Origin of the sequence: Microbacterium sp. B19(2022) (assembly GCF_012030385.1) — a bacterium.
GTDB classification, from domain to species: Bacteria; Actinomycetota; Actinomycetes; order Actinomycetales; family Microbacteriaceae; genus Microbacterium; species Microbacterium oxydans_B.
The window spans coordinates 57,672-99,760 of the sequence record NZ_JAAUVO010000017.1 but is presented as its reverse complement, the minus strand read 5'-3'; the positions used below and the strand labels follow the sequence as shown (position 1 = coordinate 99,760).

Here is a 42,089-nt window from a genome sequence, read left to right as displayed (position 1 = left end):
AGAACGCCGGCTCACCCGACCCCGCCGGACGCTCATCGACCGACGCGACCGTCTCCACGACCACCGCCTCCACCCGCCGCTGCACCTCACCCGCGACCCGCAAAACCTGCATCTTCTCGTCGTCCGCGAGCCCCGCGATCACGTCGGAACGCAGCACCCCATCCAGGTCGGCGACGACCTGGCCGAGCAGTTCCACGGGGTTGTTCATACCCCTAAGTCAACCCGGGGCCACCGACATTCGAACCGCGATAACCCCAGTTCAGAGCAATATTCCGAAACACGCGAGACGTCGACAATCCCTCCACAGAAACGACGTCAGGGCACTTCTCCACGCGCGCCGCGAAACCCCCGCGCCGCGAAACACCCGCGCCGCGAAACCTTACCGAGCACCCTCACTCCCGCGTGTAGTCCTCGAAGATCAGCGTGGTCCGGGTCGAGCGGATCGAGGGGATCGCCTGGATGTCCTCGAGCACGATTCGACGGAGGTCGCGGGCGTCGTTGGCGCGCACCAGCAGGATCACGTCGAAGTCACCGCCGACGAGCGCCATGTGCTCGATCTCGGGGATCGCGCGCAGCCGGTCGCTCACCGCCTGCCACGTCGCCTGCTCGATGGCAAGGGTCACGTAGGCGCTCGCATGGTGCCCGAGCAGGACGGGATCCGTGCGGACCGTGTATCCCGTGATGACACCGGCGTCCGTGAGGCGCTTGATCCTCGCGTGCGCACCGGCACGCGAGATGTGCACAGCATCCGCGATCGCCGTCATCGACGAGCGCGCGTCGCGACGCAGCTCCTCGAGGATCGCTCGGTCCGTGTCGTCCAGCGCGATCATGACACCCCTTCCTCGGGCCAGAAACTCTGACACTTCGATCAAGAATGCCGCATCTGTCGCTCTTCCATCCAGTATTTCGCGGATGATCTTGGATGACTGTCACCCACAGAGGCAAGCTGTCCCCACCGAGTTCGCCAAGGAGGACGAGCGCATGCTGCACACCGACATGCTTCCGCGAGACACCGCGGTGCAACTGATCGATGCGGGCGGACAGCCTGTCGCGGACGAGCACTACGCGCTCCCCGACGGCGACACCCTGCTGGCCGCCTATCGCGGCCTCGTCCAGGGCCGGCGCATCAACGACCAGGCCGGCGCGCTCGTGCGTCAGGGACGCCTCGCCGTCTACCCGTCCTCGCACGGGCAGGAAGCGTGCCAGATCGCCGCCGCGATGGTGCTCGGAGGCACGGACTGGCTGTTCCCCACCTATCGCGACTCGGTCGCGGTGATCGCCCGCGGAGTCGAACCGGCCGACGCGATGGTGCTCCTCAAGGGCGACTGGCACTCGGGCTACGACGTGCGCGCCCACCGGGTCGCGCCGCAGGCCACTCCGCTCGCCACCCAGCTGCTGCATGCGGTCGGCTTCGCGCAGGCGGCCAAGCATCGCGGCGAGGACACGGTCGTGCTCGCGCTGTGCGGCGACGGCGCCACCAGCGAGGGTGACTTCCACGAGGCGATGAACTTCGCCGCCGTCTTCCAGGTGCCGGTCGTCTTCTTCGTGCAGAACAACGGGTTCGCGATCTCCGTCCCGCTCTCGCGGCAGACCGCGGCTCCGTCCCTCGCCCACAAGGCGGTCGGCTACGGGATGCCGGGACAGCGTGTCGACGGGAACGACGTCGCCGCCGTGCTTGCCGTGCTCGGCGAGGCAGTGGATCGCGCGCGTACCGGCGGCGGCCCTTCGCTCATCGAGGCGCACACCTACCGGATGCAGGCGCACACCAACGCCGACGACGACAACCGCTACCGGGAACGCGATGAGGTGCAGGCCTGGATCGCCCGCGACCCGCTGCTCCGCCTGCGCACCCACCTGACGGACACCGGAGCCCTCGACGCCGACGCCGAGGAGCGGTTCGCCGCCGGAGCCGAGGAGATCGCCGCGGCCATGCGGACCGCGCTGAACACCGACGCGGACCTCGACCCCGAAGACCTGTTCCGCTTCGTCACTGCGACACGCTCGCCACAACTCGACGAGCAATGGCACCTGCTGCGGGACGAGATCGAACGCTCGCGCCTCGCCGATGCGGGCGCAGGTACGACCTCGGACGGAGGCCACCGATGACGATCACACACGACGACACCCGCGCCGAGGCGGAGGCGGGCACCGTGACCACCATGACCATGGCCGCCGCGCTGAACCGGGCTCTCGCCGACGCCATCGAGTCCGATCCGGACGTGGTCGTCTTCGGCGAGGACGTGGGCGCGCTGGGCGGCGTCTTCCGCATCACCGACGGCCTCACTGCGCGGTTCGGCGAGGAGCGCTGCTTCGACACGCCCCTGGCCGAGTCCGGCATCGTCGGCACCGCGGTCGGCATGGCCATGAACGGGATGCGCCCCGTGGTGGAGCTGCAGTTCGACGCATTCGCACTGCCCGCATTCGAGCAGGTCGTCAGCCATGTCGCCAAGCTCGGCAACCGCACACGCGGTGGGATGCGGATGCCGCTGGTGATCCGCATCCCGTTCGGTGGCGGCATCGGCGGCGTGGAGCACCACTGCGACTCGTCCGAGGCCTACTACGCGCACACCCCCGGCCTCACGGTCGTCAGTCCGTCGACGCCGCAGGATGCCTACTCGCTGCTGCGCGCGGCGATCGCCTCACCGGATCCGGTGATCTTCCTCGAACCGAAGAAGCTGTACTGGTCGAAGGGCGAAGTCGACACCTCGATCACCACGGAACTCGGCAGCGCCCGCATCGCCCGTGACGGCACCGACGTCACGCTCCTGGCCTACGGCGCCTCCGTGCCGCTCGCGCTCGAGGTCGCCGACGTCGCCGCCGCGGAGGGGCGCAGCGTGCAGGTGGTGGACGTGCGCTCGCTCTCCCCATTCGACGATGCGACCGTGACCGCCGCGGTGAAGTCCACCGGCCGCGCCGTGGTCATCGCCGAGGCCCCCGGATATGTGAGCGTCGCCTCCGAGATCCAGGCCCGCGTGTTCGAGCGCTGCTTCGAATACCTCGCGGCCCCGGTGCGACGGGTCACGGGGTTCGACACCCCCTACGCACCCCCGAAGCTCGAACACTGGTACCTGCCCGACGTCGACCGCGTGCTCGACGCGATCGACACTCTGCACTGGGAGGACGACGTATGAGCGCCCCACTGAAGCCGGCCGCGCAGGTGTTCCGCCTGCCCGACCTCGGCGAGGGACTGACCGAGGCGGGCCTCGTGCAATGGCTCGTCGCGGTCGGCGACACCATCACGACCGACCAGCCGATCGCCGAGGTCGAGACGGCGAAGAGCGTGGTGGAGCTGCCGTCGCCGTTCGCCGGTGTCGTCACCGCCCTCCATGGCACCGCCGGCGACACGATCGACGTCGGCGCGCCGGTGCTCGAGGTCGCCGACGCCGGATCGGCTTCGGATATGGAGCCGGCGACTCCGGATGCTGCCGGGACCTCGGCATCGAGCTCCCCCGAGCACGAGGCGTACCGCGAGGAGGAACGCGCCGGATCCGGGAACGTGCTGATCGGCTACGGCACCACGGCGCACACGACGAAGGGGCGTCGCCGGCCACCCGTTGCGCCGGTTCGAACCGACCGCCCGACCTCGGCGACAGCGGTATCCGCACCCGCATCCGCACCCGTACCCGCCCCCGCACCCGCACCCGCATCGGCATCCGCACCGAAGGCAGCCGCCGTCACCGTCCCCGACGCGACCCTCGCCGCCGCGTCCGCCCGCCGCCCCGTGGCCGTGCGCTCCCCTCTCGTCCGTCGCCTCGCCCGCGACCTCGGTCTCGATGTGCACACGATCGCCGCGACCGGCCCGGACGGGGCGATCACCCGCGCCGACGTGCTGCAGGCCGCGGTCGAGAACGCCGTCGACGGCGCCGCCGCGCATCACCGCGCCGCGAACGGGTCCGGAGAGTCGGTCGACGGGCTCGACGTCGTCTCCCGAGAGCGGATGTCGCCGCTGCGGCGCGCGGTCAGTGCGAAGCTCACGCGCAGTCGAACCGAGATCCCCGAGGCCACCGTCTGGGTCGACGTCGATGCCACCGCGCTGTGGGACCTCCGCGCGCAGATGGCCCCGGAGGGCGGCAAGGCCCCCTCGGTCACGGCACTGCTCGCGCGCTTCGTCCTGCTCGCCCTCGAGGACTACCCGGTGCTGGCCTCGCGACTCGACGAGAGCGGCGAGGAGCTGATCTCGTTCGACGGCGTGAACCTCGGGATCGCCGCCGACACCGAACGCGGACTCCTGGTCCCCGTCGTCCCCCGTGCGCACGCGCTCACCGTGGAGCAGCTCGATGCGTCACTGCGCGAGCTCGCCGCCACGGCCAGGGCGGGCACGATGCCGCCGGAACGGCTGCGCGGCTCGACCTTCACCCTCAACAACTACGGCGGGTTGGGCGTCGACGGCTCGGCGGCGATCATCAACCACCCGGATGTCGCCATCCTCGGCATCGGACGGATCATCGAGCGACCGTGGGTCGTCGACGGGGCGATCGTCGCGCGTCGCATCGTGCAGCTGTCGCTCGCGTTCGACCATCGCGTCTGCGACGGCGGGTACGCGGCGGGATTCCTGCGGCGTGTCACCGACCTCATCGAGCATCCGCTGCGGGCGTTCGTGCGGGTCTGAGACCGCCGGCGCACCTCGGGCCGACGCGGCGCCTGTGCCATAATTACCATACGATCGGTCAGTAATTCCTGGCCATGCGAGAGGGCGACGAGCCCCCGCTGAGACGACGAAGTCAGGAGATCCGCATGACCGAGGCATTCCTCGTCGGAGGGGCGCGCACCCCGGTCGGGCGCTACGGCGGCGCGCTCGCCACCGTCCGCCCCGACGACCTGGCCTCGATCGTGGTGGCCGAGGCCGTGCGCCGGGCCGGGATCGATGCGACGCAGATCGACATCGACGAGGTGATCCTGGGCGCGGCGAACCAGGCCGGTGAAGACAACCGCAACGTCGCGAGGATGGCGGTGCTGCTCGCTGGACTCCCCGACAGCGTCCCGGCCATCACGGTGAACCGGCTGTGTGCTTCGGGCATGTCCGCCGTGACGATGGCCGCGCAGGCGATCCGCGCCGGAGATGCCGACCTCATCATCGCCGGCGGTGTCGAGTCGATGACCCGCGCGCCCTGGGTGCAGGCCAAGCCCGAGAAGGCCTGGTCCAAACCGGGCGCGGCCTTCGACACCTCGATCGGCTGGCGTTTCCCGAACCCCCGTCTCCTGGCCCGCGACAAGGCGACCTTCACGATGCCGGAGACCGCGGAGGAGGTCGCCCGTCTCGACGGGATCACCCGCGACGAGGCCGACGCCTTCGCCCTCCGATCGCAGCAGCGCGCCGCCGCCGCGATCGCAGCCGGACGCTTCGCCCCCGAGATCGTCGGCGTGCTGACGGCGACCGGAGAGGTGCGGGTCGACGAGGGTCCACGGCCCGAGACCACGCTCGAGGCACTCGCCCGACTGCGCCCCGTGGTCGCCGGCGGCCAGGTCGTGACGGCTGGGAACTCCAGCGCCCTCAACGACGGCGCCTCGGCGATCGTCGTGGCGAGCGCCGAGGCGGTCGAGCGCCATGGTCTCGTGCCCCGCGCCCGGATCGTCGTCGGCACCAGCGCCGGTCTCGCACCGGAGGTCATGGGCCTCGGCCCGGTGCCCGCGACGCAGAAAGCGCTCCGCCGCGCCGGACTCACCATCGACGACATCGGCTCCGTCGAGCTCAACGAGGCCTTCGCCACGCAGTCGATCGCCTGCATCCGGCGTCTCGGCCTCGACGACGAGCGCGTCAACGCCGACGGCGGTGCCATCGCCCTCGGCCATCCGCTCGGCTCGTCCGGTTCCCGCCTGCTGATCACACTGCTCGGGCGCATGGAGCGCGAGGACTCGCGATACGGACTCGCGACGATGTGCGTGGGCGTTGGCCAGGGGGCGGCCGTGATCCTGGAGAAGATGTGATGCCCACCTCGACGAATCCCGAAGAGCCGCTGCTCGTCGAGCGGCACCCCGACCGTGTGGTCGCGACCCTCAACCGTCCGCACAAGCGCAACGCGATCGACCAGGCCACGATCGATGCCCTGCACCTGCTCTGCGACGAGCTCGAGGAGGCGCCGCGGACCCTGATCCTCGTCGGCGCCGACGGCGTCTTCGCGGCGGGCGCCGACATCGCCGAGCTGCGCGAACGCCGGGCCTCCGACGCGCTGCGCGGCATCAACGCGCACGCCTTCGTCCGGGTCGCCGAGCTGCCGATGCCGGTCATCGCAGCGATCGACGGCTATGCCCTGGGAGGCGGCGCCGAACTCGCCTACGCCGCAGACATCCGCATCGCCACGCCCTCGCTCGCGATCGGCAACCCGGAGACGGGCCTCGGCATCCTCGCCGCGGCCGGCGCGAGCTGGCGGCTGAAGGAGATCGTCGGCGACGCCAGGGCGATCGAGCTGCTGCTCACCGGACGCACGGTGAAGGCCGAGGAGGCGCTGCGCATCGGCCTCGTCTCGGCGATCCACGACCCCGAGGAACTGCTGGCTGCGGCCGAGGCGATCGCCGACCGGATCGCCCGCAACGACCCGGCCGCCACCATCGCGACGAAACGGGTGTTCCGCGAGCCCCGCGACCGCCACCCCGCCGCCGATCTGGAAGCCCAGGCCGAGCTCTTCGAGAGCCCGGAGAAGTTCCGACGCATGACCGACTTCCTGGAACGGAGAGACCGATGACCGAGGCCACGCCCCACGCTCCCGCGCACGTCGGAGTGCTCGGCGGCGGACGCATGGGCGCCGGCATCGCCCACGCGTTCATTCTCGCGGGTTCGCGCGTGACGGTCGTCGAACGCGATGCGGATGCTGCCGCGGCAGCCGCCCACCGCGTGCTCGAATCCGTCGACACCTCGATCGCCCGCGGCACCGCGGCCGAACCGGGAGACGCCTACCGTTCACGCTTCGAGACGGGCACGGAGGTCGCGCTGTTCGCTCCGTGCAACCTCGTCGTGGAAGCCGTGCCCGAGGATCTGGTCCTCAAGGTCGACGCCCTCACCCGCGTCGAAGCCGAGCTCGGACCCGACGCCGTCCTCGCCTCGAACACGTCGTCGATATCGATCGATGAGCTCGCCGCAGTGCTGGATCGCCCGTCGCGCTTTCTCGGCATGCACTTCTTCAACCCGGTGCCCGCGTCCACCCTCGTCGAGATCGTGCGCGGCGCGGCCACCGCTCCCCCGCTCGTCGACGATGCGAGGGTCTGGGTGCAAGCCCTCGGCAAGACGCCGATCGTCGTGGCCGATGCCCCCGGGTTCGCGTCGTCGAGACTCGGCGTCGCGATCGGCCTGGAGGCGATCCGCATGCTCGAAGAGGGCGTCGCCTCGGCCGCAGACATCGACGCCGCCATGACGTTGGGCTACAAGCATCCGGTCGGGCCGCTCCGCCTCACCGACATCGTCGGGCTCGACGTGCGGCTCGGCATCTCCGAATACCTCGCCGCGAACCTCGGCGAACGCTTCGAACCGCCGGCTCTGCTGCGCCGCCTCGTCGCCGAAGGACACCTCGGACGCAAGAGCGGACGCGGCTTCTACGAATGGGACGCCTCATGAAGGGAACTGACATGACCGAGATCCTCCCCAGCTATCTGCAGGGATCCTGGTGGTCGCCGGATGCCGACGCCGAGGCGATCGAGGTGCGCGACGCCTCGACGGGCGAGATCGTCGCCCGCGTCTCGACCGACGGCATCGACCTCGCGGCAGCTCTCGCCTACGCCCGCACCGCGGGGCAGGCGTCGCTCGGCGAACTCACGTTCCACCAGCGCGCGGTGCGCCTCAAGCAGCTGGCGCTCGCGCTCACGGAGCGCAAGGCCGAGCTGTATGAGATCTCGAGCCGCACGGGCGCGACCGCGCAGGACTCGTGGGTCGACATCGACGGCGGCATCGGGGTGCTGTTCGCGTACTCCAGCAAGGGCAGGCGAGAGCTGCCGAATGCGAAGGTCTACGTCGACGGCGCGGTGGAGAACCTGTCCAGGGACGGCTCCTTCCTCGGGCGCCACATCTACACCCGGCTCCCCGGCGTCGCGGTGCAGATCAACGCCTTCAACTTCCCGGTCTGGGGCTCGCTGGAGAAGTTCGCACCCGCTTTCCTGGCAGGTGTGCCGACCGTCGTGAAGCCCGCGACCCCGACCGGGTACCTCGCCGAGGCGATGGTGCGGATCATGGTCGAGTCCGGCCTGCTGCCCGAGGGCTCGCTGCAGCTCGTCTCGGGCAGTGTTCCCGGTCTCTTCGACGAACTGCGGCTGGGCGATCTGGTGGCGTTCACCGGATCGGCGTCGACCGCCGAAGGGCTGCGCGCCCACGATGCGGTGCAGACCGGTGGCGTGCGTTTCACGAGCGAGACCGACTCCATCAATGCATCGATCCTGGGGACGGATGCCGTCTCGGGCACGCCCGAGTTCGATGCGTACGTCAAGCAGCTCGTCGCGGAGATGACCAGCAAGGCCGGACAGAAGTGCACGGCGATCCGACGCGCGATCGTGCCGGTCGGTGCCGTCGGCGACGTGATCAGCGCCGTGCGCGCACGGCTGTCCGAACGCATCGTGCTCGGCGACCCGCGGGCAGAGGGCGTCACGATGGGCCCGCTGGCCTCGACCGCCCAGCGCGACGAGGTGCTGCGCCAGGTGGCACGGCTGCAGGACGGCGGTGGTGAGCTGGTCATCGGCTCGACCGACGCTCCGGACGTGCGGCACGGTGATGGAACGGAGGGGCCCGCTCCGGATGGCGCCTTCCTCGCGCCGATGCTGCTGCGTTTCCCGGACCCGGAGAGCGCGGCGGTCAACGAGATCGAGGCGTTCGGCCCGGTCTCGAGCATCGTCGGATATCGCACTCTCGACGAGGCGAGCGCCCTGGTCGCCCGGGGCGGAGGCTCTCTGGTCACCAGCGTCGCCACGCACGACCCCGAAGTCGCCGTCGCGCTCGCCACGGGCATGGCCGCCTACAACGGACGCGTGCTGTTCCTCGATCGCGACGACGCCCGCAGCTCCACGGGTCATGGTTCGCCGCTGCCGAACCTCGTGCACGGAGGCCCCGGCCGCGCCGGCGGCGGTGAAGAGCTCGGCGGCATCCGCGCGGTGCTGCACCACATGCAACGCACCGCGGTGCAGGGCTCCCCTGCGATGCTGACCGCCCTCACCGGGGTCTGGCATCAGGGCACGGTGGCGCGTCCGTACCAGGAGAGCGGGGGTGTGCATCCCTTCCGCAAGTCGCTGGCCGAGCTGCGCATCGGCGATCAGGTCGCCAGCGGCTCCCGCACGGTGACGCTCGACGACATCGAGACGTTCGCGGCCTTCACCGGCGACACCTTCTACGCGCACATGGACGAGGCGTCCGCCGCCGCGAACCCGTTCTTCCCCGGTCGCGTCGCCCACGGGTACCTGCTGGTCTCGTGGGCCGCCGGCCTCTTCGTCGACCCCGCGCCCGGACCCGTCCTCGCCAACTCGGGCCTGGAGAACCTGCGCTTCCTGACCCCGGTCTCGCCCGGCGACGAGATCCGCGTCGAGCTCACCGCCAAGCAGATCACCCCGCGTGAGACGGACGAGTACGGCGAGGTGCGATGGGACTCGGTGCTGAAGAATCAGCGCGACGAGATCGTCGCCACGTACGACGTGCTCACCCTCGTCGCGAAGGAGCAGGGCGCGGCGGCCTGAGTCACCCCGCGGGCGCGCCGGTCAGGAGATCGGGGCGCTCGCGGGATCGTCGGCGCGCCGGCGCAGGCCGTCGAGGGCGATGGCGACGACGTCGTCAGCGAGACGGTCCGCGCCCTCGCGTCCGCCCGGTCGGTACCACTCCACGATCGAGTTGATCATGCCGAACGCCAGGCGGGCCACGACGCTGGCGTCCATATCGGCGCGCAGCGCGCCCTCGGACTGTGCTTCCGAGACGAGTGCGGTGATCCGGCGGTCGAACGCGCGACGGCGGGTGAGTGCTCGACGCTCGACATCAGTGTTCCCGCGCACCCGCAGCAGCAGCGTCACGGCGGGGAGCTGGTCCACGAGCACGTGCACGGCCCCGCGGAGGACGTGCTCGAGGCGGGCCACCGCATCGGTGTCCTCCCGGTCATCCGCAGCCGGCAGCGGGCTCTGCACCACGGCCTCGAGACCGCCGAGCGCGGCGTCGAGAGCGAGGTCGAGCATCTCGTCCTTCGATCCGAAGTGGTGGTAGATCGCCGACTTCGACAGGCCGAGCCGCTCGGCCAGCATGCCGATCGAGGTCGCGTCGTACCCGTACTCGTTGAACGCGGCGACGGCGACCGCGAGGATGCCCTGCTGGTCGTAACCGGGGCGGCCTCGTCGCGTGCTCTGCATCTCGGACATCCCCACAGTCTCGCATCGGATCACACTGTCGGCCGGGAGCGGCAGCGCGAGGTCAGAAGGTCTGGTCGGTGGTGCGCGAGCGACCACGGAACTCCGCGACAGGATCGCCGAGTTCGTCGACGACGGTCACGTCGTAGATGCCGGAGCGGCCGGTGCGGGTGCGTCGCACGGCCGTCGCGGTCAGCGTCTGTCCGGAGACGGTCGACTTCAGGAACGAGATGTCGGCGCCGGCGGCCACCGTGACCCGGTCGTCCTCGTTGCAGGCGATCGCGAAGGCCGTGTCGGCCAGGGCGAAGACGAAGCCGCCGTGCGTGATGTGGAACCCGTTGGTCATGTCGTCGCGCACGCGCATCGAGACCACGGCGTGTCCGGGATCGTCGCGTTCCACGACGAGGCCCAGCGAGGCGGAGGCGCGGTCGCGCTCCATCATGGCGCGGTTGGGGCGCACGGAGTCCGTGGCCTGCGGCGTCGCATCCGTCATCGTCGACCTCCTCGTCGCGCGGATGCCACCGCAGCAGCGCCCGACCTCCTCATACTAACTGACCGATCGGTCGGTAAAGAAGGGCTGCACGGGGCCGGCAACCTGCGCGCGGCTCAGCCGAAGATCAGCGGCTTTGCGAGCGTGGCGTCGTCGACCGTGATGCCGGTGATCACCGCGGCGGCGTCTGCCGTCGAGTCGCGATCGAGGCGGAACCGCATGACGACCCCCTCGCGGCTGGACCACTCGTAGAAGTACTCGCCCGACGAGATGATGCGCAGCGCCGTCCCCTCGGGGAAGGCAGCTGCCGCGGCGCTGACCGGATCTCCGATTCGCACACCACCGGCGGACGGAAGCGACGCGCCCTCATGAGTCGGCTCGCCCGCGACGTTCCCGACGCCGACGGACACGGCGGAGACGACGCTCGTGCCCTCCTGCGTCCAGAGCAGCAGCGAGGCCGATTCATCGGGCGAGGTCAGACGCGTCGTCCCACCCACCCACTCGGGCTTGTCGACCCGAGCTCCGGGGACCGCGGCGATCGCCTCATCGAGCGCGACGCCCAGGCGCACGGGGCCGACCCCCGCCGTCGTGATCTCCCACTCGCTCCAGGGCGCCGCAGGGTCAGCTGCGGGGACGTCCACCGGAACCGGCGGGTTCTCCGTCAGCTCGTCGATCAGCTTCGCCCTCGCCTCGCTCGCGCGATCGCGCAGCTGGGCTGCAGCGGCCTCGGTGTCGAACGCGGGTTCCCCCGTGAAGGGCTGCCACATCTCGACGACCACGTTTCCGACCGAGGAGTAGGTCTTGTAGAGGGAGTGACCGTCGCCGCCCGGGTAGGTGAGGATCAGGGATCCGGCGATGGCGCGGACGCCCCCGTCGCCCTCTGCCGTCGACGAGGCGAAGGAAGAAGGCGCCCCGCCGAAGGTGAACTCACCGCACTGCTCCGCGGCTTGGGCGTACTGGTCCATGCGCGCCGTGGCGGCCGCTTCATCGGCGAACTGCATCACGTGGAGCCAGCCGTCTCGCCCTTCGGCAACGGTCGTCGTCCACGTGACGGACCGTGCACCGATGGAGCCCAGCGAGGCTTCGGCGTAGACCGCGTTGCAGATGGTGGGATCCGGCTCGTAGCCGCCCCCGTCGGACACCTGGATCAAGGAGGGCACCGCCGGGCTGACATCACCCACATCGGGAAGCAGGCCGGAGATCTCCTCGGCGCTCAGCAGGAACCAGTCCAGCTCGTCGCCGACGAAGGCGATCGGTCCGGCGTATGGATCGGGGGCCGGGGATTCCGGCGCGGCCGTGGGCTGGGGGGTGGGCGTGGACTGCGGAGTCGGAGCGCACCCGGAAAGAGCCACCAATGCCCCGACCGCGAGCACACCGATCAGGCCCCGCACGAACGTCCTCGACTGCGACATGTCCCACTCCGATCCACACTCGGCGCCGACGTCGGCGCCCCCCCCCGTACAGCCGAGCCTAGAGCTTCGGCCCGGAGACACGAGGCGCATGCTCCATGTCGAGATCAGAATGAAATTCTGAGCATGCCGAAGCACGCATATGCGACGCGATCAGCGGGCAGCGGCACGCTGCAGAGCGGCGGCTCCCACGGCCCTGGCCTCCTCCGCGGTGGCCGCCTGCAGCACAACCTCGGCAGCATGGCGGCACTCGTCCTCGGTCACATCGCGGAGCGCCTCCGCGACTCGTCCGAGCGACCGCGGGGTCATCGAGAGCGAGGTCGCTCCCAGTCCCACGAGCACCGGAGCGAGGGCCGGGTCCCCACCTGCCTCGCCGCAGACTCCGACCGGTTTCCCGGCCGCACGCCCCGCCGCTCCGACCATGCCGATCAGGCGCAGCACCGCGGGCTGCCACGGATCGTTCAGATCGCCCAGGTCGCTGAGCAGCCGATCGGCGGCGAGCGTGTACTGCGCGAGGTCGTTGGTTCCGAGGCTCACGAAGTCGACCACCTCGAACAGCTCGGCGGCGAGAAGTGCCGCCGACGGCGTCTCGATCATGATGCCGACGCTGCTGATCCCCGCCGCACGCGCGAGATCGGCGAACTCCCTGGCCTCGTCGACGGTGGCCACCATCGGGGCCATCACCTCGACCTCGGCCGGCTCCGCGGTGGCGGCGAGCGCGAGTGCACGCAACTGGTCCGCGAGCAGCTCCGGCCGGCGGCGGGCGATCCGGAGCCCCCGCACGCCGAGCGCCGGATTGTCCTCGTCGTCGGAGTTCGCGAACGGGAGGGGCTTGTCACTCCCCGCGTCCAGTGTGCGCACGACGACCTTGCGATCGGGGAATGCGGCCAGGACACCGCGGTACGCGGTGGTCTGCTCCTCGACCGTCGGTGCTTCGGTCCGGTCGAGGAAGCAGAACTCGGTGCGGAACAGACCGATGCCCTCTGCTCGCGCTGCGGCAGCGTTCACCGCGTCCGGAGCACCGCCCACATTCGCCAGCAGCGCCACGCGGTGGCCGTCGGCGAGCCGCCCGGATCCGTCGAACTCGACGACGGTGGCGGCGGCCTGGGCGTCGGCGACGCGGGATGCCGGCGGATCGACCTCGACCGTGCCGCGCCCGCCGTCGACGAGGAGCGTCGAGCCGACCGGGATGCCGACCGCGCCGGTGGCGCCGACGACCGCGGGAAGACCGAGCGATCGCGCGATGATCGCGGTGTGCGAAGTCGGCCCGCCCTGCTCGGTGACGAGGGCGACGCAGTGCCCTCCAGCGAGGGCTGCGGTGTCGGCGGGCGCGAGGTCCGTCGCGACGAGCACGAACGGCTCCTCACGCTCGGGCACCCCGGGCATGTCGACCTGGAGTATCTCGGCGATGATCCGGTCGCGCACGTCACGGATGTCGGCGACGCGCTCCGCCATCCGGCCACCCAGCGCGGCCACGGCTTTCTCGTGGGCGGCCGCGGTCTCCCAGATCGCGCGCGCCGCACTGCGGCCCTTCGACCGGACGAGTGCCGTCGCCTCCGACACCAGCTCGGGGTCGGAGGCCAGCAGGCGAGACGCATCGAGGATCGCCCTGGTCTCCCCCGTCGCCTGCGACGTCCGCGCCCGCAGCTGATCGGCCACGGCGACGGCGGCCCACTCGATCGCTGAGACCTCGGCGTCGCGGTCGGCCGAAGCGACGACCGCGCCCGCTTCCGGCTCGCCGACCGCCGGTGCGAGATGCACGAGCGGTGCGGCCACCCGACCGGGACTGACGCCGCGGCCCTTCAGCACCGCGCCGGACGCGATGACGGTCGGCGGGACGTCCGGGCGCGGGCCCGTCGATTCCGAACCCGCCGCAGCCGCCGTCGGCGCCGCGTCATCCGTCCCCTCCCCGAATCCGTCGTCGAACAGGGCGGACAGCTTGTCCAGCACCGCGTCGGCTTCCGGGCCGCGCGCGACCAATTCCAGTTCGTCGCCCTGCCGAGCGCCGAGGATCAGGAGTCGCGAGAGGCTCGCGGCCGGCGCGTCAGGACCGTCCGGAAGACGCCGCAGCCGCACATCCGCCCCCGCCGAAGCCTCGGCGATCAGGGCGGCGGGGCGCGCATGGATGCCGAGCGGATTCCGCACCCGCACCCGCCGGACGATCTCCTCGCCGACCGGCCCGCCACCCCCTGCGGCGCTGCCGTCGGTGGACTCGGCGTCGGACGACGGCGCAGCGTCATCAGGAACACCGAGCTGCCCGGTCTTCGCGCCGAGCGCAGCGGTCGCCTCCGCAGCGACCGCATCCAGCCCACCCCCGGCCGCCGCCGACACGACCGCAGCGAGCAATCCCTCCACGAACGGAGCAGGCACGAGGCGCACGGGCACGTCGCTCGCACGCAGCTCGAGTGCGAGCTCGGCGCTCAGCACGGCCGATCCGAGATCCATGAGGACGAGGACGCCGTCGCAGTCCGCCGCGAGTTCATCGATCGCTGCGGCCACCGCCACCGCATCCGTCCCGAGGATCGGTCTGCCGTCGCCGTCCACGCCCGCACCCGCCGCGACCTGCACGCGCACCCCTGCACCCTGGACCATCTGCAGGGCAAGCTCCAGTGCCGCCTCCCCGAGCCGTGCGCTGTGGGAGACGGCGACGATGCCGATCATCCGGCGCCGCCCTCCACGGCCGCAGCGAGCGTGTCGAACAGGATCGCCGTCGATGCGGCCCCCGGATCGAGGTGCCCGGCGCTGCGTTCGCCGAGATAGCTGGCCCTGCCCTTTCGAGCGACGAGCGGGAGTGTCGCGTCACGGCCGGCCGCCGCCGCATCCGCTGCGGTCCGGGCGGCAACGGCGACGGACGCGCCACCGGCGAGCGCGGTGTCGAGCGCATCGACGGCCGGAGCCATCGCGTCGAACATCGTCTTGTCGCCCGCCTCGGCCTTGCCTCGCGCCACGATGCCGTCGAGGCCCGCGCGCAGGGCGGCCGCGAGCGCCGGCCCGTCGAGTTCGGGCACCGCACCGGCTGCCATCCCCATCCGCAGGAAGAACGTGCCGTAGAGCGGCCCGCTGGCTCCACCCACGGAACTCACGAGCGTCATGCCCACGGTCTTCAGCAGCTCATCGACCGTGGCCGGGGTTCCTGCCGCGAGCTTCTCGCTCACAGCCCCCATCCCGCGGGCCATGTTCGCGCCGTGGTCGGCGTCGCCGATCGCCGAGTCGAGTTCGGTGAGCCAGTCGCGCTTCTCCGTGACAGCCGCTCCGAAACGGGCGACCCAGTCGGCGAGCACCGCGGTGTCGACAGCCGCCATCACGCACCCCACCGCAGGCCGGGGGTGTTCACCGGGGCATCCCACAGGCGCAGCAGCTCGTCGTCGGCCTTGAGCACCGTGACCGAGCAGCCCGCCATATCGAGCGAGGTGATGTAGTTGCCGACCAGGTTCCGCGCGATCTGCACCCCGGACTTCTCGAGGATCGCCGCGACCTCGGCGTACATGAGGTACAGCTCGATCAGCGGTGTCGCCCCCATGCCGTTGAGCATCACGATCGCCGGACCTGCCGCATCGATGTCGGCGAGGATCGGCTCCACCAGCTGCCGGGCGATGTCGGATGCCGGAGCGAGCGGTTCGCGATGACGACCCGGCTCACCGTGAATGCCGATGCCGATCTCCATCTGGTCGTCGGGGAGGTCGAACGTGGGCTTGCCCGCGGCGGGAACCGTGCAGCTGGTGAGCGCCATGCCCATCGAGCGGCCCTGGCCGTTGACCTTCTTTGCCAGCTCCACGACGGCGGCGAGGTCACGCCCCTCCTCGGCGGCGGCTCCGACGATCTTCTCGAGCAACACCGTGAGTCCCACCCCTCGGCGACCGGCCGTGTACAGCGAATCCTGCACGGCGACGTCATCGTCCACGGTGATGCTGCCCACCTCGATCCCCTCCATGGAGGCGAGCTCGGCGGCCATCTCGAAGTTCAGCACGTCGCCGGTGTAGTTCTTCACGATGTGGAGCACACCGGCTCCACGGTCGACGGCCTTCGTGGCGACCTGGACGCGGTCGGGCGTCGGAGAGGTGAACACCTCGCCGGCGACGGCGGCATCCAACATCCCGGTGCCGACGAAGCCGCCGTGCAGGGGCTCGTGCCCCGAACCGCCGCCGGACACGATCGCGACCTTGCCCTGCGCCTTGGGCGTCGCCCGCGTGATGACGTGGTTCTCCAGGTCGACCGAAAGCTCCGGATGAGCGAGCGCGACCCCCTTCAGCGATTCGACGAGAACGTCCTCGGGGGCGTTGATGAGCTTCTTCATCGTTCGATCTCCTTTGATCCTCGGGACTTCTTTCGCGAAATCCGAAAGCAATTCGTTAATGTCGAATATGCTCGGACCCTGCCGGGTTGTCAAGATCATCCTGAAGACCGGCACGGCATACGCACCGGCTCGACGACGCACCGGAAGGAGGCTCCCCCGTGATCCAGGCGATCGACCGCGCGGCGAAGATCCTCGAACTGCTCCAGGGAGCACGCCACCTCGGCATCACCGACCTCGCTGCAGCCCTCAGCCTGCCGCCGTCGACCGTGCACGGGATCGTGAAGTCGCTGCGCTCGCACGGCCTCGTCGCGAAAGAGCGCGGTGGACAGCGCTACATGCTCGGGCCGACGCTGCTGCGCCTGAGCAACGTGTACCTCGACACGCTCGACGTGCGTGCACGGGCCATGCGCTGGACGCAGGAGCTCGCTCGCCGCACCGATCTCTCGGTACGTCTCGGCGCCCCGCACTTCACCGACGTGCTCGTCATCCATCACAACCTGCGCCCCGACGACAGCCAGCAGATGCTGGAGACGGGCGTCGCCATCCCTGCGCACGCGTCCGCGATGGGCAAGGTGCTGCTCGCCTACGACCAGGGCTTCCAGCAGAGTGTCTTCGAGCAGCCGCTGCGCAGCCTCACGGGTGACACGATCACCGACGTCGCCCGCCTGACCCTGGAGCTCCCCGCGATCGCGGAGCGCGGCACCGCGGGCGAGTTCGACGAGGCCGTGCTGGGCGAGTCCTCGCTCGCCGCACCCGTCGCCGACGCCTCGAACGACATCGTCGCGGCGGTCGCGGTGGTGCTGCCGACCTCGCAGACGCCGGCATCCGACGCCATCATGAACGCGTTGCGCGAGACCGCCAGGAACATCTCGCGGGAGCTCGGAGCGACCTCGTGGCCGCCCCGCATCGCGCCCGCCGACGACTGAAGCCGCTCCGGCCCTGACTCAGCCGCGCAATGCCAGCGCGAACGGCAGCACCTGAGTCGCACCGGCCTGCCGCAGCACCCGGGCGGCCACCGTCATCGTCCACCGACTGTCGACCAGGTCGTCCACGAGAAGCAACGGTCCTGCGGGCACATCGAGGTGCTCGGCACTGAACCGGTCCCAGACGCCGCCGAGGCGGAACACGCTGTTGCCGCCCGGCTGCCCGGTAGGACCGCCACCGACCGGTTCGAGCGCTCCGAGATAGGGCAGTCGTCCGACGTCGGCGAGGCCGCGCGCGAGCGAGTCGACGAGCAGCGGATGCGACCGCGACGGCAGGGCGACCACGGCCACCGGCCGCTCGTCCCAGCCCCACCCGGCGAGCACACGGATGCAGGCCTGCAGCAACTGCGGCGTCACCGGGGCATCCGTCGCCCCCGCGGCGAAGAGCTCGCGCAGCGCACCGCCCCACCCGAGATCCGTGAGTCGAGCCAGGGCTCGTCCCTCTCCCGCCTGCTCGTCGGTGGGGATGCGGCCCTTGACCGGCACCTCCAACCGATCGGCACCGGTCGGCCAGGCGCGACGAGGTTCGATCGGAACACCGACCCGGTCGAGCGACTCCGCGGCCTGCGTGGTCGCGGACTCCCCGATCTCGCGCGGGAACCATCCGCCCGCGCAGTTATCGCATCGCCCGCACGGCGCGGCCGTGTCGTCATCGAGCGAGCGCTGGAGGAACTCCATGCGGCACCCGTCGGTCTGCTCGTAGTCGATCATGTGCTGCTGCTCGGCGATGCGCTCGGCGGCGATGCGCTCGTAGCGCTCGGCATCGTACGCCCAGGGCTCGCCCGTCGCGACCCAGCCGCCCTGCACGCGTCGCACCGCACCGTCGACGTCGAGCACCTTGAGCAGCAGCTCGAGCGGCGTCCGCCGGATGTCGACCATCGCCTCGAGTGCCGGTGTCGAGATCGGCGCGTCGCCGAGCGCGCCGATCACCCGCTCCGCCCGTTCCCGGTCGGGCATCGACGCGGTGGCGAAGTAGTGCCAGATATCGCGGTCTTCGACGCCGGGGAGCAGCAGCACGTCGGCGCTCTCACTCGCGCGACCGGCACGGCCGACCTGCTGGTAGTAGGCCACGGGCGACGACGGCGCACCGAGATGCAGGACGAACCCCAGGTCGGGCTTGTCGAACCCCATGCCCAGCGCACTGGTCGCGACGAGCGCCTTGACCTCGTTGCGCTTGAGCATCCCCTCGGACTCCGCGCGCTCGTCGGTGTCGGTCTGCCCGGTGTAGGCGCGGACGTCATGGCCGTGATCACGCAGCAGCCGGGCCGTGTCGACCGCCGCGGCGACGGTCAGCGTGTAGATGATGCCCGACCCCGGCAGGTCGTCGAGGTGGCTCAGCAGCCAGGCCAGGCGGCTCGCCGAGTCGCGCAGCCGCAGCACCCCCAACCGCAGCGACGTGCGCGCGAGCGGCCCGCGGATCGTGAGCACGGGTGCCGCGTCACCCTCGGCCGTCTCGCCGGCCTGGAGGCTGCCGAGCTGCTCGGCGACATCGGCCACGACCCGGCTGTTCGCGGTTGCGGTGGTGGCGAGCACCGGCACGTCGGCGGGCATCTGCGCGATCAGGTCACGCAGCCGCCGGTAGTCGGGGCGGAAGTCGTGCCCCCAGTCGCTGATGCAGTGCGCCTCATCGACCACGAGCATCCCGATGCGACGCACGAGTGCCGGCAGCTGCTGCTCGCGGAAGGCGGGGTTGTTGAGCCGCTCGGGAGACACCAGCAGCACGTCGACCTCGTCGCGATCGAGCTGTGCGAGCACGTCGGACCACTCGTGCGCGTTGGTGGAGTTGATCGCGACCGCACGCACTCCCGCCCGCTCGGCGGCGGCGATCTGGTCGCGCATGAGCGCCAGCAACGGCGAGACGAGCACGGTCGGTCCCGCGCCCTGACGTCGCAGCAGCAGCGTCGCCACGAAGTACACCGCGGACTTGCCCCATCCCGTGCGCTGCACCACGAGCGCACGCCGGCGCCCCTCGACCAGAGCCTCGATCGCCTCGTACTGGCCGTCGTGGAAGTCGGCATCCGGTCGGCCGACGAGCTCCCGAAGGGCTGACAGTGCGGCATCGCGGGTGTCGGCAGGAGCGAGGGAGGTCATGCCTCCACTCTGCCTCACCCCGCCGACACGGCCGGCCCCTCATCCCCAGCCCGCTCGCATCCCGGGCGCGCATCCGTCGTCTAGCGTGAAGGAATGATCACTCGCGAGCTCGCCGTCACCCTTCGAGAGGCCGGACTCGTCTGGCACCCGGCGGAGGGCGACCGCTTCCAGCTCGATCTGCCCGACGAGGTCGAACTCGAGGCGGAGGCCGAGATCTTCACGGTCAGCGAGATGACGATCGAGGCCAGGCAGACCCCGAGCGGAACCGACCTCGCCTTCAACGGCACGACCGAGTGGGCGCTCGACGCGGTGACGCTCGCCGACGCGGTGTGGCTACCGCGCGAAGACCAACTGCGCGAGCTCCTGCGCGGCACCTTCCGCTCACTGACGCGTGTCGAGGATGCCTTCCGCGTCGAGATCGAGATCGCGGACACCTCCGAGATCTTCGAGCATCCGGACCCGTCCGAAGCATATGGTCGCGCTCTGCTGGAGTTGATCTCCCGCTCGCACTGACCCGCGCTCGGGGGACGTGTTGAAACCGGCCATCCTCTGTGTCAGAATTACCTAACGATCGGTCAGTAAAGATGGCCTGATGCCGAGGAGTCGATGATGACCAGTCCCGCAGACCTGTCCCTCGTGGGCGAGATCTCCGATGAGGAGCGTCTCTTCGACGAACTCATCGCGAACGAGCAGCGCATCGAGCCGCGCGACTGGATGCCCGACGCCTACCGCAAGACCCTGGTGCGCCAGATCTCCCAGCACGCGCACTCCGAGATCATCGGCATGCAGCCCGAGGGCAACTGGATCACGCGCGCCCCGAGCCTCAAGCGCAAAGCAATCCTGATGGCCAAGGTGCAGGACGAAGCGGGCCATGGCCTCTACCTCTACTCCGCCGCGCAGACCCTGGGCACCACTCGCGACGAGATGATGGACCAGCTCATCAGCGGCAAGGCCAAGTACTCGTCGATCTTCAACTACCCGACCCCCACCTGGGCCGACATGGGCGCCATCGGCTGGCTCGTCGACGGGGCGGCGATCTGCAACCAGGTCCCGCTGTGCCGCGCGTCATACGGCCCCTACGGACGCGCGATGGTGCGGGTCTGCAAAGAGGAATCGTTCCACCAGCGCCAGGGCTTCGAGATCCTGCTCTCCCTCATGCGCGGTACCGACGAGCAGCGCGAGATGGCACAGGATGCCGTGAACCGCTGGTACTGGCCGAGCCTGGCGATGTTCGGGCCGCCCGACGACCAGTCCCCGAACTCGGCGCAGTCCATGAAATGGAAGATCAAGCGCTTCACGAACGACGAGCTGCGTCAGCGCTTCGTCGGGATGCTCGTGCCACAGGCCGAGATCCTCGGCGTGACCCTGCCCGATCCCGACCTGCGTTTCGACGAGGCGACAGGGCAGTACGTGATCGGCGAGATCGACTGGGACGAGTTCTTCGAAGTGCTGCGCGGCAACGGTCCGTGCAACGCCGAGAGGCTGGAGCGCCGTCGCACCGCGCATGAAGAGGGCGCCTGGGTGCGGGAGGCCGCGGCCGAGTATGCGCGCAAGCAGTCCCTGAAGACGAAGGCGGTGGCGTGATGGCGACTCCGGGAGCCGACGAACGCGAACCCTGGCCGCTGTGGGAGGTGTTCGTCCGCGCGAACCGCGGGCTGAGCCATGTGCACGTCGGTTCGCTGCACGCCCCGGATGCCGAGATGGCGATCCGCAACGCCCGCGACCTCTACACGCGTCGCGGCGAGGGCGTGTCTATCTGGGTCGCACCGGCTGAGGCGATCACGACGAGCGACCCCGACGCCAAGGGCGCCTACTTCGAGAGCCCCGTCGGCAAGAACTACCGTCACGCCGTGTACTACACGGCCTCCGAGGGGGTGCCGCACCTGTGAGCACCGCGCACCCGAACACCGCGCACGAGGACATCGACGTCCACGGCGACGTCCACGGTGATGTCTCGGTCGATGAGCTCCGCCTCTCGCAGGAGCTCTCCGGCACCGGCGCGGTCGCCGCATCGGCCGACATCGCGGAGTACGCGCTGCGCCTCGGTGACGACGCGCTCATCCTCTCCCAGCAATTGGGCGCCTGGATCTCCCGCGCCCCCGAACTCGAAGAAGACGTCGCCCTCGGGAACATCGCCCTCGACCTGCTCGGGCACGCGAGGTCCTTCCTGCACTACGCGGGGTCGTACGACGGGCGCAGCGAAGACGACCTGGCCTTCTTCCGCGACGAGCCCGAGTTCCGGTGCGCCTGGATCGTGCAGCAGCCCAACGGCGACTTCGCCCAGACGATCGCCCGGCAGTTCGTGGTGGCGACATACATGTTCGAGCTCTATTCGGCCCTCCGGGCGAGCAGCGACGAGACGTTCGGGGCGATCGCGGAGAAGTCCCTCAAAGAGGTCGACTACCACCGGGACCACGCGGTGCAGTGGATGCTGCGCCTCGCCGGGGGCACCGAGGAGTCCCGTACCCGGATCATCCGTGCGATCGGCGACGTCTGGCCGTATGTCGATGAGCTGTTCCGCGACGACGACCTGATCGAGCGTCTCGGTGATGCCGCGGTGCGCCCGTCGAGCCTCCGAGCCGGATTCGACGGCGTGGTCGACACGGTCTTCACCGAGGCGGAGTTGCCGGTCCCGGCGGTCGCGGCATCCTCCGCCGGCGGACGGCACGGTGCCCACGCGACGCCGCTCGGCCACGTCCTCGCCGAGATGCAGGTGCTCGCACGGCGGCATCCGGGGGCGTCATGGTGACCCTCACTCCGACCCAGGATGCCTGGCGCATCGCCGCTGCGGTCCCCGACCCCGAGGTGCCCGTCCTCACGATCGAGGACCTCGGTGTGCTCCGCGCTGTCGAGGCGGACGGCGATCGCGTGCGGGTCGACATCACCCCCACCTACAGCGGCTGCCCAGCGATGGACACGATCCGCGACGACGTCATCCTCGCGCTCACGGCGGCGGGATACGACCGGGTCGAGGTGCGCCTCGTCCTCTCCCCCGCATGGACGACCGACTGGATGTCGGATGCCGGCAAGGCCAAGCTCGCCGCCTACGGCATCGCCCCGCCGTCCGGCCGCGCCGCGGTGTCGACCGGACCGATCCGGCTCTCGCTGAGCGTGCGCTGCCCGCGTTGCGGCTCCCTCGACACCCGTGAGGTGTCCCACTTCGGCTCCACCTCGTGCAAGGCGCTGTTCGAATGCCGGGCCTGCCTCGAGCCCTTCGACCACTTCAAGGTGCACTGAGATGTCGCTCTTCACGTCCGCGCCGGCATCCGTCCCCCGCGCGACGACCTCCCGCGAGACCGCTCCTCGAAAGCGCGCCCGCTTCCACACGCTCACGGTCGAGGACGTGCGTCCGCTCACCGACGACGCGGTCGAGGTCTCGTTCACGGTGCCCGCCGCCCTGGCCACCGAGTACGACCATCTGCCCGGCCAGTACGTCGCCCTGCGCACGACCCTCGACGGGGTCGAGGTGCGGCGTTCCTATTCGCTGTGCCGCGCGCCGGAGCACCGCGATGACGGGCACGACACGCGCCTCAGCGTCGCGGTGAAGCGCGACGAGGGCGGGCTGTTCTCGACGTGGGCGCAGACCGGACTCCAGCCCGGATTCGAGATCGACGTGATGAGCCCGCAGGGCACGTTCACCTCGGCGCTTCCCGACCTCGACGACCGGCACGTGGTCGGGATCGCCGCCGGCTCCGGCATCACGCCGCTGATGGCGCTCGCGCACACGGTGCTCACCCGGTCGGACACATCGCAGTTCACGCTGCTCTATACGAACCGGGCGACGCTGGACGTGATGTTCCTCGAAGACCTCGCCGACCTCAAGGACCGGTACCCGACGCGACTCGTGCTGCACCACGTGCTCTCGCGGGAGCAGCGGGCGGCCCCGGTACTGTCCGGCCGGATCGACGACGAGAAGCTGCGCACGATCCTCGGCACGCTCATCCCTCCGGCCACCGTCGACGAGTGGTTCCTGTGCGGACCGCTCGCCCTGGTGGATCTCTGTCGCGAGGTGCTCGCCGACCTCGGCGTCGACCGGTCGCACATCCGCTTCGAGCTCTTCACGACCGGAGACGAGCCGGCTCGCGCGGCCCGACCGGTGCAGGTGCGCGCCGGCGAGAAGACCGTGCGGATCGAGGTCACCCTCGACGGTGTCTCGTCGACGGTCGAGAGCCCGGTCGACGCGCACGAATCGGTGCTGAACGCCGCCCTGCGCGTGCGCCCCGATGCGCCCTTCGCCTGTGCGGGCGGAGTCTGCGGCACCTGCCGAGCACGCGTGCTCGAGGGCAGCGTCACCATGACCGAGAACTACGCCCTGGAGCCGGACGAGCTCGAACGCGGGTTCGTCCTCACCTGCCAGTCCCACCCGACCAGCGACCGTGTGGTCGTCGACTACGACGTCTGACCAGGAGCCCTCATGATCGACCTCACCGTCGCCGACGACGTCGCGACGATCGTGCTGAATGCGCCGGCGAAACTCAATGCTCTCGACGAGCGGGCGCTGGCCGAGTTGGATGCCGCCTACGAGGCCGCGGAGGTCGCGGGCGTGCGCGCGCTGGTGCTCCGCGGTGAGGGGCGTGCGTTCTGCGCCGGCCGGGACATCTCGGGCGTCGACCCGCGGAACGACGATGTACTCGGCTACCTCGGCGGGCTCGTCACCCCGCTGCTGCAGCGGATGGCGCGGTTCCCTGCACCGACCTTCGCGGTCGCGCACGGCGCCTGTCTCGGCGTCGGCCTCGGCCTGTTGATCGCGACCGATGTCGTCTACGTCGCCGAGTCCGCGAAGATCGGCTCCCCGTTCGCCGCGCTCGGTGCGACCCTCGACTCCGGCGGCCATGCGCTCTTCCTCGACCGGCTCGGGGCGCACAAGACGCTCGACCTCATCTACACGGGACGTCTGATGAGCGGAGCCGAGGCCGTGTCCTCGGGCCTCTTCTCGCGGGTCTTCCCCGACGACGAGGTCGTCCAGGCGACGACGGACGCCGCCGCGACGGCCGCCCACGGCGCCACGGCGGCGTTCCTGGCGAGCAAGGAACTGATCGCCCGCATCCGCGACGAGCGGCTCGCGCTGTGGGATGCGGTCGGCATCGAGAACGCGGCGCAAGCCGCCCTGTGCGACACCGATGACTACCGCGAAGGGTTCGCCGCCTTCCAGGAGAAGCGGAAGCCGGAGTTCCGCGGCCGCTGAGGCGCGACACCGACCCGATGTCGGAGGCCGGTGCGAGAATGCTCGGATGAAGCTCGCAGAGCTCGTCACCACGACCGACCGCGTCGGCGCCACATCGTCCCGGCTCGCCAAGATCGATGCCCTCGCCGAGCTCCTCGCGCGCGCCGATATCTCCGAGCTCCCGATCGTCGTGGGTCTCCTCCTCGCGGCACCGCGCCAGGGCAGGCTGGGCGTCGGCTGGCGCGGGCTCTCGGCCATCGAGATCGCCCACTCCGACGAATCCACCCTGACGGTCGGCGATGTCGACGACTCGCTCGATGCCCTCGCCTCGACGTCCGGTTCGGGCTCGGCGGCGGGCCGCACCGGCATCCTCATCGATCTCGGCTCGCGAGCGACCGCGGCCGAGTGGGACTTCCTCGTGCGTGCGATGCTCGGCGAGTTGCGCACCGGCGCGCTGTCGGGCGTCCTCCTCGACGCGATCGCCCGGGCGGCCGACCGTCCTGCGGCTCTCGTTCGGCGGGCGGCGATGCTGTCGGGCGACCTCGGCGAGACCGCGCGCATCGCCCTCGCGGGGGCTGAAGGCGACCTCGAGGCGGTCGGGCTCCAGGTCGGGCGACCGGTGCTGCCGATGCTGGCGTCGACGGCGGCGACCGCGTCGGAGGCGCTGCAGGTCACCGGTGAAGCGTCCGTCGAGTACAAGCTCGACGGGGCCCGGATCCAGGTGCATCGTCATGGCGACGAGGTCGGTGTCTATACGCGGAGCCTCGCCGACATCACCCACCGCGTGCCCGAGATCGTCGAGATCGTGCGGTCACTGCCGGTGCACGACATCATTCTCGACGGCGAGACGCTGTCGCTCGACGAAGACGGCGGGCCGCGACCGTTCCAGGAGACCATGTCGCGGTTCGGGGCCGAGGTCTCGCGGGAGCTCGTGCTGCGGCCCTGGTTCTTCGACGTGCTGCACGTCGACGGACGCGACCTGCTCGACGAGCCGCTCTCGACGCGGCTGTCCGAGCTGGAACGCGTGGCCGGCGAATGGCGGATGCCCGGCATCGTCACGGCCGATGCCGCCGCCGCCGAGCAGCTGTCGCGCGACGCCCTCGCCGCCGGACACGAGGGTGTCGTGGTCAAGGCGATCGACGCCCCCTACGCCGCCGGACGCCGCGGCAAGTCGTGGGTCAAGGTCAAGCCGGTGCTGACCTTCGACCTGGTGGTCCTGGGCGCGGAGTGGGGCTCGGGGCGTCGTCGGGGCTGGCTCTCGAACCTACATCTCGGCGCGCGCGACCCCGACGGCGAGTTCGGCGAGCCCGGCGGGTTCGTCATGGTGGGCAAGACGTTCAAAGGACTCACCGACGAGCTGCTGCGGTGGCAGACCGCCGAGTTCCCCGAGCACGAGTCGCACCGCACGGCATCCACCGTGTTCCTGCGCCCCGACATCGTCGTCGAGATCGCGATCGACGGTGTGCAGCGCTCCCCGCGATATCCGGGTGGCATCGCGCTGCGCTTCGCCCGGGTGAAGGGTTACCGACCCGACAAGACCGCGGCCGAAGCCGACACGATCCAGACGCTGCGGTCGCTGCTGCGGGGATGAACCGACGGGTGACCGTGGCTCAGGCCGAGGGTGCGAGCCCCAGATCCTCTTCGCGCACCGTGCCCTGGAACGACCACGGGAAGTTGATCCACAGGTCGGTGTCCTTCCAGGCGAAGTCGGGCTGAATGATCGTCGAGGGCTTGGTGTAGATCGTGACCGACCGCACGTCGGCGCCCTTCTCCTGCAGCAGCTGCACGGCCAGCGCGAGCGTGCGCCCCGAGTCGGCCACGTCGTCGACGAGCAGCACCCGGCGCCCGTCGAGGTATGCCATGTCGAGCTCGGGCGGAAGCACCTCGGGCGCATCGAGCACCGTGCCGATCCCGGTGTAGAACTCGACGTTGATCGCTCCGCAGTTCTTGGCACCGAGCCCGTACGCGATGGCTCCGGCCGGGAGCAGCCCACCCCGAGCGATCGCCACGACCACCTCCGGCTCGAAGCCGGTGGCGAGGATGCTCCGCGCCAGCTCTCGTGTCGCCGCTCCGAAGCCGTCCCAGGTCAGTGTCTCGCGCTCGAGCGCCGCATCCGTCATCTCTGCATTCTCTCGCATCCTGGTATGCATTCTCGCCGCTAGACTGAGCGGGTCCGGCCCTGCCGGTGCCTGAAAAAGAGGCACGAAGCACTTCGCGAAGACGCGGAGGCGAGACACATACGGATCCGCATTTCCTCCGTCCCTGTCTCGAAAGGCTTTCGCATGCCCACCGTCTCCGCGCACGTCGCCCTCACTCTCGCTCAGCACATCGACTCCGTGTTCGGCGTGATGGGCAACGGCAATGCCTACTTCCTCGACGCGATCGAAACGCAGACGGATGCCTCCTTCACCGCCGTCCGCCATGAGCAGGGCGCCGTGGTCGCCGCCGACGCCCACTTCCGCGCGTCCGGGCGCATCGCCGCGGGCACCTCGACGTACGGCGCCGGGTTCACCAACACGCTGACTGCCCTGGCCGAGGCCGTGCAGGCGCATGTCCCCCTCGTGCTCGTGGTCGGCGACGAGCCCACGTCCGGCCCGCGCCCGTGGGACGTCGACCAGATCGCGCTCGCCTCCGCCGTCGGCGCCCGCACCTATACGGTCGGCCGAGCGGATGCCGCCGCCACCACGATCATCGCCATCGAGCACGCCCTGACCTACCGCGTCCCGGTCGTCCTCGCCATCCCCTACGACGTCGCGGCGCTCGAAGCCGGCGAGGTTCCGGCGGCCCCGTCGCCGCGGGTGCCCGCTCCGCTCGCGCCGCGTGGGGAGTTCGCCGAGGGGATGCTCGACGAGATCGCTGATGCTCTGCGCACCGCCCAGCGCCCGTTCCTCCTCGCCGGCCGCGGCGCATGGCTCTCCGGCGCCAGCACGTCGCTGGGCGAGCTCGCCGCGGCGACCGGCGCGTTGACCGCGTCCTCGGCTCTCGGACGGGGTGTCTTCCCCGACACGCAGTACGACCTCGGCGTCACCGGCGGCTTCGGCGCGGACGGCGCGATGGAACTCGTGCGCACAGCCGATGTCGCCGTGGTGTTCGGCGCCTCCCTGAACCAGTTCACGATGCGGTTCGGCGAACTCTTCGCGCCGGGGACGCGGGTCTTCCAGATCGACATCGCCCCCGCCGCCACCCATGCCCACGTCGGCGGATTCGTACGCGCGGACGCCCGCCTGGCCGCCGAGGCTCTCGTGTCCCGGCTCGGTGGTTCCCTGTCGTCGAGCCCGTGGCGGGAGAGCGTCGACGTCGCGGCGGCCCGCATCTACGACGCCGGCGACGAACTCGCCACCGATGGACGCCTCGACCCGCGGTCGGCCGCGCGTCGCATCGCCGAGCTGCTTCCCGAGGACCGCATCGTGGTGTCCGATGGCGGCCACTTCATCGGCTGGGCGAACATGTACTGGCCGGTCGCCGCCCCCGACCGCATGATGATGATCGGCACGGCATTCCAGTCCATCGGGCAGGGCTGGCCGAGCGTCGTCGGGGCCGCTCTGGCCAGGCGCGAATCGACCGTCGTACTCACCTCCGGCGACGGCGGCGGACTGATGGCGATCGCCGACCTCGAATCTGCGGTCCGCGCGGCCGGTGGCCGGGGCATGGCCGTCGTCTGGAACGACGCGGCGTACGGCGCCGAGGTGAACCTGTATGGCCTCAAGGGCCTGGCCGAGGGACCCATGCGCATCCCCGAGGTGGACTTCGCCGCGTTCGGCGCCGCCGTCGGTGCCGAGGGCGTGGTGGTGCGCACGCTCGCCGACCTCGACCGCCTCGAGAGCTGGGCCGCCGAGGATGCCTCCACCCGCCGCTTCCTGCTCCTCGACCTGCGTATCTCCGGGGATGTCATCGCGCCCTACCAGCAGGAGATCATCCGCGTGAACTCCTGACGCGACTGGCAGACTCGGATGATGCCGGGTCTCCATCACGTCGAACTGTGGGTCGCCGACCTCGATGCCGTGCGCACCGAATGGCGCTGGATCCTCGATCGTCTGGGCTTCACGCTCGACAGCGAATGGTCCGACGGGGAATCCTGGGCTGCGGGCGGGACCTACCTCACCTTCACGACCTCGCCGAACCTGTCGGATGCCGCGCACGACCGCCGCCGCGCCGGGCTCAACCATCTGGCGTTCCACGGTGGCGACTCCGCTGCCGTGGATGCGCTCATGGCCGAGGCCCCGATGCACGGTTGGCTCCCTCTCTACGCCGAGCGCTACCCGCACGCCGGCGGCGAACAGCACTACGCGGGTTGGCTCGAGAACGCCGCAGGCTTCAAGGTCGAGGTGGTCGCCGACGTCGCGTCGACACGGACGCAGACGCCGGCGACCACCGCCGTCTAGCCCTGAGCTCCGTAGTCGGGCAGTTCCTGCAGCGTCCAGGTATTGCCGTCGGGGTCGTCGAAGGACACGAACCGCCCCCAGTCCAGGTCTTCCACACCTTGCGCCTCTACGCCGAGACCTCGCAGGTGCGCCAGCGCCTCATCGGCATCGGGCACCACGACCTGGATCGAGTTCTGCTGCCCCGGCTCCAGATCGTTCCCGAGGCCCGTGCCGAAGGCGATCGAGCAGGCCGAACCCGGTGGAGTCATCTGCACGAACCGCAGCCCCTCGACGGGGGTCTGGTCGTGGTCGGCGTGGAAGCCGATCTTCTCGTAGAAGGCCTTCGACCGGTCGACATCCGAGACCGGGACGAAGATGAGTTCGATCTTCCAATCCATCACGCACTCCTCCTGTCGGGCGCCGTCGCCCATCGGCGTCCACGGTACGCGCGGCCACCGACATCGCACCAGAGCGGTCGGTGACCGATACTGGTCGGGTGACGCGACGTCGAGAGCATGACCGGATGCCCCTGATTCTCGACGCCCTCTGCCTGGCACGTGACGACGCCCCCGTGCGTCGCCTGATCGATGCATTCGGCGGCGACCCCGTGGCGACCACGGAGCGCAGCATCGGCGAACCCGCCGTGCTCTCGCAGCATCTGCTGTTCGAGTCGGGCGGAGAGATCGTGCTGCACGACGACGCGGTCGTCGCCGTGATCCTGCATCTCACGCCGACGCCGTTCACTCCGCGTGGCCTCGACGCCGCGGAGTGGCTCCCGGGGGTCGACAACGATGCGACCTTCGCCGACTTCAAGGCGACGTTCGACGTCCCCTGGAGGTTCGCCGACGGGGACCGCTACTTCGTCCTCGAGGCAGCGTATCTGCGCCCGGAGTACGTGAAGCACGGGGGCCGTCGCGCCGGAGACCTGCAGCGCGTGGCCATCACCGTGGATGACCCGAAGGAGACGTGCCGTCCGGCCGACGAGGACTGCCCGGTGTGCCGCGAACTGATCGTGCGCACCGGCGACGGCTCCTTCGATGTGGACGGCACCGTCGACGCTCTCCTGGCGGGGGCCGAGGCGGGAGTACTCAGGGAGTCCAGCGGAGCCGTCAGCCTCGCCGATCTCCGGCTGCTCCAGGCCTCCGCCCTGATGGAGCGGGTCGAGAGCCAGGTCACGTGCACCGCGTGCGGCCGGGTCGCCTGCCTCACCCTGCATCGCGATTCCTCCCCGACCTTCGGGTACCACCCGCTGGATGCCGCGATGCGACGGCCCCTCGAAGCCATCCCTCCCGTCGAGGAGTGGGGCGACGCCGCGCGCATCGCCGAGGCGCGCGATGCGATGCGCTACGTCGATCACGAGCCCGGCTCGTGGTTCCTGGTCGAACAGCAGGGCGACCTGTACCTCGACTCCCGGTACACGATCACCTCGATGGCCGAGGACTCGTGCCTGATCCGCCTGGATGAGGCCGAGCGTCAGGAGTATCACGAAGCCGGCCGCGACAGCCTCACCGGACTCGCCCAGCGCATCGACCGCAGCGGCCCGCACCGCGAGGAGTCTCCCTTCCACCGGAGGAACCTCCGGCATCACCCGGACGGCGGAAGGGAGTACTCCGCCGAAGTCCGGGCCGCGATCGCCGGGCACACCTGGCTCGCCCGGCAGAAGCAGGCCGCGGCACAGCGAGCCCACACCGCATCCGCGTGACGGCTGAGCGTCAGATCCAGCCCTTGTCGAGGGCGATCCGCACGGCCTGCGCCCGGTTCGCCGCGCCCGTCTTCCCGATCGCCGCCGAGAGGTGGTTCCGCACGGTTCCGGCCGACAGGAACACCTCCGCCGCGATAGCCGCTGCCGACCGCCCGTCCGCGGCGAGGCGCAGCACCTGACGCTCCCGGTCGCTCAGCGGGTTGGCGCCGTCGAACAGGCTGTCGGCCGCGAGCGCCGGGTCCAGCACGCGCAATCCGGAGTGCACCCGGCGCACGGCTTCCGCCAGCTGCTCGGCGGGAGTGTCCTTCACGATGAACCCGCTGGCTCCGGCATCCAGCGCCGAGCGCAGGTAGCCGGGGCGCGCGAACGTGGTCACGACGAGGATGCGCGTGTCCGGACTCACCTCGCGGATGCGTCGCGTCGCCTCCACGCCGTCCATGCCGGGCATCTGGATGTCCATCAGACACACATCCGGCCGCAGCTCCTCAGTGAGCCGCAGCGCCTCCGCGCCGTCGGCTGCCATGCCGATCACGGTGAGGTCCGACTCCAGATCGAGCAGCGCACCCAGCGCCCCGCGCACCAGCGCCTGGTCATCTGCGATCAGCAGCCGGATGCCGCCGGCTTCCCCTGCTGTCGTCACCAGGTCACCTCCACCCGGGTCCCTGAGCCCTCGGCTTCACGCGCCGCGGTGATATGGAAACCCGCACCCGCCTCCGCCGCGCGTTCGCGCATGCCGCGGATCCCGTTGCCCGCGCCATCACCTGCGCCCTCCGCCAGGCCGATCCCGTCGTCTTCGACCACCAGCCGCCCCGGCGCCAACAGCACTCGCACGGTGCGCGCCTCGGAATGGCGCAGTACGTTGGTCGTCGCCTCGCGCAGGATCCAGCTCGCGGTGATCGCCTGCACCGGAGACAGGGCCGCCGGCTCCCCGTCGACGCGCAGGTCGATGTCCGCCGCACGGAGAGAGTCCCGCGACGAGGCGAGCTGCTCGACGAGCGTCGTCGCCCGTGCACCGGCCACCGACGACCGCACCCCCGCGATCGCCTCCGCGGTCAGTCGTTCGATATCGGCGAGCTCGGCCTTGGCCCGCTCCGGATCGGAGTCCATGAGCCGGCGCACGAGCTGCGCCTTGAGACCGACGACCGTCAGCGAGTGGCCGATCAGGTCGTGCACGTCGCGGGCGACGGCTTCGCGACCCTCACTCGTGGCCAGCTCGAGCCCGAGCTGTTCGGCCTCAGCGGAGCGGATGATGAGCCAGGTCGACACCGTGTTCACCACGCCGAGCAGCCCGATGATCGCCAGCACCGAGAGGTAGCTGAGGCCTCCGGGAAGGAGGAACACACACAGAGCCGCGACGATCACGGCTGCGGCTGTCGTGATCCAGTGCCACACGCGCGTCAGCCCGTACGAGGCGAACGACATGATGAACGGCAGGAAGCTGAGCGCCGATCCGCCCTCGGCCGGCACCGAGACCAGCACGCAGACGATGAGGACCACGAACGTGGCCCACTGTCGTGTCGACGGCGGCCTCCCCAGTCCTCCACCGCCCCGCATGCCGTGCATGAAACCGGTCACGTACAGCACGACGAAGACGACCAGTGCGATCCAGCCGACGACGATCCACGCGAGCGGCGCCTCGGAACGCAGCAGTGCGATCACCGGGTACACGAGGAAGACCAGCCAGATCACGGCCATCAGCCAGCCGAACCGCGCCCAGGGATCCTTTCCCACCGGCCCACGCGGGGCCCGCGCTCCCGGAGCCGACCACGCGGCCGGCGGTGCTCCCAGGGCGGCGAACCGCCGGGCCTCCTCGGATGCTTCCGAGGAGGCCCGCTTCGAGTGCTGCGTCATCCGTCCAACCTACTGTCGTCGCCCGATCCGGCCGGCGTCTTACTGCCGCGCCCGGGAGCGCTTCATGCCCAGGGTGACCAGCAGCACGAACAGTGCGAGCCACACGGCGACGTTGAGGAACAGCATCCACAGCTCATCCGTCTGCCCGGTGGTGAGGGTGCCGTCGGTCAACGGCCAGCGGCTCAGGGCGACGAAGCCGTAGAGAGGGGTGAACCGGGCGATGTCGAGCATCACCCCGTCGAGGGGCATGAAGACGTTGCCGAAGAACGCGAAGAACGTCATCGAGATCGAGGCGAGCGCCGCGGCCGAGTCGGAGCTGAAGAACAGGCCGACACCGAGCCCGAACAGTCCGTACATCAGGCCGATGCCGAGGATGATGCCCGCGGTCGCCACCCAGCGCCAGCCGTCCTCTACCTCCGCGCCGGTCATCATGCCTGCGGCGAAGACCGCCACCAGTGCCAGCGCCGCGAAGGCGACGGAGGTGAGCAGTTTCGTCAGCGCATAGCCCGCGGTCGTCAGCGGCGTCATGGCGAGTTGGCGCCCCCAGCCCTGCTTCGCCTCGGTCGCGGCGAGCGAGGTCAGAGAGCTCATCGCGACCGCCGTGCCGTACGCGGCCATCGAGGTCATCACGTAGAACGAGACGTTGCCGTGCCCGGCCGAGAGCGAGCCGAAGCCCATCCCGGCTCCGAACAGCAGGTACATCGCTACCGGCATCGCCAGGGTGAACGCGAGCGTGTAAGGGTTGCGCAGCTGGCGGACGCCTTCGATGCGCAGCATGGTGGGTGAGACGAGCATGTCAGTTCTCCGTCAGAGCCGTGAAGGCGGTTTCGAGGGTGGGTGCGGCGATCTCCAGGTCGTGAGCGCCGTGTTCGAGCAGGATGCGGGCGGCGGCGTCGGAGTCCGCGGCCCGCAGGCTGAGACGATCTCCGTCGAGCCGCACGTCGACCACGCCTTCTGTCGCGCTCAGCGTCGCGACGAGCGCCGCTCCGTCCTCTCCGACCGTCGCGGATACGCTCCGCTCCCCGAGGCTCGCTCGCAGCAGCGCGGTGGGCGCATCCGCGACGACGGCGCCGCGGTGCATCACCACGGTCCGACGGGCGAACTGCTCCGCCTCCTCCAGGTAGTGCGTGGCGAAGATGATCGTGCGTCCGGCATCCGCATCGGCCCGCATCACGTCCCAGAAGTGCCGCCGGGCCGTGACGTCCATGCCGGCCGTGGGCTCGTCGAGCACGAGGATGTCGGGGTCGGACACCATCGCGAGCGCGAACTTCACCCGCTGCTGTTCTCCCCCCGAGCACTTGGCAACGCGGCGGCGGGCGAGGTGTTCGAGGTCGGCACGGGCCATGACCTCGGGCACCCGGGCGGCCGCTTCCGCTCCGTACAGCGAGGCGATGAGGCGCACGGTCTCGCCCACGGTCAGGTCGCCCAGCAGGCCGCCGGTCTGCAGCACCGCGCCGATCGCTCCGCTCGAGGTCGCCTGCTCGGGTGTGACGCCGAGCACCCGGACGCTGCCGCTGCTGGGCTGAGTGAGCCCGAGGAGCATGTCGAGAGTCGTCGTCTTGCCCGCACCGTTCGGGCCGAGCAGCGCGACGACCTCGCCGCGGCGGATCGACAGGTCGACCCCGCCGACGGCCTGCACACGGCGGTCGCCCGAGCCGAAGTGGCGCGTGACGCCCTTCAGTTCGAGGACGACCGGATCATGGTTCGGGGCTTCGGATGCCGGACGCGCGGTGACCCGCGTCGCCGACCCGTCCACGGAGGAGTTGTTCATGCCTCCAGCCTCGCGGGATGAGCATCACGACGCCGGAGGGAGGTGTCATCTCCTCGGCATGACACGTGTCATGCCGAGGAGATTCAGCGCGCCGGGAGCAGTGCCCCGTCGAGGAAGCCTGCGAGCTCGTCCACCGCATCCAGCGGCAGGACGGCGGCGACGTACTGGTCGGGTCGCACGACGACCACCACGCCGTCACGTGAGAGCTCACGTGCCGCGAAGATGTCGGTCTCGCACCACTTGCTGGGGCCCGCCGCATAGACCTTCTCCCAGTCGGTGAGGCCGAGCGGACCCGTCTTCGGCTGGAACAGGGCCGGCGCCGAGGTGACCTCCACCTCCTCGAAGGGCTGCTGGTACACGGCCTTCACATCGAACACGGCGTCGACGTCGGCATCCGCGGGAGTGAAGCGCGCGAACAACGGAGCGGCCTCCGCTGCCCAGGCGGCGAGCGCCTCGCCGGTGCGGTCGCCGAAGGCGTAGACGCGCCAGCGGCCGTCCGCCTTCGCGTGGTGTCCGAGGTGGGTGACGTTACCGTCGCCCACGCGCATGACCTCGGCCGACTTGAAGCGCTTGCCGAGGGGGTAGCCGACGGCGAGCGCCTGGTGGGCGTCGGCGCCGGTGATCATCGACGAGGTGTACTGCGTCATGAAGCCCGACGGGAACTCGGCCGTCGCGAGGTAGTAGGTCGCGAGGTCGCCGGGGTCGGAGATCTCCTCGGGCTTGCGCGCCATCAGGCTCGACCACTCGCGGTCGAAGTCGATGAGCTGCTGCGCCACCGGACGCCGCTCGGCGCCATACGTCGCCAGCAGCGCCTCCGGAGCGCGGCCGGTGAGCACCGAGCCGAGCTTCCAGCCGAGGTTGAAGCCGTCCTGCATCGAGACGTTCATGCCCTGACCGGCCTTGGCGCTGTGCGTGTGGCAGGCGTCGCCGGTGAGGAAGACGCGCGGCGTGCGTCCCGACTCGTCGATCACGTCGTCGAACCCGTCGGTGACGCGGTGGCCGACCTCGTAGACGCTGTGCCAGGCGACCTCACGCACATCGAGGGTGTAGGGGTGGAGGATCTCGTTGGCGCGGCGGATGATCTCCTCGATCGGCGTCTGCCGCACCCGGTGGTCGTCGTCCGCGGCGACCTCGCCCAGGTCGATGTACATGCGGGAGAGGTAGCCGCCCTCCCGCGGGATGTGCAGGATATTGCCCGCTTCGGAGTTGATGGCGCACTTGGTCCGCCAGTCCGGGAAGTCGGTGTTGACGAGCACGTCCATCACGCCCCACGCGTGCGCGGCGGAGGCGCCGACATGCGTGCGCCCGATCGCCTGTCGCACGCCGCTGCGAGCGCCGTCGCACCCGGCGACGAACTTGGCGCGGATCGTCCGCTCCTCCCCTGCGCGCTCGCCTGCGACGTAGCGGATGCGCACCTCGACCGGGTACTCACCCTCCTCGTGCACGGTGAGCCCCACGAACTCGACCCCGTAGTCGGGGGCGATGCGGCCGGGGCCGTTCGCGGCCGCCTCGGCGAAGTAGTCCAGCACGCGCGCCTGATTGACGATCAGGTGCGGGAACTCGCAGATGTCGTAGGCGTAGTCGGCGGTGCGCGAGGTGCGGACGATCTCGTCGCGCTTGTCGGGGTTCGGGCCCCAGAAGTTCATCCAGCCGATGTTGTAGGCCTCGGCGATGATCCGCTCGGCGAATCCGAAGGCCTGGAAGGTCTCGACGCTGCGCGGCTGGATCCCGTCGGCCTGTCCCAACGGGAGGCGGCCGTCGCGCTTCTCGATGATGCGGGTGGAGATGCCGGGGTACTGCGACATCTGGGCGGCGAGGAGCATCCCGGCCGGCCCGGAACCGACGATCAGCACGTCGAGCTCATCGGGGAGGTCGGTCGGCCGGTCGAGCCCGACGCCGGCGGCGTCCTGTACGCGGGGGTCTGCGGAGACGTAGCCGTGGTGGTGGAACTGCATCGTCGTCGATTCCTTCCGGACTTCTTCGTCGGTCCTGCGCTACGGGTCTTGCGCTCAGGGGTGATGTGTTCTATATTCGAACACACTGTTCTACTATTGAACACAGCCTAAACCGCTGTGCCGGTGATCGCAAGGGAGCGCACGCATGCCCGAGACCCCGAGCGCCTCCCCCGCCTCGCAGACGCTGAGTCGCGGCATCCGCATCCTCGAAGTCCTCGCTGACGCCCGTGGCCCCCTCACGATCGATGAGATCGCGACCCGTCTCGGCGTGCACCGCTCGATCGCGTATCGCCTGCTGCGCACTCTCGAGGATCACGGACTCGTCACGCGGGATGCGGCGGGGGCGGTGAGCCTCGGCGCCCGCATGGCGGCACTCGCGGCCGGCGTCGCGCACGATCTGCAGGCCGAGGCGCTCCCCGAGCTCACCGCGATCGCCAACGAGCTCGGGATGACGTGCTTCCTCGCCGTGCTCGACGGAGCCGAGTGCATCACGCTGGCCAGCGTCGAACCGCGGCACGCCGTCGCGAGCGTCGCCCAGCGCCCCGGCGCCCGGCATCCGATCACCGTGGGCGCCCCGGGTAAAGCGATCCTCGCCCAGCTGCCGAGCGCCGAATGGCCCGCCGAAGCTCCCGCGTCACTGCCCGCCGACGTGGAGGCCACCAGAATCCGCGGCTATGCCACCAGTCACGACGAGGTCATCCCCACGGTGCAGTCCGTGGCCGTGCCGCTGGTCCTGCGGAGTCAGCGCCTGGCCGCGATCGCCGTGGTGCATGTGGCGACGGATCTCGACGACGCCCAGATCGCCGCGCGACTGCACCGCTCGGCCGCCGTCATCCGCGAGGCGCTCGACGGCTGATCGCCCCGTCGCGGCGGGGGCGGAACGACGAGAGCGTGCGCCCACTCGGGACGCACGCTCTCGATCGGATGCCGCGAGCAGCCGGCTCAGGCCTTCACGAGTCCGTAGATCGGGCTGACGGACTGCTCTTCCTCGTGATCCGGCCCGAGCGGGATGCCGGAGCGGTCGCGCAGCAGGAGCGTGGCGACCAGGCCGATCAGCGTCATCCCGGCGAGGTACCAGGTGACGGCGTCGGTCGAGCCCGTGGCGCTCACGATGGCCGTGGCGATGGTCGGCGCGAAGGCCCCACCCGCGATGGCACCGATCGCATACGAGATGGAGACACCCGAGAACCGGATGCTGGCGGGGAACAGCTCCGCGTAGAGCGCCGCCTGCGGACCGTAGGTGAAACCGAGGCCGATCGTCAGGATCGCGAGACCCGCGAACAGCAGGCCGATCTCACCGGTGTTCACGAGCGGGAACAGCGTGAACACGCCGACCAGCTGCAGCACCCAGCCGATGACGTACGTCGTGCGGCGCCCGATGCGGTCGGACAGCCAGCCGGCCAGGAGTGTCGTGAGCAGCCATGTCACCGCGGAGCCTGCGACAGCCCAGAGCACCGGACCGCGCTCGAGGCCGATCGACCCCTCCGGGTTCGTGGCGTAGCCCTGGATGTACCCGCCCGTGGTCATGTAGCCGACCGCGTTGTTGCCGGCGAACACGAGCGCGGCGATGATCACGAGCAGCAGGTGCTTGCGGAACAGCTGCGCGATCGGCATCCGCGCCTTCTCCTTGCGCGCGGCGAGCTCGGTGAAGACCGGGCTCTCCTCGACCTTGCGGCGTACGTAGTAGCCGACGAGGATCAGCACCACGCTGAGGAGGAACGGCACGCGCCACCCCCAGATCGCGAACTGGTCGCCGGGGGCGATCACGGTCATCAACGCCATCACACCGGAGGCGAGCAGCAGGCCGAGGGGAACGCCGATCTGCGGCGAAGCCCCGAAGATGCCACGCTTCTTGCGCGGTGCGTGCTCGACGGCCATCAGCACGGCGCCGCCCCACTCGCCACCGGCCGAGATGCCCTGGATGATGCGCAGGAGCACCAGCAGGATCGGCGCCATGATGCCGATCGTCTCGTATGTCGGGAGCAGGCCGATGAGGGCGGTCGCCGCACCCATCAGGATCAGCGTCCACATGAGCACGGTCTTGCGTCCGAGCTTGTCGCCGTAGTGTCCGGCGAGGAACGCGCCGAGCGGCCGGAAGAGGAAGCTCACGCCGACGGTGGCGAAGGCGATGAGCGCACTGTCCGCGCCGAGCGGCTCGAAGAACAGCTGGCCGAACACGAGTCCGACCGCCGTCGCGTAGATGAAGAAGTCGTACCACTCGACGGTGGTGCCGACGACCGTGGCGAAGACGACGCGGCGCCGATCGGCCGCTGTCGCGATGGTTCCGGTGGGTGTGAACCCATCCTGTGACTGCCCGCTCATGGGGTGTCTCCTTTGGTTGTGACCGCATTGTCACGGCGTGCAGCGGATGCGGATCCGGAGTGCTTGCCGAGGGGTGAACCGATGATATATGATTTCGAATACGACGCACAAGGCGTCCTGCACGACCACGCAGACGAGCGCGAGGAGGCGCCCCGTGACGGATACCATCGACCGCCCCGGCAAGATCATCGCGATTCATTTGAGCTATGCCTCCCGCGCCGATCAGCGCGGCCGGCGTCCCGCCGCCCCCTCCTATTTCTTCAAGCCGGCCAGTTCCGTCGGTGTCTCCGGCGGCTCGGTCGAGCGCCCGGCCGGCACCGAGTTGCTGGCCTTCGAGGGTGAGATCGCCCTCGTCATCGGCACCGCCGCCCGGCGCGTCTCCCTCGACGACGCCTGGTCCCACGTGGGGTGGGTCACCGCGTCGAACGATCTCGGACTGTACGACCTGCGCGCGAACGACAAGGGCTCGAACGTCCGGTCCAAGGGCGGCGACGGCTACACCCCTCTCGGCCCCGACCTGATCGATGCCCGCACCGTCGACCCCACCGCCCTTCGCGTGCGCTCCTGGGTCAACGGCGAACTCCGCCAGGACGACACCACTGCAGGGCTCATCTTCCCGCTCGCGCAACTCGTCGCCGACCTCTCCCAGCACTTCACGCTCGAGCCGGGCGACGTCATCCTCACGGGCACCCCCGCGGGATCCTCGGTCATCGTCCCCGGCGACGTCGTCGAGGTCGAGGTGGATGCTCCCGATGCTCCCGGCGCACCGACCTCCGGCCGCCTGGTCACCACCGTGACCCAGGGCGACGTCCCGTTCGACGGCGACCTCGGGTCGCTCCCCGCCGTCGACGATCTGCAGCGCGCCGAGGCGTGGGGCTCGGCCGAGGCCGCCGGGCTCGCGCCCCCCACCGGTGAGGGGTCGCAGGATGCCGAGCGCACCCCTGCCGACGCGGCGATTCCTGACCCCTCACGCCTCTCCCCCGAGCTGCGCGCCCAGCTGCTCGAGGCTCCGACAGCGGGGCTCTCGGCCCAGCTCCGCAAGCGCGGACACCACTCCTGCTTCATCGACGGGGTGTCGGTGAACATCCCCGGCAGCAAGATCGTCGGCACCGCGAAGACCCTGCGGTTCGTGCCGTTCCGCGAAGACCTGTTCAAAGCCCACGGCGGCGGGTACAACGCCCAGAAGCGGGCGTTCGACGCTGTGGATGACGGCGAGATCATCGTGATCGAGGCCCGCGGCGATGCCACCACCGGCACCCTGGGCGACATCCTCGCCCTGCGTGCGAAGACCCGCGGCGCTGCCGGCGTCGTTACCGATGGCGGGGTCCGCGACTTCGACGCGGTCGCTGAGATCGGACTCCCCGTGTTCTCGCAGGGCGCGCACCCGTCGGTCCTCGGCCGCAAGCACGTGCCGTGGGACGTGGATGTCACCATCTCCTGCGGGGGCGCGACCGTGCAGCCGGGCGACATCATCGTCGGCGACAGCGACGGCGTGATCGTCATCCCGCCGGCCCTGGCAGCCGAGGTCGCGGCGGACGCGGTCGCGCAGGAGGTCGAAGACGCGTGGATCGCCGAACAGGTCGCCGCCGGCCACCCGGTAGACGGCCTGTTCCCGCTCAACGCCGAGTGGCGCGCCCGCTACGAGGAGGCCACGGCCCACCGGAGCTCCCGATGACGATGACGACGGCCAGCAAGTCCGAGGTCGCGTACGAGTGGATCCGCTCGCGCATCACGGGACACATGTTCAGCCCCGGCTACCGGTTGGTGCTGGGCTCGATCGCCGAAGACCTCAAGATGAGCGTCGTCCCTGTGCGCGAGGCGATCCGCCGCCTCGAAGCCGAAGGTCTCGTCACCTTCGAGCGCAACGTGGGCGCGCGGGTGACACTCGTCGACGAGAGCGAGTACGCCCACACGATGCAGACGCTCGGCCTGGTCGAGGGGTGCGCCACCGCGCTCTCCGCTCCCCTGCTCGACGAGGCCGCCCTCGACGAGGCCGCCCGCATCAACGAGCGCATGGCGCAGATGCTCGATCACCTCGACGCCCACGCGTTCACCGAACTCAACCGCCAGTTCCACTCGGTGCTGTTCGAGCCGTGCCCCAACCCCCATCTGCTCGACCTCGTGCACCGCGGCTGGTCGCGGCTCTCCGGCATCCGCGACACGACCTTCGCGTCGGTCCCCGGGCGCGCCAGGCACTCGGTCGAGGAGCACACCCAGATCCTCGAGCTCATCCGCGCGGGCGCCGACCCGCTCGAAATCGAACTCGCTGCCCGCAACCACCGCTGGCGCACGATGGACGCGTTCCTCGACGCCCTGCACACCCGTTCCGCCCCGACGACCGGAGAAGACTCATGACCGATTCGCGCATCCCCGCAGACCTCCCCGACCACATCCAGCACTACATCGACGGCGCATTCGTCGATTCCGTCGACGGCGACACCTTCGACGTGCTCGACCCGGTCACCAACCAGACCTACACGACGGCCGCCGCCGGCAAGAAGGCCGATATCGAGCTCGCCGTCGCCGCCGCCAAGCGTGCATTCGACGAGGGCCCCTGGCCCCGGATGCTCCCGCGCGAGCGCTCGCGGGTGCTGCACAAGATCGCCGACCTGGTCGAGTCCCGCGACGCGCGCCTCGCCGAGCTCGAGTCATACGACTCCGGTCTTCCGATCACGCAGGCGCTGGGCCAGGCCCGCCGCGCCGCCGAGAACTTCCGCTTCTTCGCCGATCTGATCGTCGCGCAGTCCGACGACGCCTTCAAAGTGCCCGGGCGCCAGATGAACTACGTCAACCGCAAGCCGATCGGCGTCGCCGGCCTCATCACCCCGTGGAACACCCCCTTCATGCTCGAGTCGTGGAAGCTCGGCCCCGCGCTGGCGACCGGCAACACGGTCGTGCTCAAGCCCGCCGAGTTCACTCCGCTGTCGGCCTCCCTCTGGGCCGGCATCTTCGAGGAGGCAGGCCTCCCCCAGGGTGTCTTCAACCTCGTGAACGGCCTCGGCGAAGACGCGGGCGACGCGCTCGTGAAGCACCCCGAGGTGCCGCTCATCTCGTTCACGGGCGAGAGCTCGACCGGTCAGCTGATCTTCGGCAACGCCGCGCCCTTCCTCAAGGGCCTGTCGATGGAGCTCGGCGGTAAGTCCCCCGCCGTCGTCTTCGCCGATGCCGACCTCGAGGCCGCGGTCGACGCCACGATCTTCGGCGTCTTCTCCCTCAACGGCGAGCGCTGCACGGCCGGATCCCGCATCCTCGTCGAGCGTTCCATCTACGAGGAGTTCGTCGAGCGCTACGCCGCACAGGCGAAGCGCGTCAAGGTCGGCTACCCGCACGACCCGGCCACCGAGGTCGGCGCGCTCGTGCACCCCGAGCACTACGAGAAGGTGATGAGCTACGTCGAGAT

The 42,089-nt window shown here is 70.3% G+C and carries 40 protein-coding genes (1 of these 40 only partly in view); 23 read left to right on the top strand and 17 right to left on the bottom strand.

Going from position 1 to position 42,089, the window contains the following annotated elements:
• Nucleotides 1-208 (bottom strand): hypothetical protein (locus tag HCX50_RS15300; protein WP_167634949.1); only part of this gene is annotated, 208 nt, incomplete at its 3' end.
• A gap of 184 nt (nucleotides 209-392) precedes the next feature.
• Entirely contained in the window at nucleotides 393-830 is a 438-nt protein-coding gene (locus tag HCX50_RS15295; RefSeq protein ID WP_029262374.1) for an Lrp/AsnC family transcriptional regulator, read from the bottom strand.
• A gap of 151 nt (nucleotides 831-981) precedes the next feature.
• Between HCX50_RS15295 and HCX50_RS15290 the strand changes: the two genes are divergently transcribed.
• The 7 genes from HCX50_RS15290 to paaZ all read left to right on the top strand — a co-directional run bounded on the left by HCX50_RS15290 (nucleotide 982) and on the right by paaZ (nucleotide 9,642).
• Nucleotides 982-2,106 carry a thiamine pyrophosphate-dependent enzyme gene (locus tag HCX50_RS15290; protein WP_167634948.1) on the top strand — a complete coding sequence of 375 codons (1,125 nt, stop codon included), beginning with the start codon at nucleotides 982-984 and terminating at the stop codon, nucleotides 2,104-2,106.
• Nucleotides 2,103-3,131, top strand: coding sequence for an alpha-ketoacid dehydrogenase subunit beta (locus HCX50_RS15285; RefSeq protein ID WP_167634947.1), 1,029 nt, complete (start codon nucleotides 2,103-2,105; stop codon nucleotides 3,129-3,131). Before HCX50_RS15290 ends, HCX50_RS15285 begins: the two co-directional genes overlap by 4 nt.
• Nucleotides 3,128-4,609, top strand: coding sequence for a dihydrolipoamide acetyltransferase family protein (locus tag HCX50_RS15280; RefSeq protein WP_167634946.1), 1,482 nt, complete (start codon nucleotides 3,128-3,130; stop codon nucleotides 4,607-4,609). The genes HCX50_RS15285 and HCX50_RS15280 overlap by 4 nt, the downstream gene beginning before the upstream one ends.
• Nucleotides 4,610-4,734: 125 nt before the next feature.
• The gene (locus HCX50_RS15275; RefSeq protein ID WP_091034593.1) at nucleotides 4,735-5,925 is read left to right on the top strand and encodes a thiolase family protein; all 1,191 of its coding nucleotides are present in this window, start codon (nucleotides 4,735-4,737) and stop codon (nucleotides 5,923-5,925) included.
• Nucleotides 5,925-6,680, top strand: a complete 756-nt coding sequence (locus tag HCX50_RS15270; RefSeq protein ID WP_091034596.1) for an enoyl-CoA hydratase/isomerase family protein — start codon at nucleotides 5,925-5,927, stop codon at nucleotides 6,678-6,680. The genes HCX50_RS15275 and HCX50_RS15270 overlap by 1 nt, the downstream gene beginning before the upstream one ends.
• The gene (locus HCX50_RS15265) at nucleotides 6,677-7,546 is read left to right on the top strand and encodes a 3-hydroxyacyl-CoA dehydrogenase family protein (protein ID WP_167634945.1); all 870 of its coding nucleotides are present in this window, start codon (nucleotides 6,677-6,679) and stop codon (nucleotides 7,544-7,546) included. Before HCX50_RS15270 ends, HCX50_RS15265 begins: the two co-directional genes overlap by 4 nt.
• 11 nt (nucleotides 7,547-7,557) lie before the next feature.
• Nucleotides 7,558-9,642, top strand: coding sequence for a phenylacetic acid degradation bifunctional protein PaaZ (gene paaZ / locus HCX50_RS15260; RefSeq protein WP_167634944.1), 2,085 nt, complete (start codon nucleotides 7,558-7,560; stop codon nucleotides 9,640-9,642).
• A 21-nt stretch (nucleotides 9,643-9,663) separates the two neighbouring features.
• Here paaZ and HCX50_RS15255 read toward each other — a convergent pair whose 3' ends face one another.
• The 6 genes from HCX50_RS15255 to dhaK all read right to left on the bottom strand — a co-directional run bounded on the left by HCX50_RS15255 (nucleotide 9,664) and on the right by dhaK (nucleotide 16,489).
• On the bottom strand, nucleotides 9,664-10,308 hold the full coding sequence (locus tag HCX50_RS15255; RefSeq protein ID WP_167634943.1) for a TetR/AcrR family transcriptional regulator: 645 nt from the start codon (nucleotides 10,306-10,308) through the stop codon (nucleotides 9,664-9,666).
• A 52-nt stretch (nucleotides 10,309-10,360) separates the two neighbouring features.
• A complete protein-coding gene (gene paaI, locus HCX50_RS15250) occupies nucleotides 10,361-10,789 on the bottom strand; it encodes a hydroxyphenylacetyl-CoA thioesterase PaaI (RefSeq protein WP_167634942.1) in 429 nt (142 codons plus the stop codon).
• 113 nt (nucleotides 10,790-10,902) lie between these two features.
• Nucleotides 10,903-12,198 (bottom strand): sensor domain-containing protein, encoded by a 1,296-nt coding sequence (locus HCX50_RS15245; protein WP_167634941.1) that lies wholly within the window; start codon nucleotides 12,196-12,198, stop codon nucleotides 10,903-10,905.
• A 150-nt stretch (nucleotides 12,199-12,348) separates the two neighbouring features.
• Nucleotides 12,349-14,856: a phosphoenolpyruvate--protein phosphotransferase gene (gene ptsP / locus HCX50_RS15240; RefSeq protein WP_167634940.1), complete on the bottom strand. Its 2,508-nt coding sequence runs from the start codon at nucleotides 14,854-14,856 to the stop codon at nucleotides 12,349-12,351.
• Nucleotides 14,853-15,497, bottom strand: coding sequence for a dihydroxyacetone kinase subunit DhaL (dhaL, locus tag HCX50_RS15235; RefSeq protein WP_167634939.1), 645 nt, complete (start codon nucleotides 15,495-15,497; stop codon nucleotides 14,853-14,855). Before dhaL ends, ptsP begins: the two co-directional genes overlap by 4 nt.
• Nucleotides 15,497-16,489, bottom strand: coding sequence for a dihydroxyacetone kinase subunit DhaK (gene dhaK / locus HCX50_RS15230; protein ID WP_029262361.1), 993 nt, complete (start codon nucleotides 16,487-16,489; stop codon nucleotides 15,497-15,499). Before dhaK ends, dhaL begins: the two co-directional genes overlap by 1 nt.
• Before the next feature lie 158 nt (nucleotides 16,490-16,647).
• Here dhaK and HCX50_RS20220 point away from each other — a divergent pair, with 158 nt between their 5' ends.
• Nucleotides 16,648-17,415 (top strand): IclR family transcriptional regulator, encoded by a 768-nt coding sequence (locus HCX50_RS20220; RefSeq protein ID WP_091034617.1) that lies wholly within the window; start codon nucleotides 16,648-16,650, stop codon nucleotides 17,413-17,415.
• 18 nt (nucleotides 17,416-17,433) lie between these two features.
• Here HCX50_RS20220 and HCX50_RS15220 read toward each other — a convergent pair whose 3' ends face one another.
• Nucleotides 17,434-19,563, bottom strand: a complete 2,130-nt coding sequence (locus HCX50_RS15220) for a RecQ family ATP-dependent DNA helicase (RefSeq protein WP_167634938.1) — start codon at nucleotides 19,561-19,563, stop codon at nucleotides 17,434-17,436.
• Nucleotides 19,564-19,656: 93 nt separating this feature from the next.
• On the opposite strand from HCX50_RS15220, the gene HCX50_RS15215 reads away from it, so the two are divergent.
• The 8 genes from HCX50_RS15215 to HCX50_RS15180 all read left to right on the top strand — a co-directional run bounded on the left by HCX50_RS15215 (nucleotide 19,657) and on the right by HCX50_RS15180 (nucleotide 26,318).
• Complete coding sequence (locus HCX50_RS15215) at nucleotides 19,657-20,076, top strand: pilus assembly protein CpaE (RefSeq protein ID WP_091034623.1); 420 nt, start codon at nucleotides 19,657-19,659, stop codon at nucleotides 20,074-20,076.
• 96 nt (nucleotides 20,077-20,172) lie between these two features.
• Nucleotides 20,173-21,147, top strand: a complete 975-nt coding sequence (gene paaA, locus HCX50_RS15210; protein ID WP_091035850.1) for a 1,2-phenylacetyl-CoA epoxidase subunit PaaA — start codon at nucleotides 20,173-20,175, stop codon at nucleotides 21,145-21,147.
• Nucleotides 21,147-21,452 (top strand): 1,2-phenylacetyl-CoA epoxidase subunit PaaB, encoded by a 306-nt coding sequence (paaB, locus tag HCX50_RS15205; protein ID WP_091034626.1) that lies wholly within the window; start codon nucleotides 21,147-21,149, stop codon nucleotides 21,450-21,452. The genes paaA and paaB overlap by 1 nt, the downstream gene beginning before the upstream one ends.
• Complete coding sequence (gene paaC, locus HCX50_RS15200) at nucleotides 21,449-22,312, top strand: 1,2-phenylacetyl-CoA epoxidase subunit PaaC (protein ID WP_167634937.1); 864 nt, start codon at nucleotides 21,449-21,451, stop codon at nucleotides 22,310-22,312. The genes paaB and paaC overlap by 4 nt, the downstream gene beginning before the upstream one ends.
• Entirely contained in the window at nucleotides 22,306-22,800 is a 495-nt protein-coding gene (paaD, locus tag HCX50_RS15195) for a 1,2-phenylacetyl-CoA epoxidase subunit PaaD (protein WP_091034631.1), read from the top strand. The genes paaC and paaD overlap by 7 nt, the downstream gene beginning before the upstream one ends.
• Nucleotide 22,801: 1 nt before the next feature.
• A complete protein-coding gene (gene paaE, locus HCX50_RS15190) occupies nucleotides 22,802-23,965 on the top strand; it encodes a 1,2-phenylacetyl-CoA epoxidase subunit PaaE (RefSeq protein WP_167634936.1) in 1,164 nt (387 codons plus the stop codon).
• Nucleotides 23,966-23,977: 12 nt separating this feature from the next.
• Complete coding sequence (locus HCX50_RS15185) at nucleotides 23,978-24,748, top strand: enoyl-CoA hydratase/isomerase family protein (protein ID WP_167634935.1); 771 nt, start codon at nucleotides 23,978-23,980, stop codon at nucleotides 24,746-24,748.
• A 46-nt stretch (nucleotides 24,749-24,794) separates the two neighbouring features.
• Complete coding sequence (locus tag HCX50_RS15180) at nucleotides 24,795-26,318, top strand: ATP-dependent DNA ligase (protein ID WP_167634934.1); 1,524 nt, start codon at nucleotides 24,795-24,797, stop codon at nucleotides 26,316-26,318.
• A 19-nt stretch (nucleotides 26,319-26,337) separates the two neighbouring features.
• Here HCX50_RS15180 and HCX50_RS15175 read toward each other — a convergent pair whose 3' ends face one another.
• Nucleotides 26,338-26,847 carry a phosphoribosyltransferase gene (locus HCX50_RS15175; RefSeq protein ID WP_091034642.1) on the bottom strand — a complete coding sequence of 170 codons (510 nt, stop codon included), beginning with the start codon at nucleotides 26,845-26,847 and terminating at the stop codon, nucleotides 26,338-26,340.
• Nucleotides 26,848-27,009: 162 nt separating this feature from the next.
• Here HCX50_RS15175 and HCX50_RS15170 point away from each other — a divergent pair, with 162 nt between their 5' ends.
• A complete protein-coding gene (locus HCX50_RS15170; protein ID WP_167634933.1) occupies nucleotides 27,010-28,659 on the top strand; it encodes a thiamine pyrophosphate-binding protein in 1,650 nt (549 codons plus the stop codon).
• A 21-nt stretch (nucleotides 28,660-28,680) separates the two neighbouring features.
• Nucleotides 28,681-29,109 (top strand): VOC family protein, encoded by a 429-nt coding sequence (locus HCX50_RS15165; RefSeq protein WP_167634932.1) that lies wholly within the window; start codon nucleotides 28,681-28,683, stop codon nucleotides 29,107-29,109.
• Here HCX50_RS15165 and HCX50_RS15160 read toward each other — a convergent pair.
• The gene (locus HCX50_RS15160) at nucleotides 29,106-29,486 is read right to left on the bottom strand and encodes a VOC family protein (RefSeq protein ID WP_091034652.1); all 381 of its coding nucleotides are present in this window, start codon (nucleotides 29,484-29,486) and stop codon (nucleotides 29,106-29,108) included. The two genes, HCX50_RS15165 and HCX50_RS15160, sit on opposite strands and share 4 nt — an antisense overlap.
• A gap of 125 nt (nucleotides 29,487-29,611) precedes the next feature.
• On the opposite strand from HCX50_RS15160, the gene HCX50_RS15155 reads away from it, so the two are divergent.
• Nucleotides 29,612-30,790, top strand: a complete 1,179-nt coding sequence (locus HCX50_RS15155; protein WP_167634931.1) for a hypothetical protein — start codon at nucleotides 29,612-29,614, stop codon at nucleotides 30,788-30,790.
• Nucleotides 30,791-30,800: 10 nt separating this feature from the next.
• On the opposite strand, the gene HCX50_RS15150 is transcribed toward HCX50_RS15155, so the two are convergent.
• The 5 genes from HCX50_RS15150 to HCX50_RS15130 all read right to left on the bottom strand — a co-directional run bounded on the left by HCX50_RS15150 (nucleotide 30,801) and on the right by HCX50_RS15130 (nucleotide 36,367).
• Nucleotides 30,801-31,430 (bottom strand): response regulator transcription factor, encoded by a 630-nt coding sequence (locus HCX50_RS15150; protein WP_337749844.1) that lies wholly within the window; start codon nucleotides 31,428-31,430, stop codon nucleotides 30,801-30,803.
• Nucleotides 31,427-32,641 (bottom strand): sensor histidine kinase, encoded by a 1,215-nt coding sequence (locus tag HCX50_RS15145; protein WP_091034659.1) that lies wholly within the window; start codon nucleotides 32,639-32,641, stop codon nucleotides 31,427-31,429. Before HCX50_RS15145 ends, HCX50_RS15150 begins: the two co-directional genes overlap by 4 nt.
• A gap of 39 nt (nucleotides 32,642-32,680) precedes the next feature.
• Entirely contained in the window at nucleotides 32,681-33,436 is a 756-nt protein-coding gene (locus tag HCX50_RS15140; protein WP_091034661.1) for an ABC transporter permease, read from the bottom strand.
• Between the two features lies 1 nt (nucleotide 33,437).
• Nucleotides 33,438-34,412, bottom strand: coding sequence for an ABC transporter ATP-binding protein (locus tag HCX50_RS15135; protein ID WP_091034664.1), 975 nt, complete (start codon nucleotides 34,410-34,412; stop codon nucleotides 33,438-33,440).
• An 83-nt stretch (nucleotides 34,413-34,495) separates the two neighbouring features.
• Nucleotides 34,496-36,367, bottom strand: coding sequence for an FAD-dependent monooxygenase (locus HCX50_RS15130; RefSeq protein ID WP_091034666.1), 1,872 nt, complete (start codon nucleotides 36,365-36,367; stop codon nucleotides 34,496-34,498).
• A 145-nt stretch (nucleotides 36,368-36,512) separates the two neighbouring features.
• Here HCX50_RS15130 and HCX50_RS15125 point away from each other — a divergent pair, with 145 nt between their 5' ends.
• A complete protein-coding gene (locus HCX50_RS15125; protein ID WP_091034669.1) occupies nucleotides 36,513-37,223 on the top strand; it encodes an IclR family transcriptional regulator in 711 nt (236 codons plus the stop codon).
• Between the two features lie 86 nt (nucleotides 37,224-37,309).
• Here the strand turns inward: HCX50_RS15125 and HCX50_RS15120 are convergent, their stop codons facing one another.
• Entirely contained in the window at nucleotides 37,310-38,689 is a 1,380-nt protein-coding gene (locus HCX50_RS15120) for an MFS transporter (protein ID WP_091034670.1), read from the bottom strand.
• 154 nt (nucleotides 38,690-38,843) lie between these two features.
• On the opposite strand from HCX50_RS15120, the gene HCX50_RS15115 reads away from it, so the two are divergent.
• The 3 genes in view from HCX50_RS15115 to hpaE are tightly spaced (each overlapping or abutting the next) and all read left to right on the top strand, a layout consistent with a single transcriptional unit that may run on beyond the window.
• Nucleotides 38,844-40,364 (top strand): fumarylacetoacetate hydrolase family protein, encoded by a 1,521-nt coding sequence (locus tag HCX50_RS15115; RefSeq protein ID WP_091034672.1) that lies wholly within the window; start codon nucleotides 38,844-38,846, stop codon nucleotides 40,362-40,364.
• Entirely contained in the window at nucleotides 40,361-41,044 is a 684-nt protein-coding gene (locus HCX50_RS15110; protein ID WP_205829273.1) for a GntR family transcriptional regulator, read from the top strand. Before HCX50_RS15115 ends, HCX50_RS15110 begins: the two co-directional genes overlap by 4 nt.
• A protein-coding gene (gene hpaE, locus HCX50_RS15105; RefSeq protein ID WP_091034674.1) for a 5-carboxymethyl-2-hydroxymuconate semialdehyde dehydrogenase crosses the window boundary here: on the top strand, nucleotides 41,041-42,089 show its 5' portion. Its footprint extends 448 nt past the window's final position; only the first 1,049 of its 1,497 coding nucleotides appear in the window; it begins with the start codon at nucleotides 41,041-41,043; the stop codon falls past the right edge of the window. Before HCX50_RS15110 ends, hpaE begins: the two co-directional genes overlap by 4 nt.

Coding starts and splice junctions, on each gene's coding strand:
- HCX50_RS15270 (WP_091034596.1), top strand. CDS start 5,925: ATGCCCACCTCGACGAATCCCGAAGAGCCGCTGCTCGTCGAGCGGCAC.
- HCX50_RS15120 (WP_091034670.1), bottom strand. CDS start 38,689: ATGAGCGGGCAGTCACAGGATGGGTTCACACCCACCGGAACCATCGCG.
- HCX50_RS15280 (WP_167634946.1), top strand. CDS start 3,128: ATGAGCGCCCCACTGAAGCCGGCCGCGCAGGTGTTCCGCCTGCCCGAC.
- HCX50_RS15160 (WP_091034652.1), bottom strand. CDS start 29,486: ATGGATTGGAAGATCGAACTCATCTTCGTCCCGGTCTCGGATGTCGAC.
- HCX50_RS15145 (WP_091034659.1), bottom strand. CDS start 32,641: ATGACGCAGCACTCGAAGCGGGCCTCCTCGGAAGCATCCGAGGAGGCC.
- dhaK (WP_029262361.1), bottom strand. CDS start 16,489: ATGAAGAAGCTCATCAACGCCCCCGAGGACGTTCTCGTCGAATCGCTG.
- HCX50_RS15130 (WP_091034666.1), bottom strand. CDS start 36,367: ATGCAGTTCCACCACCACGGCTACGTCTCCGCAGACCCCCGCGTACAG.
- paaB (WP_091034626.1), top strand. CDS start 21,147: ATGGCGACTCCGGGAGCCGACGAACGCGAACCCTGGCCGCTGTGGGAG.
- ptsP (WP_167634940.1), bottom strand. CDS start 14,856: ATGATCGGCATCGTCGCCGTCTCCCACAGCGCACGGCTCGGGGAGGCG.
- HCX50_RS15255 (WP_167634943.1), bottom strand. CDS start 10,308: ATGTCCGAGATGCAGAGCACGCGACGAGGCCGCCCCGGTTACGACCAG.
- HCX50_RS15140 (WP_091034661.1), bottom strand. CDS start 33,436: ATGCTCGTCTCACCCACCATGCTGCGCATCGAAGGCGTCCGCCAGCTG.
- HCX50_RS15135 (WP_091034664.1), bottom strand. CDS start 34,412: ATGAACAACTCCTCCGTGGACGGGTCGGCGACGCGGGTCACCGCGCGT.
- HCX50_RS15125 (WP_091034669.1), top strand. CDS start 36,513: ATGCCCGAGACCCCGAGCGCCTCCCCCGCCTCGCAGACGCTGAGTCGC.
- HCX50_RS15175 (WP_091034642.1), bottom strand. CDS start 26,847: ATGACGGATGCGGCGCTCGAGCGCGAGACACTGACCTGGGACGGCTTC.
- HCX50_RS15220 (WP_167634938.1), bottom strand. CDS start 19,563: ATGACCTCCCTCGCTCCTGCCGACACCCGCGATGCCGCACTGTCAGCC.
- paaZ (WP_167634944.1), top strand. CDS start 7,558: ATGACCGAGATCCTCCCCAGCTATCTGCAGGGATCCTGGTGGTCGCCG.
- HCX50_RS15155 (WP_167634931.1), top strand. CDS start 29,612: ATGCCCCTGATTCTCGACGCCCTCTGCCTGGCACGTGACGACGCCCCC.
- HCX50_RS15245 (WP_167634941.1), bottom strand. CDS start 12,198: ATGTCGCAGTCGAGGACGTTCGTGCGGGGCCTGATCGGTGTGCTCGCG.
- HCX50_RS15170 (WP_167634933.1), top strand. CDS start 27,010: ATGCCCACCGTCTCCGCGCACGTCGCCCTCACTCTCGCTCAGCACATC.
- HCX50_RS15110 (WP_205829273.1), top strand. CDS start 40,361: ATGACGATGACGACGGCCAGCAAGTCCGAGGTCGCGTACGAGTGGATC.
- paaD (WP_091034631.1), top strand. CDS start 22,306: ATGGTGACCCTCACTCCGACCCAGGATGCCTGGCGCATCGCCGCTGCG.
- HCX50_RS15265 (WP_167634945.1), top strand. CDS start 6,677: ATGACCGAGGCCACGCCCCACGCTCCCGCGCACGTCGGAGTGCTCGGC.
- HCX50_RS15180 (WP_167634934.1), top strand. CDS start 24,795: ATGAAGCTCGCAGAGCTCGTCACCACGACCGACCGCGTCGGCGCCACA.
- HCX50_RS15290 (WP_167634948.1), top strand. CDS start 982: ATGCTGCACACCGACATGCTTCCGCGAGACACCGCGGTGCAACTGATC.
- paaA (WP_091035850.1), top strand. CDS start 20,173: ATGACCAGTCCCGCAGACCTGTCCCTCGTGGGCGAGATCTCCGATGAG.
- dhaL (WP_167634939.1), bottom strand. CDS start 15,497: ATGGCGGCTGTCGACACCGCGGTGCTCGCCGACTGGGTCGCCCGTTTC.
- HCX50_RS15295 (WP_029262374.1), bottom strand. CDS start 830: ATGATCGCGCTGGACGACACGGACCGAGCGATCCTCGAGGAGCTGCGT.
- HCX50_RS15285 (WP_167634947.1), top strand. CDS start 2,103: ATGACGATCACACACGACGACACCCGCGCCGAGGCGGAGGCGGGCACC.
- paaE (WP_167634936.1), top strand. CDS start 22,802: ATGTCGCTCTTCACGTCCGCGCCGGCATCCGTCCCCCGCGCGACGACC.
- paaI (WP_167634942.1), bottom strand. CDS start 10,789: ATGACGGATGCGACGCCGCAGGCCACGGACTCCGTGCGCCCCAACCGC.
- HCX50_RS15185 (WP_167634935.1), top strand. CDS start 23,978: ATGATCGACCTCACCGTCGCCGACGACGTCGCGACGATCGTGCTGAAT.
- HCX50_RS15165 (WP_167634932.1), top strand. CDS start 28,681: ATGCCGGGTCTCCATCACGTCGAACTGTGGGTCGCCGACCTCGATGCC.
- HCX50_RS15275 (WP_091034593.1), top strand. CDS start 4,735: ATGACCGAGGCATTCCTCGTCGGAGGGGCGCGCACCCCGGTCGGGCGC.
- HCX50_RS15215 (WP_091034623.1), top strand. CDS start 19,657: ATGATCACTCGCGAGCTCGCCGTCACCCTTCGAGAGGCCGGACTCGTC.